Origin of the sequence: Promicromonospora alba (assembly GCF_042654905.1) — a bacterium.
Taxonomy (GTDB): Bacteria; Actinomycetota; Actinomycetes; order Actinomycetales; family Cellulomonadaceae; genus Promicromonospora; species Promicromonospora alba.
This window is the reverse complement of record NZ_JBHSFI010000003.1, coordinates 513566-571091: the sequence shown is the minus strand read 5'-3', so window position 1 is coordinate 571091 and position 57526 is coordinate 513566. Positions and strand designations below refer to the sequence as shown.

The window sequence follows — 57526 nt, the reverse complement described above, 5'->3', positions numbered from 1 at the left end:
GACGCCGCGTTCTACGTCATCGACCTGATCGAGCTCGAGCAGGTCGCACCGGCCGCCTCGAAGCCCGCCCAGTGCACCTCGATCACCGAGTACGGCGCGGTCCCGAACGACGGGCAGGAGGACACGGCCGCCATCCAGGCCGCCGTGACCGCCGACCAGAACGGTGACATCGCCTGCGTATGGATCCCGGCGGGGCAGTGGCGCCAGGAGAAGAAGATCCTCACCGACGACCCGCTCAACCGCGGCACGCACAACCAGGTGGGCATCAGCGACGTCACGATCCGCGGCGCCGGCATGTGGCACTCGCAGCTCTACAGCCTCATCAAGCCGCACCTCGCCCCGGGCGTCATCAACCACCCGCACGAGGGCAACTTCGGGTTCGACATCGACGACAACGTCCAGATCTCCGACATCGCTATCTTCGGCTCCGGCGACATCCGCGGGAACAACGGCCAGGAGGAGGGCGGCGTCGGCCTCAACGGCCGGTTCGGCAAGGACACCAAGATCACCAACGTCTGGATCGAGCACGCGAACGTCGGCGTCTGGGTCGGACGCGACTACACCAACATCCCCGAGCTGTGGGGACCCGGCGACGGCGTCGAGTTCTCCGGCGTCCGCATCCGCAACACCTACGCGGACGGCATCAACTTCAGCAACGGGACGCGCAACTCCCTCGTGTTCAACTCGTCGTTCCGCAACACCGGCGACGACGCGCTCGCCGTCTGGGCCAACCCGTACGTCAAGGACCGCAACGTCGACATCGGGCACGACAACGCGTTCCGCAACAACACCGTCCAGCTGCCCTGGCGCGCCAACGGCATCGCCATCTATGGCGGCTACGACAACTCCATAGAGAACAACCTGATCTCCGACACCATGAACTACCCCGGCATCATGCTGGCGACCGACCACGACCCCCTGCCCTTCTCGGGGACCACGCTCATCGCCAACAACGGCCTCTACCGCACCGGCGGGGCGTTCTGGAACGAGGACCAGGAGTTCGGGGCGATCACGATCTTCCCGCAGACGCACGACATCACCGGCGTCACCATCCGCGACACCGACATCTACGACTCCACCTACGACGGCATCCAGTTCAAGAACGGCGGCGGCAACATGCCCGACGTCCGGATCACGAACGTGCGGATCGACGGGTCCAACAACGGCTCAGGGATCCTCGCGATGGGCGGCGCTCGCGGCAACGCCATCCTGTCGAACGTGACCGTCACCAACTCCCGTGACGGGGACATCGAGAAGGAGCCCGGCTCCCAGTTCGTGTTCACGGGCCAGTAGGCCTGGTCCGCTCCACAGTCGGTGCCGTCATCCTGGGGATGGCGGCACCGGCATCTTTTCTCCCGTTCCTCCCATCCGGTCCGGCTCTGGCTCCGAACCCGTTGCATGACCGTCGCCGCAGCGACGGGTGCCACACAAGAAGGAACGGAGAAGTGCCATGACTCAGTCCATGTCCTCGACGCGCACGCGGGCGCCGCACCAGTGGATCGCCCTCGCGATCGGCGCGGTCTACCTCCTGGTGGGGGCCGCCGGCTTCCTGGTGACCGGGTTCAGCGGGTTCGCGGAGCACGACCACAGCCAGACGTTGCTGGGGTTCGCGATCAACCCCCTGCACAACATCGTGCACATCCTGATCGGGCTCCTCGGGCTCGCCCTGTGGTCCGCGGCGGGCCGGGCGCGGACGTTCGGCTGGCTGCTCGTGGCCGGCTACGGCGCGACGTTCGTCTTCGGCCTGTTCGCGGTGAGCAACCCGGACATCAACTTCCTCAACATCAACGCGGCGGACAACGGGCTGCACCTCGGGAGCGTCCTGGCCGGCCTGGCCATCGCGCTGTGGCCCCACCGCCGGCCGCAGACGACCCCCGCCGCCCAGCACTACTGACGGGCCACCGAGATGGGTGAGAACGGGGTTGTGCTCGCCAGAGCCTCGGATACGGACACAACCCCGTTCTCGTCCGTCGTTGCGGGTTCCACAATGGGGTCATGATCTCTTCCCAGCTTGCCGCGGAGCTGCGTGACGCCGGCCTGGTCTGGAAGCCGGTCGACGGCGACCAGTTCCGTATCGCCGCGCCCGAGCTCGCGGGCGACGTCTTCACCGTGAGCACCATGACCATCGAGGCGCACGAGTTCCCGACCGGAACCATCCTCGGCTTCAACGGCACCACCGAGTGGGCGCTCGACTCGGTGGCGATCGAGGACGCCCTCTGGCTGCCGCGCGAGGACCAGCTGCGTGCGCTCCTGCGTTCGAGCTTCCGCGCGCTGCGCCGGGCCGACGGCGTCTACGAGGTGGACGTCGAGCTCCTCGGCCGGCCGCGCGTGTTCGCAGCCCCGGAGGCTGTCGATGCGTATGGGCGGGCGCTGCTCGCGCTGATCGAGCTCAGCCGCTGACGGAGGCCGGGTAACGGGTATCCCGATTGATCACCCAATTACCCGTCGCTCTGGGGTGCACGCTCGCCGGCAAAAGCGCCATGATGGCCGGTAGCACCCAATGGCGGGAGGCCTCTCATGGAGGCGGCATCAACCGGCAGGCACCGGACCGTTGCTGTCGTGGGCGCGTCGGGCGCCGGGAAGACGACGCTCACCGAGGCTCTGCTGCACCGCGCCGGCGCGATTCCCCGCGCCGGCCGCGTCGAGGACGGCAGCACTGTGACCGACCACGAGCCCGAGGAGATCGCCCGGGGCATCTCGCTCGGCCTCGCGCTCGGAACGCTCACCTGGACGTGTCCCGACGGCGCCGTGCGCACCCTGACGTTGGCCGACGCGCCCGGCCACCCGGACTTCGCGGGCGCCATGGACACGGCCCTGTCGGTCGCGGACCTCGCGCTCGTCGTCGTCAGCGCCGTCGACGGCGTGCCGCCCGGCACCCGGACCGCGTGGTCGACCGCCGAGGCGCTCGGCGTGCCGCGCGTCGTCGTCGTGACGCAGGAGGACCGGGCGCGCGCCGACTTCCGGCGCGTGCTCGCCGAGCTGCGCGAGGCGTTCGGCGAGCACCTGTGGCCCATCGAGCTGCCGCTCGGCGAGGAGCAGTCGTTCCGCGCCATCGCCGACGTGCTCGGCGAGCACGCGCTCGTGTACGACGACCAGGGCCGGCACCACGAGGAGGACCTGCCACCCGGGGCCGTCGACGAGGAGCACCGGATGCACGTCGACGTGACCGAGGAGCTCGTGTCGCACGACGACGAGCAGCTCGACGCGTACCTGTCCGGCAGGGAGCCGGCCGCGGCGGTCCTCGAGCGTGACCTCGCGCGCGAGGTGGCCACGGGCGAGGCGGTGCCCGTCGTGGTCGCGTCCGGCGTGACCGCCACCGGCGTCGACCGGCTGACGGACCTGCTGTGCGAGCTGGCGCCCGCGCCGACGGAGCGCGACAGCCGCATAGTCGTCGGCTCGGCCGCTCGTGACGACGCGCCCGCCGGCACGTACGACACAGGGGACGACGGCGGTGCGGGCCGCACCGTCGCGGTCGCCGCCGACCCGTCGGGCGAGCCGCTCGTGCACATCTTCCGCACCGTGGTCGACCCTTTCGTGGGCCAGGTCTCGATGCTCAAGGTGCTCTCCGGCGTCGTGCGCACGTCCGACCGACTGCGTAACGCGACCACCGGCGCCGACGAGCGCATCCACGGCCTGTTCCGGTTGCAGGGCAAGGAGCACATCCCGGCCGGGGAGCTCGCCGCGGGCGATGTCGGGGCCGCGGCCAAGCTGGGCGGCTCGCCGTCGGGCACGCTGCTCTGGTCGCGGACGTCGGGCCAGGCACGGCCCTTCCTGCCACCCCCGCGCCAGCCCGTCTATGCCGCGTCGCTCGTGCCGGCGTCACAGTCCGACGACGAGCGCATGCCGGCGGCGCTGGCCCGGCTCGTCGCCGAGGACCCGACGCTCGTCCTCGACCGGATGGGCGAGGCGACGGTGCTGCGGGGCCTCGGTGACACGCACCTCGACGTCGCGGTCGAGCGGCTCGCGCGCGTGTTCGGCGTCCACGTCGAGACCGGGCCGGTGCCCGTGGCGTACCGGGAGACGATCGCGCGGTCGACGCAGGCCGAGGGCAAGGTCAAGAAGCAGTCGGGCGGGCACGGCCAGTTCGCCGTCGTGCAGCTGCGGGTGGGGCCACTGCTCGACGGCGGCTTCGAGGCGGGCGGCTTCGAGTTCGTCGACTCGGTGGTGGGCGGCGCGGTGCCCCGGCAGTACATCTCCGCCGTCGAGAAGGGCGCCCGCGACGCGATGGCCGCCGGAGGGCCGCAGGGCTACCCCGTCGTGGACCTGCGCGTCGAGGTGTACGACGGCAAGTCGCACTCGGTGGACTCGTCCGACATGGCGTTCCGCGTCGCGACGGCCGCAGGCGTCAAGGCTGCGCTGGCCGAGGCCGGGACGGTGCTGCTGGAGCCCGTCGCGACGGTGACCGTGACCGTCCCGCCCGACCACCAGGGCGCGGTGCTCACCGACCTGTCCGGGCGGCGCGGGCGCGTCTCGGCGACCGAGCTGGCCGACGACGGCCGGGCGCGCCTGGTCGCCACCGTCCCGGAGGCGGAGCTCGGCCGCTACGTCCTCGACCTGCGGTCGCTGACCGGCGGCCGCGCCGAGCTCACGATCCGGCCCGCCGGCTACGACCGGGCACCCGACAGGAGCCGGCCCCGCACGCCGTCGTGAGGCGCGGGGGCCCGAACAGCGAACGAGCCTTGGCGTCGAATGGAGGAGCAGTCGCGGCGTGAGCGCTTGGAAGGCGACCAGCCCTACGTTCGGCGGGGTGGAGCGATGGGGCCTGCGGTCGGCGGCGAAGTGACCGCACCCGTTATGTTCTTGGTCCGCGGCAGCTGAGCGCGGCGAAGGACAGCAGTGCGGCGAGCTCGACGGCCATCGCCGCGAGCATCGCGACAGGGAGCGTCGACGACAGTGCGCCGCACAGCGCGGCGCCGAGTGCCGCGCCGCCGAGCTTGAGGCTGGCGGCGGTGGTGAACACCTGGCCGCGGACCTCCTCGGGTGTGTCCCGGTGGCGGATCCGCAGCAGTGCGGAGAGCTGCGGCCCGTCGGCCGCGCCGGTGAGGACTGCGGCCGCCAGCAGGCAACAGGCGCCGACGGGCGTCCGGCCTGCCACCAGGGCCAGCGCCGCCGATCCGGCTGCGGCCGCGAGCACGCAGTAGGTAGCGGCCAGGACCCGGTCGGGTGCGATCCGGTCTGGGCGAGCCGCGTACGCCGCGTTGCCGATCAGGGCCGCCAGAGCCATCAGGGCGAGAAGCCATGGGCCGTGCCCGGCCTTGCCGAGGACGCGCTCGGCCAGGAGCGGCGCCGAGGTGAAGATCAGCCCGACGCCGGCGTAGCTGATGACCGACGTGACCGTCGCCCGGCGCAGCCGCCGGATCCTGGCGATCACGAGGAATCCGGCCAGCACCTGCTGCCGGAGCCGCGGCGGCCGGCCGGTCCTGCGCGGCATACCGCCGGTCGCGTGGACGGCGGGGGCGGCGAGCAGGATCGCCAGCACCGCGAGGGCGACCGCGTACGCAGGAGGCAGCACGAGCGCCAGGCCGCCCACGAGGACGGGAGCCGCCAGCGCGGCGACGTCGAACGTCAGGCCGTCGAGCGCTGAGGCGCGGGGCAGCTCGCGGGCCGGTACGACGCCGGGCAGCCGGGAGCTCCAGCCGCCCGACAGGGCCGGGCGGAAGAGCCCGCCGATCAGCGCGACGGCGACGAGCGCCGTCACCCCGACCTGCCCGAGCAGGAGGGCGACGCAGACGATGACCGCGGCGAAGCCCAGGAGCGCGAGCGCCAGCAGCCGACCCGGGCGTCGCGTACGGTCGAGGAGCACGCCGAGAACCGGACCGCCCACCGCTGTCGCGGCGGTCAGCGCGGCCACCACCGCGGGCCCGGTCGAGACCGCGTCGGAGGCGGCCATCGCGAGCAGGAGCAGAGCGGGGCCGCTCATCTCGTCGCCGGTGCGGGAGATCGTCGCCCCGGCCAGATAGGTCAGCAGGCGTCGGTTCGTGGTCGGCAGGTACACGGGACGCACCGTACGGACGTAACGCAAAACTCGTCTATGAGCGTTACATTTCAGCGATGGTCCCACCGAACGCCGACTGGCCCGTACGGCTCTCCCCGCGCGCCGCCGCACGGCGTACCGCGGCGATGATCAACGTGCTGGCCGGAGAGCCGACACCGGCAGCCGTCCGCGAGGTCCTGCTCGCCCACGGTGAGGACGAGTCGCTGACGATCACGGACGACGACGTCGAGCCCCTGCGGCGCGCGGCGCACGAGCTCCGCCCGATCTTCGACGCCGACGACCTCGAGACGGCGACCGGGCTGCTCAACCACCTGCTGGCCCGGCACACGCAGCGGCTGCGGCTCACCGCACACGGCGGGACGGCGTGGCACGTGCACCTCGACCGCGACGACGACGGCCCGATCGGCGAGTGGTTCCTGGCGTCAGCCTGCCTGGCGATCGCCGTGCTGATCTGGGACCGGCAGGAGCTGCCGGGCGGGGTCTGCGCGGCGACCGGCTGCGATCAGGTGTTCCTCGCGGTCGGGAGCGGGCCGGACCAGCGGTACTGCTCGCGCCGCTGCGCCACCAGGGAGCGGGTCGCGGCCCACCGTGCCAGGGTCAGCGCACCACGGCCGCTATCGCGCTGACCTCGATGAGCGCACCCGGAACGCCGAGACCCGCGACGCGGGCTGCGATCACCAGGGGCGGTTCGTCGGACGCGAGCAGGGGAGCGATCGCGCCGTACGCGGCCGCGAGGTCGACCCCGTCGACGAAGAGCACGGTCCACTGCACGACGTCGGCGAAGGTGGCGCCGGCCGCGGCGAGCGCGGTCCTGACGTTCTCCACGGCACGGACCGACTGCGCGGCGACGTCGTCCCCGCCGACGAGCGAGCCGTCCGCGTCGACGGAGTCCTGGCCGCCGACGTAGATCGTGGTCGCTCCCGGCGGCACGACGGCGACGTGGCTGAAGGCTGGGCTGAAGATCAACCCGTCCGGGCGAAGAAGCTGAATGTTGTCCATACCCGATGCTTGCACGAGTCACTGACACGGCCTCCGGGCGCCCGTCAGCCCTGTCGTCGTCGGCCTGGTCGTTGTCAGCCCGGTCGTTGTCAGCCCGGTCGTTGTCAGCCCTGTGTCTCGGCCGCGCCGCCGACCACCCGGGTCAGCGGCGCGGGCGGCAGCTCCCGGTGTCCCTGCAGGTCCACCCGGTGGCTGCCGCACGCGGTGCACCGCACGTAGACCACGTATCCCGCGGAGGTCGCGTGGCGCGACTCTGTCGCCCACGAGTGCTCGTGCCGGGTCTTCGGGGTGCTGGCCTCCGGGGTGCTGGTCTGCTGGGTGCTGGTCCGCGGGGCGGGGCGGGTGTCGATCGTCGTCATGCCTCCCACGATGCTGTAATGGCCTTATGCATCTCAACCCTTACGGCGAGTACGCGGTCCTGCTCGCCGGGTCCCTCGCCGACGACTGGCCCGACGACCGTGCCGGGATCGAGGCGCGGACCCGCGAGTTCGGCATGACCATGGAGTTCCAGGAGGAGCCCGAGGATCACGCGCGTTCGCGCCTCGTCGTCGACGACTGGCTGCGGATCGTGGACACGCCCGATCCGGCGGCCCGCGCCGCGCTGCTGAACGCGCAGATGGCAGCGGTCGCGGCCTACCCGCGGCTCACCGACCACGACGGCGAGGGGTGGCACCTCCACTACCGGGACGACGACCAGGTGCTGTCCTCGGTCCTGCGTGCCGTCATCAGCGTGGGAACCTCGCTCCACCTGGTCACGCGCGGGATGCACCGGCTGGGGCGCTGCGCGTCCGAGCCCTGCACCCACGTGGTGGTCGACGTGACACGCAACGGGCGTCAGCGGTACTGCTCGGTGCGGTGCGCCAACCGGGCGGGCGTCCGGCGGCACCGCGAGCGGGCGGAACGGCCCTAGCGGCCGGTCGTAGGGCTGGCGGGCTGGCGGGCTGGCGGATAGGCGGATAGGCGGACCGGCGGCGCCCGGGGCGTCGCCGGCGAAGTTTCGCCCGGGTGATTTCACCCCTCCCGCGGTCCCTTTTCGGAGATTCGTACCGGCACGGTCCGTACTCTTCATTCCCGTGAGCGCGCCCGCTGCTCCGGGTTGCACACCGGTGCGGGCGCGACAGGGTGCGACGTCAGGGGAGCCATGGTGGACGGGCAAGTGCCGACGGACGGGCGAGAGCCAGGGCCGACGCAGGATCTGGGATTCGCCGCTCCCGTGTCGTCGCCCTACCAGGCGCCGCCTCCGCACGGGTACGGGCCCTACGCGCCGGCCCCCGCACCGAAGGCCCCGGGCAACCCGCAGGCGACGGCAAGCCTGGTGCTCGGGATCGCCTCGCTGGTGCTGAGCCTGCTGTTCGTGCCGGCGATCATCGGCGTCGTGCTGGGGATCGTCGGGCTCGTACGGTCCGGCCGCACGGACCCGCCGACCGGGCGGGGGGCGGCGATCGCCGGCATCTCCCTGTCGGTGATCGGAGCCTGCGCCGGCGTCGTCCTCGCGACGACGGCGTCGGCCACCCTGTCCGACCTCGCGCGGACCATCGCGGAGGAGACTGCCACCACGGCGCCCGGGGACGGCGACCGTGCCCCGGCGTTCGACCCGGAGGCCTACACCCAGGTCGGCGCGAAGCAGTGGGAGTCCATCGTCAAGCATCCCGTCGAGGCCGAGGGCCGCGCGGTGGTGGTGTTCGCCGAGGTCGTGCAGTTCGACAGCCGCACAGGCTCCGACCGGTTCCTCGCGGCTGCCGGCGTCGACCAGCCCGGCGACCTGGGCGAGCTGCGGTCCACCTCGGCCTTCGTCGGGGAGGAAGCGCTGCTCGAGGGCGTGGAGCAGGGCGACGTGCTCAAGATTCACGCGGAGGTGACGGACTCGTTGGAGCTCGAGACCCGGCTCGGTGGTACCTCGACCGTCCCGTTCCTGACCATCGCACGGATCGAGGACGTCGGTCTGGCCGACCTGAGCACTGACTTCGCTCTCGGCGCGGCCGAGCGTGATGCGCTCGACATCCTCTCGGTCCCGGTCACCGTGACCAACAGCGGCGGGCGGACCTTCACGTACAGCGCACTGGTCGTCGCCAGGAGCAAGGACGGCAAGAAGTCCTACGGCGAGGGGACGGTCTTCATCGAGAAGATGAAGGCCGGCCAGCGGAAACAGGTCGCCGTCGACTTCTTCGACGAGGTCCCGGCCGACGCCGTCTTCCGGGTCGAGGAGATAGCGCGGTACATCGAGTGACGCCGCGCCGTCCCCGGACGGCCGCCGACCGCCTCAGACCCTGAGCGCCGCCGCGAGGTCCTCGGCGGTCGTCACCGGCCGGTCGCACACGAAACCCCTGCACACGTAGGCCGCCGCCCGCCCGTCGACGAGCGGTCGGGCGGCGAGCAGGGGCACGCCCGGGGCGTCCGGCTCGCCGACGGCGACCACGAGCCCCGGCGACGTCGCGCCCCTGGCCACTCGTCCGAGCGCGGCGCGTGCCTCGTCGTCGGGCCCGACGACGGCGACCTGCAGCGGGCCGGTGCCGAGCGCCTCCGCGACGGCGAGGGTCCAGCCGGCGAACCGCGGCGCCTGCCTGGCCAGTGAGCCGGCCGCGGCCACCGCGGTCTCGGCCGCCGCACGGTGCCGGGGCGAGCCGGTCAGAGCGGCGTAGGTGCACAGCGCGCCGGCGAGCGCCGACTGGCCTGCCGGCTCGGCCGTGTCGGCGGCGTCCTTCGGCCGGCTCACGAGGCGTTCGGCGTCGTCGGCCACGTCGAAGAAGCCACCCGCGCCGTCGCCGAACCGGCTCTGCGCGAGTTCGAGCAGGCTGGCCGCGGCGTCGAGCCAGCGCGTCTCGCCGGTCGCCTGGTGCAGGGCGAGGAGCCCTTCGGCGAGATCGCCGTGGTCGGCGGCGACGCCGGGTGCGGAGCCGACGGCGCCGCCGCGCGACGCCCGCCGCAGGCGTCCGTCGACGAGGTGGAGGCCGAGGACGAGCTCCGCGCACTCCCGCGCGGCGGCGATGAGGCCGGGTTCGCCGAGCAGTACCCCGGCCTCCGCGAGCGCGGCGATCGCCAGGCCGTTCCACGCGGTGACCACCTTGTCGTCGCGGGCGGGCTGGGGCCGCGCGGACCTGGCCTCCGCGAGCCGTTTCCGGGCCCCGGCCCACCAGCCGGGGTCGGGGTCCTCGGGCAGCTGGAGGGTCGAGGCGCCCTCCTCGAAGGTGCCCTCGGGCGTGACGGACAGGGTCTCCGCGGCGCGGGCGCCGTCGTCGGGCCCGAGGACCTCCGCGAGCTGCGCCGGGGTCCAGACGTAGGTGAGGCCCTCGACGCCGTCGGTGTCGGCGTCGAGCGCCGAGGCGAACCCGCCCTCGGGCGTGCGCAGGTCGGTCAGGAGAAAGCCGGCGGTCTCGCGGGCCACGCGCGCCGCGAGCGGTGAACCGGTCGCGCGGTAGAGGTGCAGGTAGACCCGCAGGAGCTGCGCGTTGTCGTACAGCATCTTCTCGAAGTGCGGCACCACCCAGGCGGCGTCCACCGCGTAGCGCGCGAACCCGCCCGCCAGCTGGTCGTAGATGCCGCCGCGGGCCATCGCCTCGCACGCGCGCTCGACGATCCTCAGCGCCTCGGGGTCGCCCGTGCGGGCGTGGTGGCGCAGCAGGTGCTCCAGCGTCATGGACGGCGGGAACTTGGGCGCGCGGCCGAACCCGCCGTGCACCGGGTCGGCCTCGCGGGCCAGGGCGCGCGCCGCGGCGGCGAGCGCGTCGTCGTCCAGCCGGTCGGGGGTCAGGCGCGTGGACGCCTGGGTCACCGCCTCGGTGATCGCCGCGCCCTGCTGCTCGACGGCGTCCCGGCGCTCCGCCCAGGCCTCCGCGACGCCGTCGAGCAGCGCCAGGAAGTGGTCGCGGGGGTAGTAGGTGCCGCAGTAGAAGGGGTCGCCGTCCGGGGTGAGGAAGCAGGTCATGGGCCAGCCGCCCTGACCCGTGAGCGCGGTGGTCGCGCTCATGTAGACGGCGTCGACGTCGGGCCGCTCCTCGCGGTCCACCTTCACCGCGACGAAGCGGTCGTTGACCGCCGCGGCCACGCCCGCGTCCTCGAACGACTCGTGCGCCATGACGTGGCACCAGTGGCACGCGGCGTACCCGACGGACAGCAGCACCGGGACGTCGCGCCGCCGGGCCTCGGCGAACGCCTCCTCGCCCCATTCCCGCCAGTCGACGGGATTGTCCGCGTGCTGGAGGAGGTACGGGCTGGTCGCGGTCGCCAGACGGTTCGCCATCTCTCCAGCCTGACATGCGATAGCCACGGGTCCCAGCTACGGACCGGCCGGCTACGGACCGGCCGGCTACGGACCGGCCGGCTCCCCGGTCAGTGTGTCCCGGTCAGTGTGTCGAGCGCCGGCCACGGCGGACCCGCGCGCAGCAGGCGCAGGCACTCCTCGCCGAACCACCTCCCGTCCGGGAACTGGTCGCCGACCTCCCAGCGCCAGGTCGCGATCATCGCGATCACGAGCTGCCGGCAGTCGTCCAGCAGCCCCTGGTCGACGCCGGGGTAGTGCTCGCCGACCGCCACGGGAGCGTGGGCGAGGTCGAACTCGACGGGTCCGCGGCAGCAGGTCTCGAGGTCGATGAACAACGGGCCCTCCGCGGTGCTGAGCACGTTGCCCGGATGCGGCTCGCCGTGGAGCAGCTGCTCTGCCGCGCCGCGGCCGACTATCGCCTCCCGCAGGCTCGCCAGCCTGCCGCCGAGCAGCGCACGGTCCGCGTCGGCGAGCTCCGGCGAGCGGGCGGGGTCGGCGACGACGTCCTCCGCCTCGGTGATCCGGTCCGTGAACCTCGGGCTCGGCAGGTCGACCGCGCGCATCCCGGCGTGCAGCCGCTCCAGCGCCTCGGCGTACCCGGCCGGCGAGGTGGGCGGTGTCGCGGGCTCGTAGTAGGTCCACAGCGTCACCGCGAAACCGTCGCGCCGGTACACCCGAGGGTCCGCCCGGGGCTCCAGCCGGCCCACCGGGCTGCCGACCTCGGTGAGCCGCTGAGCCAGCTCTACCTCGAACTGCGCGACCTCCTGTCCCTCAGGGGCGACCCGGGCGAAGACGTCGCACGGCGTCAGCCGCAGCGCCAGCTTGTTCGAGTTGTGCAGGACGACTGCGTCGTCGGCCGGCAGGTCGAGGGATGCGGCGATCGAGGTTGCCGCTGCGATCGCGCGTGCGACGTCGGTCCTGTTCACCGTCGAAGCCTGGCACGGACGAGCAAGCCCATTTCGGCATCACCATCTCGGCGAGGCCGGCCCGGAGGGGGTCAGCCTCGGCAGGGGTCGCCGGCGGCCGTCAGTCGTCACGCCGGGGCTTGGACGAGCGCAGCTGCTTGGTCGTGGACCGCTGCTTCTTGGCGGTCAGCCGCCGTTCCTGCGAACCCCGCGTCGCGCGCGTGGGGCGGCGGGTCCGCGGGGGAGGGGCGAGGGCGTCGGCCACGAGAGCCGCGAGGCGCTTGGCGGCGGCGTCGCGGTTGCGCCGCTGCTCCCGGTTCTCCGAGGCGACGACGGTGAGGACGCCGTCGACCAGCCGCTCCGCGAGCCGGCCCGTGACGCGCTCGCGCTGCACGTCGCTCAGGACTGCGGACTGGGCGACGTCCCAGGACAGCTCGACGCGCGAGTCGGTGGTGTTCACGCCCTGGCCGCCCGGGCCGGAGGCGCGCGAGAACCGCTCCGTGAGCTCTGCCCGGGGGATGGTCAGCGCAGGTGTGACCGCCAGGCCGGGACGGACGGGTGAGGGCATGTGCTCATCCTCTCGCGCTCTGCGCCTGGTACACGAGGAGGGCGACCTGGACGCGGTTCTCGCTGCCCGTCTTCGTCAGGATCCGGGACACGTGGGTCTTCACCGTCGCCTCGCTCATGTACATCTGGGCGGCGATCGTGGCGTTGGACCTGCCTGCGGCCACGGCCTCGGCGACCTCGCGCTCGCGGTCGGTGAGGGTGGCCAGCGCGCGGCGGGCGGCGTCGGCCAGTGGTGCGGCCGCCGGGTCGGCGACCTGCTGCACCAGGCGCTGCGTGATCGATGCGGAGAAGACCGACTCGCCCGCGGCGACCAGCCGTACGGCGCGCGCGATCTCCGTCGGCGGGACGTCCTTGAGGAGGTAGCCGCGGGCGCCCGCCGAGAGGGCGTCGAGGACGTACGTGTCGAGGTGGAACGTCGTCAGGACCAGGACGGCGGGGGCGTCCGGGTACGTGTGCAGCTCGCGGGTGGCGCCCACGCCGTCGAGCACCGGCATCTGCAGGTCCATCAGGACGACGTCGGGCTTCAGCTCGCGGGCGAGCCCAACCGCCTGGCGTCCGTCCCCGGCCTCGCCCACGACGACGAGCCCCGGGTCGCCGCGCAGGACCATCCTCAGGCCGTTGCGGACCATGGGGTCGTCGTCGACCAGCAGCACCGAGATGGTGGTCAGGTCCATGGCAGCTCACCGACCAGCTCGAACCGTCCTGCCGACGGGCCGTAGCGCAGGGTGCCGCCGGCGAGGTCCGCACGCTCCTTCAGGCCGATCAGCCCGGCTCCCGCGCCCGGGACGCCGAGCGACCGCTCGACCACCTCGTTCTCCACGCGCACCCGGAGCGCGCCCTCCTCGAGCGCGAGCGTCACCAGGGCGGTCGCGTCGGGTGCGTGCTTGCGTGCGTTCGCGAGCCCCTCCTGGACTATGCGGTAGGCATCCCTGCCGACGCCGGTCCGTGCACGCTCGAGGAGGGCCGGGTCCATGTCGAGCTCCACCCGCTGCCCCGCCCGGACGGCCTCGCCGACCAGGTCCTGGATGCGGTCGAGGCTGGGCTGCTCGAGCGAGATCGGCTCGTCCGCCCGGAGCGCGCCGAGGGCGGTCCTGAGCTCGTCGAGCGCCTGGCGGGCGGAACCGTAGATCAGCTCGCCCGCGTCCTTGACGGCGGCGCGGGACAGGTCCGGATCGACCATGAGCCCGCCCGCGTGCAGGGCGATGAGGGAGATCCGGTGCGTGACGACGTCGTGCATCTCGCGCGCGATCCGCGTCCGCTCGGCCTGGCGCACCTGGTTCTCGCGCAGCCGCTGCTCCTGCTCGGCACGTTCGGCGCGCTCCCTGTAGGACAGGAGCAGGGAGGCCTGGGTCTGCCGGAGCGCACCGGACGCCACGACGGCGGTGACGATGGCGAGGTTGACGACCACGGTCAGGTAGACCTGGTTGTTGCCGGGATAGACGAGCCAGAACACGTAGCCCGCGAGCACGTCCGCCGCGCCGACCGCGATCGCCACCCGCAGCCGGCCGTGCCGGGCGACGCCGTACAGCGCGACCATGTTGGCCACACCTGCCGTCGCGACGAACGCCGCGGCGGCTGCCAGCGCCAGAGCGACGGCGGTCCGCGCCCGGCGCCTGAACAGCAGGGCACAGCACGCGAGCACGCCGGCGGCGACGTCCACCCACAGCAGCGCACCGGTCGGTCCCTGGACCAGCACCCAGCGCAGCAGCGCGAGGCCGCCGGCGAAGGACGCGAGCGTCGGGAGGATCGTGCGCAGGAGCGTCCCGGCGCTACGGGGACCTGTCGTCCCCGTAGTGGCCGGCTCGCTCGTCGGGCCCTGCTCGTTCTGCTCCGTCACGACGCCGAGCGTAGGTGTGCGGGCCTGCGAGGACGTCACTCTTTAGTATTTCGTCCGGTGCGACTTTCGTCGGCGGAGGCCACCCGAAGGGTGGATGTCCCGCCCTGCCCGGCTCGGCGACGCTGAAGCCATGGACATCACAGAAGCACCCCGTTCGGGGCAGAGCACGTTCCAGATCAGCCGATCCGACCGTCTCGTCACCGGCCTCAGCGGCCTGGTCTCCGGGGCCCTGTCAGTCGTCATGGTGGGCCTGTACTTCGTCTACATGGGCCCGCCCCCGGCGGAGAACGTCATCACGCGCAACCTGATCACCGTCGCCACCTTCGTCGGCTTCCTCGTGTTCGCGGTGGGCCTGGCGCGACTGCTCAGGCAGAGCCGGCAGGGGGACGCGGGGCTGTCCGGTTCGATCGCCATCGCCTCGCTGCTGACCTACGTGGCGGTCACCCTGGTGTCGGCGTCGCTGGAGGTCGGCACGTCCCTCTGGGTTCCTGACGGTTCCATGGACCCGACGGTCGACGGCCCGCTCGCCGCCGGCATGGTGCTCCTGCACGGCCCCATCGCCCGCGCTCTGGTGGCGACGTTCCTCATCGCCCTGGCGATCAGCGCGGCACGGACCGGACTCCTGCCCCGCTGGGTGCTCGTCGGCAGCGTCGTGCTCGCCCTCGTCAACCTGGCCCTGTTGCCGTCGATCTTCTTCGGGATGAACGCCGCGGAATTCTATGCGGCGAACGGCTGGGGCGCGGTCGCCAGCATCGGCGCCATCAACGTCATCTGGCTCGCGATCCTCGGCGGCTCGCTCCTGGTCCCGCGCCGTCGCTGAGGGCGGCCCTGACTCCCGTTCAACAGGCCACAGGAGGCCGTAACCCGCCGGGTTACGGCCTCCTGTGGCCCGTTGAACAGCCTGCTGGACGGAGCGCTCGATCAGGTGGTCGCCGGCCAGGTGCGCTTGGCCTCCATGACCCAGAAAGCGCAGAAACATGCGATCTCCCACGCCTCGAGGACGAGCGCGGTGTACTCCGACCCCAGGGCCAGGAGTACCCCGGCGATCAGGATCCCGGCCAGCATCAGGAAGAAGATCGTCCGATACGTCTTGACGCCCGGGCCCGTGCCGCCGAAAGTGCCCGGCCAGGCGTGGCTGGCCACGGCGCCCGCCAGGCTGAGGAACAGCAGAACTGCCGCGGCGAGATGGATGCCCTGGAAGCTGTCATCCGCAAATCCCCGGAAAAGAACGAGGGCGAGAAATGCCAGACCCAGTGCGTTCGTTACTATGAAAACCCATCTGGTCGCCTGTCGCTCCAGCAGATCAGGGATTGACCACTGGCCGAACCGTCGTTCAAGAACGACAAAGACTATGGTGACCGCGATCACGGCACCGATGGTGATGCGAAGTGCGTTCACCGCCTCCTGGCGCTCCTCGGCACCGAGGGAAGCGAGGCTCTCGGCGAGGCCGGTCGGCACGAAAGCGACGAAGATCGCGTAGAAGCCGGCGACGTTGAGGGTGTAGTCCTCGAACGCCGGGGAGCCTCGGTAGACGATGAGGCACACGGCAGTGCCCACCATCGCGCCCACGAATACATCTCGGATCGGACCCAGGTAGTACGCGCTGATGGACCCCTCCACCTGTCCGGTGAAGGCGAGGATCAGGATCGCGAGAAACATCAGCGCCGGTAGCGTCACGAGCATGAGCCGCAGATGGCGGTATGTCTCGCGGGCCAATATGCCGGCTCCAGGACCTGGAGCGGGCGGGATTTCTTTTGCGACAGCGTCTTTACTGTTGCTCATCTATTGATGCTCAGCCTGCACCGAGCTCTTGTCCAGGGGGTATGGATTTATCACCCCCGGAACCCGTGGTGATCTTTGAGGTGAAGCTGCCCCGGCCGGGCCGGGGCAGCTTCACCGCGAGGCAGTGGCCTATCGGTTCAGCGAGCTATCGGTTCAGCGAGTAGGAGTTCACCCGGAAGTCGCGGCCGCCCGAGGACGAGGTGATCTCCCAGCCGAACTGGATCTGGTCGATCCGCACCCGCGGCATGTGGTTCTGGCTGACGAGCCACTGGGAGTGGGCGGTGATGTCGACCCACATGTTGGTGCTCTGGGACTCCGCGAGGAAGCTGTAGACGTGGTTGCCGCCGTTGTGGCCCTTGTAGTACCGCCACCGGCGTCCGCCGAGGGTGACGGTGGAGACGTAGCTGCCGATCGGGCCGACGTTGGACGTCCACTGCGTCCAGATCATGATCTCGTGGTCGTGCCCGTTGCCCCACACGTCATAGGCGGTGTTGTACGCCAGCCCGGAGCCCGAGGGCACCGTGACGTTGGCGGTGCTGTTGACGTTGCCCATGTTCCAGACGTCCCGGCCGAGGTTGTAGGACACGTTCGGGTAGGACTTGATGCCGCCGGTGTTCGGGTGGTTCGCCCACACTCCCCAGTTGTTGTAGGAGTTGGCCCAGATCGTCTGCGGCCCGTAACCGCCGCCCCAGACGTTGTTGTAGAGCGTGTACCCGCCGTTGTTCCAGCTGCCCCACCGGTCGGAGGACGTCCAGGTGGCGGCCTGGGCCGGGGCCGGGGGAGCGAACGTGGCTCCGGCGACGGCGAGCGGAGCCGCGAGAGCGGCCAGGAGGAGTGATCGACGCTTCATCGGTTCTACCCTTCTGTTGCTGACAGCACTGTCAGCGTTCGGTGAAAGGATGGCTGTGCGCGTTGGAGCGCAACCGCTTCGACGCGCGGGATCAATGAAGGCTATACATTGATATGGCGCGCCTGAGCGTAACCGCTTCGACGCGCCATAGGCAATGACTTCCGACCGGGTGATTTTGCTACCGGGTCAGCGGTTCCTGGCCGTGAGGAACTGGTCCGGCCGCAGGGCGCGCGAGACGATCCTCGTGTCCCCGATCCAGCCGTAGAAGCCCTGCTCGTACTTCAGGTCGAACTGGGTGCCGCCGATGGCGAACGGCCTGCCGAGCGTGGAGATGCCGCGTGACTCCTCGGAAGCGTTGCGCACGATCTTCGAGCCGTCGACGTACATCACCGTGCGCCGGCCGTCGTTGACGAGCGCGACGTGCATCCAGCGGCCGACCGGGACGGCGTGGCTCCAGGACGTGGGATCGGCGTCGCCCGGCACGGGGTAGACGACGAACTGCAGGAACCGCTCGCCCGACAGGTTCAGGCTGCACGTCGGCTCGTCGTCGGACCAGCCGCTGTGCTTGCCGGCGTCGCCCGCGCGGCCCTCCCAGCTCATGATGCCCATCCAGGCGTGATCGCCCTCGAAGGGCTCGGGCAGCTTGAGGAACGTCTCGATCGTGTAGCCGGACTCGAACTTCGCGCTGTTCACCGGAGCATCGGGGCCGGTCCGCAGCACCGCGCCGCGGTCGGGCCCCTTGCCGCCGTCGAACCGCAGGCTCGCGTGGGCCGGCTGGGCGTCGTGGTGCTCGGCCGACCAGGTCAGGGTCTCCGGGCCGCTCGCGTGCAGCAGCGAAGAGGTGAGGTCGTTGCCGTTCCCGGTGAGGTCGCGTGCGACGGTGCCCGGTGCCACCGGGGCGCCGTCGGCCCCCATGGTGGCGAGCCCAGTGGCGAGCCCGGCCTCGTCGAACCGCCAGTACGCGACGGTGCCCCGCGGCATGACCGCCGACGGCGGGAGCGGCACGGGCAGCAGCGGCGGGGCGAACGCGGCGAACCGCTCGTCGAAGTCGATCTCGACGGTGAACCGGTCGACGTCGCCGCTGAGCTCCACGTGCTCCGACTCCAGGGGCGTGGGGTCCTGCTTCGCCCCCAGCCAGGGTGAGAACGTCTCGACGTCGATCACGCCGCGGTCCAGGTCGAACGAGTAGTACCGCACCATGCCGGCGCCGCCGTAGTAGCGGTCCTGGTAGTTCGTGATGTGCAGGTGCACGGGGTGGCCGGCGTCGTTCGTCCTGGTGGTGCGGCCCGACGGCCAGTAGTGCCCGCCCAGCGCGAGGAAGATCTGGTCGTTGCCCCGGATCAGGCGGTCCCAGAGGCGCTGCCCGTTGTCGGAGAGCTGGGCGGCGCCGTCGTCCTCGGCCCAGACGAGGTCGTGGGTGGTCAGGATCGCGGGCAGCGTCGCGTGCTCGTCCAGCACAGCCTGTGCCCAGGCGAGCCCGGCGTCGGAGGCGCGCCAGTCCAGCGCCAGGACCAGCCACTCCCGGCCGCCGCCGCGGACGACGTGGTAGCTGTTGTAGCCGTCGGGGGAGGAGCCGCCGTAGGTCTTCATCCGGGAGAACCGCTGCGGCCCGAAGGCGCGCAGGTACGGGGTGTCACCCCGCTGGTCGTCGCCGGAGACGTCGTGGTTGCCGGCCAGCACGCTGTACGACAGGCGGCCGGCGGCGTCGAACGCGCGGCTCGCCGCCCGCATCTCGGTCACCGTGCCGTGCTCGGTGACGTCGCCGAGGTGCGCCATGAAGACGATGTTGTCCCGCGCCTGCTCGCGCACGAGGTGGCGCAGCGTCGCGGCGACCGGTTCGGCGTCGGAGCCGCCGTCGTCCAGGAGGTACTGGGTGTCGGGCAGGACGGCGATCGTGAACCGCGGGTCCGTCGTGTCGGGGCGGCCCCCGCTCGACGTCGCGGGCGCCGGGGTGGCGGACGCCGTCGTGGTTCCGACGGTCGTGGAGGCTGCGGACAGGATCGGGACGGCCGCGGCTGCCTGGAGCAGGGACCGGCGGGAGAGCTTGTTTTCCACGCCTCGCATCGTGGCGCCGGCTGCTGTCGTCGGGGTGACGCGGAGCCGAACGGTGGCTGACGATCAGGCTGGGGTGCGGCCGGCGCCGGACCGCGAGCCGGGGGCGACCTGCGGTCCGGCGCCGCGCGGGGTCAGCGCACCAGGCTGTTGTTGTGCACGGCTGCCAGCCGCGACTTCACGCTGAGCAGGGTCTCGATGATGAGGTCCTCGCGCCCGTCGCCGAGCCGGCTGATCGGCACCGCGACGCTCATGGCGTCCACGGCGTGGAGGCCGAAGGGGAGTGCGACGCCGAAGCAGCGCACGCCCATGCACGACTCCTCGCTCTCGGTCGCGTAGCCCTGGTAGGCCGCGCGGTCGATGATCTCGAGCACCGCGTCCTTGTCGGTAGTGGTCTTCGGCGTGATCGCGGAGATCGACTCCGGCACGAGATCGCCCCGCGACTCCGCGGGCATCTCGGCGAGCAGGGCCCGCCCCAGCGAGGTGGCGTACGCGGGCAGGCGGCGTCCGACGGCGGAGTGCATGCGCAGCGGGTGCACCGACTCGCGCTTGGCGGTGTAGATGACGTCGGCGCCGTCGAGCCGTCCGAGGTGCACGGTCTCCTGGGTGGCGGCGGCCACCTCGTCGAGGACGGACGTCGCGCGGGCCAGCACCGGGTCGCCGTCGAGGTAGGCAGAGCTCACGACGAGCGAGTGGATGCCGAGCTGGTAGACGCTCCCGGTGGGGTCGGTCTGCAGCCAGCCGCGGTCGACCATGGTCCGCAGCAGCGCGTGGAGGCTGCTCTTGGGGATGCTGAGGCGCGTCGAGAGCTGCAGCTGGGTACCGGGGCCGTTCGCCGCGATGTCGTCCAGCAGGTCCAGGGCGCGGGCCGCGGACTTGACCGGCCCGGCGTCGACGGAGCCGGCGACCTCCTTGCGGAGTTCCTTCTGAAGCTGCATGAACGCTCTCCTCTGTCCTTCTGCGCACCACCGCGCGCACCACCGTGGCGGTCCGCGGGGTGAAACAACACTACCGCGAGTTCGCATATATGGACAGGTTTCCACCCCTTGACCAGTGAGCGCGATCACGTCTATCGTCGGGCAAGTTCACATAGACGAACACAGTTCACAAATTGAGGGGTGACTGCGTGATCCAGGTTCGATATTCGACAGCTCCGTCCAGTGCGGAGACTGCTACTACGGCGGACCTGCGCGAGAACTTCCTGGTCGGAGACCTCTTCGTGAGCGGAGAGGTCCGGGGCACGTACACCCACGACGACCGGATGGTGATCGGCGGGGCCGTTCCCGGGACCGGCCAGGTCGGCCTCCCGGCCTGGTCCGACGTGCTGGGCACCGATGCCCACCTCGAGCGTCGCGAGCTCGGCGTCGTCAACGTGGGCGCCGCGGGCCACGTCGTCGTCGACGACGAGAAGTTCGAGCTCGACCACCTCGACGGCCTCTTCGTCGGACGGGGGAGCGAGGTGTCGTTCGTCGGCGCCGACGCGGCCTTCTACTTCGTGTCCGCCCCGGCCCACGCGACCTACCCGACCCGGGCGCTCGTCCACAGCGAGGTGGAGCCCGTCGCGCTCGGCTCGGCCGAGGCGGCCAACGAGCGCAACCTCTTCCGCTACGTCTGGGGTCAGGAGGTGGAATCCTCGGTGCTCCAGTTCGGCGTCACCGTCGTGTCCGGCGGCTCGGTCTGGAACACCTTCCCACCGCACCTGCACGGCCGCCGCACCGAGATCTACTGCTACGTCGACCTCGACGAGCAGGACCGCGTCTTCCACTTCATGGGCGAGCCCGGCGCCACGCGCCACCTCGTGCTCCGCAACCGCGAGGCCGTCATCTCCCCGCCGTGGTCGATCCACTCCGGCGCCGGCACCGGGTCGTACGCCTTCATCTGGGCGATGGCCGGCGAGAACAACGCCTACACCGACCTGAGCCCCGTGCCGCTGGAGGACCTGTGACCACCGACCCGGCCGCCGGGACGGCCACCCAGGCACGCTCGCCCTTCGACCTGCACGGCAGGCGCGCGGTGGTGACCGGTGCCGGGCGTGGCCTCGGCCGGGCGATCGCGCTCGGGCTCGCCCGGGCGGGCGCCGACGTCGTCCTGCTCGGCCGCAAGGGCAACCAGGACACCACTCGCGGCCTGGCCGCCGACCTCGGCGTCGAGGCCGACGTCGTCGACCTGGACGTGAGCGACCTCGACGCGGTCGAGCGGGTCAGCGCCGAGCTGAACGACAGCCGCCAGGTCGACATAGTGATCAACAACGCCGGGATCATCGATCGCGCCGACTCGGTCGCCGTCGGCCGCGACTCCTGGCAGCGGGTGCTCGACGTCAACCTGAACGGGCTCTTCTTCCTCACCCAGCAGCTCGGCCGGCCCATGGTCGAACGCGGCCACGGCAAGATCGTCAGCATCGCGAGCCTGCTGTCCTTCCAGGGCGGCCTGCGCGTGGTGTCGTACGCCGCCAGCAAGCACGGCGTGGCCGGGGTGACCAAGGCGCTGGCCAACGAGTGGGGACCGCACGGCGTCCAGGTCAACGCCATCGCGCCCGGCTACATGGTCACCGACAACACCACGGCGCTCCGCGAGGACGCGGACCGCTCACGCTCCATCCTCGACCGCATCCCGGCCGGCCGCTGGGGCACCGCCGAGGACATCGCCGGGGCCGCGGTGTTCCTCAGTTCCTCGGCCGCCGACTACGTCAACGGCCACGTCCTGGCCGTCGACGGCGGCTGGATGGCTCGCTGATCCACGCTCTTCCGTCCGTCCCACCACTCAGTCCCACCACTCAGTCCCACCGCCGGTCACCGGCACTGAACGAAACAGAGGAACGACAATGAAGTTCACCTCTCGACACACCGCTGCGCGGCACACCGCAGCCGTCATCGGCGTCGCCCTGGCGGCCGCCACCCTCACGGGCTGCACCGAACAGGCCGGCGGCGGCGCTGCTGCCGGCGGGGGCGACGCCGCCTGCGACCCCGCGGACGTGACCCTGGTCGGCCAGGTCCGCAACGAGTCCAACCCCTACGAGGCCGCCTGGCTGGACGGCGGCGACGCCTTCGCCGAGCAGGTCGGCCTCACCCAGGAGCGCCTCACCTACGACGGCGACTCGACGCGCCAGCAGGAGCAGATCAGCCAGCTGCTCGCGGGCGACACCGAGTGCCTCGTCATGAACATCCTGCCCAACGGCGACTCCGACACCCCGCCCATCGTGGAGGGGGCCGAGGAGGCGGGCGCCTACCTCGTCACCCAGTGGAACAAGCCGGCCGACCTGAACGTCACCGACTACGACCAGTGGCTGTCGCACATCACCTACGACGGCGTGGAGTCGGGCAAGCAGATCGGCGACGCGCTGGCCGAGGCCATCGGCGGCTCGGGCGGCATCGTCGCCCTGCAGGGCATCCTCGACACCGGCGCCGCCAAGGACCGGTTCGCCGGGCTCGAGGAGTCGCTGGCGGCCAACCCGGACGTCGAGCTGCTCGACGACCAGACCGCCAACTTCTCCCGCGCGGAGGCGCTGGAGGTGACCAAGACGCTGCTCACCAAGCACGGCGACGACGTCAAGGGCATCTGGGCCGCCAACGACGACATGGCGCTCGGTGCGCTCGAGGCGCTGCAGCAGGCGGGCCGCGACGACGTCGCGGTGGTCGGCATCGACGCCGTGCCGGACGCGCTCACCGCGATCCAGGACGGCACCATGACGGCGACCGTCTCCAGCGACGGCCCCTGGCAGGGCGGTATCGGCCTCGCCATCGGCTACTGCGTGGCGACGGGTGAGCTCGCCGCCGCGGACATCGCCGCCGAGGACCGCGCCTGGTTCGCCGAGCAGTTCCTCATCGAGCAGGACAACGTCGCCGACTTCGTCTCCCCGGAGGTCAGTGAGGACGACTTCGCCTGCGACAACCTCTTCAGCCGGTCGCAGGGCGCGATCTCGTGACCATGGCACCCCCCACCGACACAGGCACAGGGGCCGGCGCAGGGGCCGGCACAGAAGTCGGCACCGACCCTGCGCAGCGCCCCCGGCCTCGGCGGGGGGTGTCGCTCCGGGACGCCGGCCCGCCGATCGCCCTGGTCGTCATCTTCGGCGTCTTCGCAGTCCTCAGCCCCGACTTCCGGACCGTCTCGAACGTGCAGAACGTCCTGGACGCCGCTGCGGTCCTGGCGGTCGTGACCTGCGGCATCAGCTTCGTGCTGATGATGGGGTCGATCGACCTGTCAGCTCCCGGGATCATGGGGGCGGCCGCGATCACCGTCGCCCTCCTGGCCGCCAACAACCGCAACGACAACGACCTGGGGCTGCTCGCGGTCGCGGTCGCCGTCCTCCTCGCGGCCGCGCTCGGCTGCCTCAGCGGGCTCGCACTGGTGGTGCTGAAGGTGCCGTCGTTCATGACGACCCTCGGCATCTCCGCGGTGGGGCTCGGTCTGGCCACCCTCATGTTCGCGGGGGTGCAGCCCAACGTCTCCGACCCGATGCTGGAGGGCTGGGCGGTCGAGCGGTTCCTGGGCCTGGCCCGCCTGACCTGGATCGCGCTGGCCTGCGTGCTCGTGGGCGCTCTTGTGCAGCGCTACACGCGCCTGGGCCGGTACGCGTTCGCGATCGGCGGCGCCGAGGAGGTGCTCGCCCTCTCGGGCGTGCGGGTCGCGCCCTACAAGGTCGCGGTCTTCACGATGGCCGGCGCGTTCTACGGCCTGGCCGGCGTGCTGGTCACGAGCCAGCTCGGCGCGGGGCTCGTCCAGGCGGGGAGGGGCTACGACTTCTCCGCCATCACCGCCGCCGTCGTCGGTGGCACGCTGCTCACCGGCGGCCGCGGCGGCATCCTGCACTCCACCGTCGGGGTGCTGCTGGTGACGGTCCTGACGAACGGCCTCGTCCAGGTAGGGGTGAGCCCTTACTGGCAGGGCGGGGTCCAGGGCCTCATCGTCGTCGCGGCCGTCGCCGCCGCCGTCATCCCACAGCGTCGTAGGAACCAGGTGACCAAATGACCACCAACCTGCGGGCCCAGCCCGCATCAAAGGTGCCAGCACCCGTACCCGCCCTCGAGGTGCGCGGCCTGGTCAAGCACTACCCGGGCGTCAAGGCGCTCGACGGCGTCGACCTGGTCGTGCGCCAGCACGAGGTGCTGGGACTTGCCGGCGAGAACGGCGCGGGCAAGTCCACGCTGCTCAAGGCCCTGGTCGGCCTGGTGCGGCCGGACGGCGGCGAGATCTGGGTGCGCGGCGAGAAGGTACGGCTGAAGAGCATCATGGACGCCGCCGACCACGGCATCGGCATGGTGTTCCAGGAGCAGTCGCTCGTCCCCAACCTCACCGCCGCAGAGAACATAGTGCTCGGCAGCGAGGGGCCCGGCGTGCGCCGCGGCGTCTACCGCTGGAACACGATGCGCAGGCTCGCGCAGGAGCAGCTCGACAAGATCGGGTCGCACATCGATCCCCTCGCGCGCACCGACACCCTGAGCTTCGCCGACCGGCAGATGGTCGAGATCGCCAAGGTGCTGCGCATCGAGGAGCGCACGTCCCACCCGCCGGTGATCATCCTCGACGAGCCCACCTCGGTGCTGGAGTCCAAGGAGATCGAGACCCTGTTCACCCAGGTGCGCAGGCTGCGCGAGTTCGCGTCGGTCGTCTTCGTCTCGCACCGGCTCGACGAGGTGCTCGACGTCTGCGACCGCGTGGCCGTGCTGCGCGGCGGCCAGTCGGTGGGGGAGCTGCCCGCCGCGGACGCCGCCCCGGCCGAGCTGCACCGGATGATGATCGGCTCCACCGGGTCCGAGGACCACTACCACGGTGCCGCCGCCGAGGGCTCCGACGAGCAGTCCGACGAACCCCGCAGGCCTCGCCTGGTGGTGCGCGGCCTGACCGGCAAGACCTTCCGCGACGTCGACCTCGACGTGCACGCGGGCGAGATCGTCGGCATCGTCGGCGTCCACGGCTCGGGCCGCGAGGACGTGTGCCGCGCGCTGTTCGGCGCCGAGCCCACCACCGCCGGCGAGGTGGTGCTCGACGGCGAGAAGCTCGACCTGTCCGGCACCCGCGCGGCCTGCGCCGCCGGCGTCGGCTACGTGCCGGCCGAGCGCAAGACCGAGGGCATGGTGGGCCCGATGTCGGTCGCCGACAACATGACCCTCACCAAGCAGCACGCACGCTGCACCGGCCCCGTGGTGCGGCCGCGCAAGCAGGCCACCCTGGTGGACAGGTGGATCGAACGGCTCTCGATCCGCACCCCGCACCGGGGCACCGCGATCCAGCGCCTGTCGGGCGGCAACCAGCAGAAGGTCGTGCTGGCCCGCTGGCTGGTGGCCGGCGACGTCCGGCTGCTGCTGCTCGACCACCCGACCCGCGGCCTCGACATCGGGGCCCGCTCGGAGGTGTACCGCCTGATGCGGGAGCTCGCGGCCGGTGGCGTCGCCACGGTGCTGCTCGCCGACAGCCTCGAGGAGGCGATAGGCATGTCCGACCGGATCGTCGTGATGAGCGATGGCCGCGCCACCGCCGAGGTCGCCGCCCCCGCCGGCGGCAAGCCGACCCCGCTCGACCTCGTCAAGGAGATGGTCTGACCATGTCCGCACCCGTCCTCGCGACGCCGGCCCCCGACGCCGTCGTCCTGGCGCGCCCCACGGTCGGTCAGCGCCTGACGTCGTTCATGCCGGTCATCGCGCTCGTCGTGCTGCTCGCGGCGCTGACGATCGCCGACCCCAGCTTCCTGACCCTGAACAGCCTCACGGCCGCGGTCCGGACCTCGGCTCCGCTCGTCGTGCTCGCCGCGGGCGCCACTCTGGTGGTCCTGTGCGGTGGCATCGACCTGTCGATCGCGGCGCTCTGCTCGCTCGCCACCGTCTTCTTCGCGCTGTGGCTGCCCGACCTCGGCGGGCTCACCACTCTCGCGATCATCGCGGTCACCGCCGCGATCGGGGCGCTGCAGGGCGTCGCCCACGTGCTGCTCCGCATCCCGTCCTTCATCGTCACCCTGGGCGGCATGAGCATCTTCGCCGCGGTCGCCCTGGTGATCTCCGACGCCGGGCCGATCCGGGTGGTCGACCGGGACGCCACCAACTGGCTCACGCTCTACGTGGGCGGCGTGGTGCCGATGGCGTTCGTGGTCGCGCTGGTGGTCGTCGCGGTCATCTCGCTGGTGCTCCGGCTCACCCCGCTCGAGACCTGGGTCCGCGCCACCGGGTACTCCGAGTCGGCGGCCCGGCTGGGCGGCGCACCGGTCGACCTGGTCAAGGTCGCCGCCTTCACCGTCTCGGGTGCGTGCGCCGGACTGGCCGCCGTCATGCTGGTCTCCCGGAACTTCAGCGGCAGCCCGTCGATGGCCGACAACCTGCTGCTGCCGGCGGTCGCGGCCATCGTGGTGGGCGGCACCGCCATCACCGGCGGCCACGGCTCGCTGTGGCGCAGCCTCGCCGGTGCGCTCGTGGTGACGCTGCTCCGGGTCGGGCTGCCGATCGTCGGCGTCCCGTCGGCGTGGGAGCAGATCCTCTACGGCGCGATCATCGTCGCCGCCGTCGCGCTCACCCTCGACCGATCGAAGGTCCTGATCATCAAGTAGCCGCGACCCGCCCCAGCCCAGCCCCACCGACGACCTCGAACCCTAGAAACCCACGGAAGGCTCTCATGTCCGAGAATCCTCAGCTCCTGCCCGCCGTCTCCTCGTTCCTCTCCTCGCCCAGGCAGCTGCTGATCGACGGCGAATGGGTGGACGCCAAGGACGGCCAGACCTTTGCGACGGTCAACCCCGCGACCGAGGACGTGCTCGTCCAGGTCGCCCAGGCCTCGGCGGTCGACGCCGACCGCGCGGTCACGGCCGCCCGCAACGCCTTCGAGCACGGCTCCCCGTGGTCGAGGATGACCCCGCGCGACCGCTCGCACCTGCTGTGGCGCATCGGCGACATGATCGACGAGCGCACCGAGGAGTTCGCGCAGCTCGAGTCGCTCGACAACGGGAAGAGCCTCGCGTCCGCCCGGGGCGACGTCGGCGTGGCCGCCGAGCTGTTCCGCTACTTCGCGGGCTGGGCCACCAAGATGGAGGGCACGACGATCCCGATGTCGGTGCCCGGCCGCGACTTCCACGCCTACACGCGCCGCGAGGCGATCGGCGTCGTCGCGGGCATCGTGCCGTGGAACTTCCCGCTCACCATGGCGGCCTTCAAGATCATCCCGTCCATCACGGCCGGCAACACGGTGGTGCTCAAGCCCGCCGAGCAGACGCCGCTCACCGCGCTCCGGCTCGGCGAGCTGCTGCTGGAGGCCGGCGTCCCGGCCGGCGTCGTCAACATCCTGCCCGGGTTCGGGGACGCGGGCGCTGCGCTGGTCGACCACCCCGGCGTCGACAAGGTCGCTTTCACGGGCAGCACCGAGGTGGGCAAGAAGATCGCCGCCGGCGCCTCGAAGAACCTCAAGAAGGTGTCGCTGGAGCTCGGCGGCAAGGCGCCCAACATCATCTTCGCCGACGCCGACCTGGACGCCGCGATCGCCGGCGCCGCGCTGGCCGGCTACTTCAACGAGGGCCAGTGCTGCGTCAACGGCTCGCGCCTGTACGTCCAGCGCGAGGTGTTCGACCAGGTGATCGAGGGCGTCGCCGCGGCGGCCAAGGCCATCAAGGTCGGCGATGCGTTCGACCCGGCCACCACCATGGGGCCGCTCGTCTCGCAGGAGCAGCACGAGAAGGTCATGGGCTACGTCCGCGGGGCGGTCGCCGACGGCGCGACGCTCGCCGCGGGCAGCCCGGAGTCGGCCGCCGACCGCGGCTACTTCTTCTCCCCGACCCTCATCACGGACGTCACCGAGCAGATGGCGGTCCAGACCGACGAGATCTTCGGCCCCGTCATCACCGCCATCCCGTTCGACAGCGAGGACGAGGTGGTCGCGGCCGCCAACAACACCGTCTACGGCCTGGCCGCGGGCGTGTGGTCGAAGGACCTCAGCACGGCCCACCGCGTCGGCGGCAGGCTGCGGGCCGGCACGGTCTGGCTCAACACCTGGCACGCGGACGACGTCACCCTCCCGCGGGGCGGCTTCAAGCAGTCCGGCTGGGGCCGCGAGCTGGGGTCGTTCGGCCTGGACGACTACACGGAGCTCAAGACGGTCATCGCAGAGCTGCGCTGACCGTGCGCCGCGGTCCGGGCGGTCGGCCCTGCACGGGGCCGGCCGCCCGGGTCGCCGTCATACCCCCCACCACCACGTGCGAAAAGGGATTCAACGATGAACCTGCTACGCAGACCTGACCTGCGGCGCCCCGCGCGCCGCCCCCGCCGGGCGCCCGCGCGCCTGGCGGCCATGCTGGCCGCCCTCGCGGTGGCCGTACCCCTCGGGAGCGGCGTCGCGCAGGCCGCCCCCGACACGTCCGCGCAGGCCGCCGCGGGGTCCGTCGACGACGGAGTCCTGCGGGTCCTGCTGTTCTACAAGCCCAACTTCCACGCCTCCCACGTCCAGGCCCGCCAGGCCGTGCGCGACCTCGCCACGCAGCTGGGCACCGAGTACGACCAGCCGGTCGAGATCCAGGAGACCGAGGACGCCGCCGCCTTCACGACGGAGAACCTCGCGACCAAGGACACCGTGGTGTTCGCGCAGACGGGCGGCGTGCTGTTCAACGTGGCCCAGCGCGCGGCGCTGGAGTCGTACATCCGCGGCGGCGGCGGGTACATGGGCATGCACTACGCCGGCTGGTCGGTCGGCCAGAGCGAGCACGACGTGAACCCGTTCTACGCCCGGCTCGTGGGCGCGATGTCCGAGGGCCACCCCGAGAACCCCGCGGTGCGCCCGGGCCGCGTGGTGGTCACGGACGCCGCGCACCCGCTGACCCAGGGGCTGCCCGCCGACTTCACGCGCAGCGACGAGTGGTACGACTGGCTGGTCAACCCGGCCCCGAACGTGCGCACCCTGCTCAACGCCGACGAGTCGTCGTACGGCGGGGGCAACAACGGCACGGACCACCCGATCACCTGGTGCCAGGAGATCGACGAGGGCCGGTCGTGGTACTCCGGCATGGGCCACGAGGGCACCGCGTACTCCGAGGCCCCGATCCGCACGCAGATGAAGAACGGCCTGGCCTACTCCTCAGGCCTGCTGCCCGCCGACTGCTCGCCCCCGGACAAGTCGGAGCAGGGCGCCTGGAGCGGCGTCACGCCCTGGCCGCTGGTCCCGATCAACGCGGCGCTGACGTCCGACGGCAAGGTCCAGTCGTTCGGCAGCGTCTCGTCGGGCTGCACCGACGGCACGCCCTACGACTTCGGCGGCAACTCGTGCGTCACGCAGGGCGGCCAGATGGAGATCGACGTCTGGGACCCCGCTCAGGAGCGCACCACCGCGAACGTGAGCGACAACGTCGTCACGAACTCTACGTACACCGACCTGTTCTGCTCGATGCAGGTGCAGATGCCGCACCGGCGGGCCACGATGACGGTCGGCGGTGACGACAGCCTGGGCGGCAACGCGCCCAACGACGGGTCGCTCGGCGTCACGAGCTACACGACGAACCAGGGCCTGCGTACCGAGGCCCCGATGAACTTCCCGCGCTGGTACCCCACGGGGACCACGCTGCCCGACGGCTCCGTCGTCGTGCAGGGCGGCAGCCTCGAGGGCGGTCCCGGCGGGCCCGGCGTGCTGACCCCGGAGATCTACACGCCCGACGAGGGCAGCTCCTGGAAGCTGCTGGACGGTGCCACCAGCGCCGCGGCGTACGGCGACGGCGGGAACGGCAACGGGCCCGACGAGAACCGCTGGTGGTACCCGCGCGCGTTCGTCGCGCCCGGGAGCGGCAACGTCTTCAACATCACCGGCACGCAGATGTACGAGCTCGACCCCTCGGGCGACGGCGAGATCACGCTCCGGGGTACCCTGCCCGCGGACGTCGCCAACCAGGGCGGCCTCGGCAACCCGGTCGGCGCCACGTCGACGGCGACCATGTACCGCCCCGGCAAGATCCTGCAGGTGGGCGGCGGCTGGTGGGCCAACGGCGGGGGACCGGCCGGTGCTCGCGCCGGCTTCACCGTCGACATCACCGGCGGCACCGACGCCCCGGTGGTCGAGGCGACCGAACCGATGAGGCACCAGCGGCACTGGGCCACCTCGACCGTGCTGCCCGACGGCAACGTGATCGTCACCGGCGGCTCGCGGGACAACAACGGCAACGGCGGCTACGTCACCACCGCCGAGATCTGGAACCCCGACACCGGCAAGTGGACGGTGGTGGACGTGCCCTACGAGCACGCCCGGCTCTACCACTCGACGGCTCTGCTCCTGCCCGACGGTCGCCTGATGGTGGGCGGCGGCGGTACGCCGGGCCCGCGCAACTACACGGACGTGGAGTTCTACTCCCCGGCCTACCTGTTCGACGGCAACCAGCCGGCGGCGCGTCCGGAGGTCACGGGCGTCCCGAAGAAGGTGGGCTACGACGGCACCTTCGACGTGCAGGCCGACGCCGGGGTCTCCCGGGTCACGCTGGTCCGCAACGGGTCGGTGACGCACGGGTTCAACAACGACCAGAACTTCCAGGACCTGGCGTTCGCCCAGGAGGGCGGCAACCTCACGATCGAGACCCCGGTCGACGGCACCTACGCCCCGCCCGGCGCGTACATGCTGTTCGTCTTCGACGAGGACGGCACGCCCTCGGTAGCCGACATCGTGCAGATCGACCCGACGGTCGAGATGGACGCCCGGGCACCGCACCTGGTCGACCAGCTCGAGTACCCCCGCATCCCGGCCGAGTGGCGTTCCGCCAACCCGCCGGCAGTGGTGGACGTCGAGCCCGGCAACGGCCGGATGTCCCCGTGGGAGGTCGACAGCAAGGTCCAGCTGGTCCGCGCGGCGGCCTCCAGCCAGGGCGGTCTCGGCGGCACCGGCTACCACCTCGGCGTGGGCGCCGAGGGCAGCCTGACGCGCACGGTCAAGGGTCTCGACCCGGGACGTGAGTACCGGCTCTCGCTGCGCTATGCCCGCGACAGCCGGTCCGCCGGCACCGCTCCGGGCACCGCCGACCTCACGATCGGCGACCTGTCGACGACCCTGTCGGCAGCGCCGGACCTGTCGTCGCAGAGCAAGTTCGGCAAGTACGTCGGCACCTTCACCGCGGGGGCCCGGTCGCAGGACCTGACCATCGCCGCCGGGGACTCCGGCGCGGGCGTCATGATCGACGACCTGGTGATCGTGGGCTCCGACCCGGGCGCTTCCGACGTCCCGGTCCACTACGAGTTCGAGGAGGGTTCCGGGACGAGGGCGGCCAACACCGGCACGGACGCCGGCGTCGGCGCGGCAACGCTCACGGGCGCGACCGGGTGGAGCGAGAACGGCGTCTTCGGCGACGCGCTCAATCTCCCTGGAGGGTCCAACGCCAATGCGGCGGACCTGCCCGACAACCTGCTCCAGGGCGAGGCGAACTTCACCACCTCGTTCTGGGTGCGCCCCGACACCAAGGCGAACTGGATCGGCCTGTTCCACATCGGGGACGGGCTCGCGGACGCGGGCAGCTTCTTCCAGATCCAGATGCAGACCAATGCCGCCGGTGCGACGGGTCTCGCGGCGACGTTCAAGGCCAAGGGGGCCGCGCTGCAGGAACGGGTCTACGCCACGCCGACCCGTGACGTGGTGGCGAACGAGTGGAACCACGTCGCGTTCACCCGGCAGGGTGCGACCGGCACGCTCTACCTCAACGGCGACCCCATCGCGTCCCGCGACGACCTGACGATCGACATGACCGACGTCGGGCCGACGGCCAACAACTGGCTGGGCCGCAACGGGTTCCCCGACCCGGCCTACGACGGCCTGATGGACGACGTCCGCGTCTACACCTCGACGCTCGGCGACGCCGAGATCGCGGCCCTGTACGACGACGGCACCGCGCTCGCCACGACCACCACGGTCACGGTCGAGCCGGTCTCCCCGTCGCCGTTCGCCGAGCCGGTCACGGTCACCGGGGCCTTCGCGGCCGCGAGCGGCGGAGCCCCCGCGGGCGTCGCCGAGCTGTGGGTCGACGGATCCCGCATCGGGGGTCAGGCCGACGTCGCAGCCGGGGCGGTGTCGTTCACCGACGTCGCGCTCTCCCCGGGTGAGCACGACGTGCAGGTCCGCTTCCTCGCCGACGACGGGTGGCGCGACTCCGCGCAGACCGTCAAGCACACGGTGGAGCGACCGCCGCCCGGCGAGGGCACGCCGATCCACTACACCTTCAACGAGGGCCAGGGCACGACGGCGGCCAACACCGGCCTGGACAGCTCGGTGGGGGCGGCGACGCTCGGCGGGTCTGCCGGCTGGACCCCCGACGGACGGTTCGGCACGGGGGTCAACCTGCCCGGCGGCGCGTCGGGCACGGGCAACCAGGTAGAGCTGCCGGACAACATCGACGCGGGCATGGACGACCAGTTCAGCGTGTCGATCTGGGCTCGTCCGGACGCCCTGCCCACCTGGGTGCCGCTGTTGCAGATCGGCAGCAGCACCGACACGTTCTTCCTGCTCCAGTCCAACACCCAGACCAGCGGGGCCACCGGCTTCGCCGCGACGTTCAAGGCGCCCGGCACGCCGGGCAGCGCCCAGGAACGTCTGGTGCTGGGCCAGGGCAACGACCTGCCGCTCAACGAGTGGACGCACGTGGTGTTCACCCAGAGCGGGTCGGTCGGGAAGATCTACTTCGACGGCGAGCTGCAGGCCACGCGCAACGACTTCACCGTCAGCATCGGTGACATCGGCGTGGGCGGGCAGACGACGACGAACCTCATCGGCGGCACGAGCTGGCCGGACGCCCGCTGGGACGGCCTGGTCGACGACTTCCGGATGTTCGGGTACGAGCTGACCGCCGAGCAGGTGGGCCAGCTCCACGCCGGCCCGGCGGCCAACGTGGCCCCGGTCGGTGCGGCAGACGCCTACGGCACCGTCGAGGACGAGCCGCTCACGGTGGAGGCGCCGGGTCTCCTGGCGAACGACACCGACGTCGACGGCGACGACCTGACCGCCACCGGGCTCACGCAGCCGGCCAACGGTGAGGTCGCGCTAGAGGCGGACGGCTCGTTCACCTACACGCCCGACAGCGGGTACTTCGGGACGGACACCTTCACCTACAAGGCGTCCGACGGCGCGGCGACGTCGGCGGCGACCACGGTGACCATCACCGTCGAGGAGGGTGAGCAGCCGCCGGTCAACACGGCACCGGTGGCCGGCGCCGACGCGTACGCGGCGGTGGGCGGGCAGCCGCTCATCCTCCCGGCGCCGGGCGTGCTGGCCAACGACACGGACGCCGACGGCAACGTGCTGACCGCCACGGGGGTGACCCAGCCCGCCAACGGCAAGGTCACGCTCGCGGCGGACGGGTCCTTCACCTACACCTCCGACGCCGGGTTCTCCGGCAAGGACGTCTTCACCTACCGGGCCGACGACGGGGAAGACCTCTCCGCGGCGGCCACGGTGACCATCACGGTGAAGTCGCCCGCGGTGACGGCGGTGGCCGGGGTGGCCCTGCCGATCACGTACGGCACGGCGGGGACGGTCTCGGTGGCGGTCTCACCGGACACGGCAACGGGTTCGGTAGCGCTGCGCAACGGCGAGACCGAGCTCGCGACGGCCACGATCGCGGACGGACGGGGAACCCTCGTCCTGCCGGCCACCTCGCTCCGGCCGGGGGTCTACGACCTGACGCTGAGCTACGGGGGCGACGCCGATCACCGGGCGTCGTCGTCGAAGGTCAGGGTCGTCGTGGAGAAGGTGATGCCGACCATGGAGATCACGGCGGCGAAGGCCGCCGGGAACAAGGCAGTGGTCACCGTGTCGCTCACCGCGCCGTACGACGTCCGGGTGACCGGGCAGGTGCGGCTGGCCGTCCAGGGTGGGCAGACGCTCCTCGGGACGATCGAGAACGGCCGAGCCCGGTTCGAGGTGCCCCGGCCGAGGAACGGCGACCTGACGGTGACGGCGACCTACCTCGGCAGCGAGCTCGTGCTCGCGGCGGAGACCAAGGTGACGCTCAGGGTCCGCTAGTTGAAAAGCGTGGGCCCGGAGGACGGATCCTCCGGGCCCACGCTGTCTTGCTTCTCTTCTCGTTACCTCGAAGGGGAATCGGACGTCAGTCGTCCGCGAGGGCGGCGACCACCGCGGCGCGGCTCTCGTCCTCGCTGGCGAGCACGCCGCCGTTGGCGACGATGTCGGGGGTGATCTCGCTGAAGACCATGCGGACGTCCTGGCGGCGGGCGCCCAGGATCTCGACGGCGCTCTCGGCGACGGCCTTGGCGAAGTCGCGACGCTGCTCGAGGGTGCGGCCGGCCAGCAGCTCGACGGTGATGTTGGGCATTTCTTCCCTCCGGTGGCGGCCGCTCCGCACACCGCAGTGTGTTCACGGAGGCGACCTTGGTTCGGTGACATGAACCACCGTACGTGTGCCGGAACGCGTCGTCTACGTTTTCGCCCATCGAGTTCACACTCTTGACAGTGGTTCGACCCGCTGGTTTGGTGTGCGAACCATCTCCACCCAGGAGTTCCCATGAATCGCAGGACCGCACTCCGTCGCGCGACCCTGTCCGCGCTCGCCGCCGCGGGCCTCGTGGCCCTCGGTACGACGTCGGCGGCGGCGCACGTGACCATCACGCCGTCCACCACCGCGGCGGGCGCGACGGCCGAGCTCCGGGTCGAGATCCCGCACGGCTGCGTCGGGTCGGCGACGACCGGGATCACTATCCGGATGGCCGAGGGGGTCTCGGACGTGACCGCCTCCGGCACCGACCGCTGGGCCGTCGAGCAGGCAGCGGACGCCCTGACCTGGACGACCGATCAGCCGCTCCCGGACGCCGAGCATGCGGAGGTCGAGTTCTCCGTGCGCCTGCCCGACGACGACGGCGCGACGCTCGTCTTTCCCGTCATCCAGCGGTGCGAGCAGGGCGAGGCGGCCTGGACCGAGGTCGCCGAGCACGGGGAGGGCCACGACGGGCTCGAGCGGCCGGCGCCCGTCCTTGTCGTGACGCCTGGTGAACCGGGGACCGAGACCGCCGATGCCGAGGCGAGCGCGAGCGCAGACACCGAGGCGAGTGCCGACGCCGGTACCGAGGCGCCGGTGGAGACGGCGGATGCCGCCTCGCCCAGCGCACCTGCCGCGACCGAGGTGGCCGGCGCCGCCGCGGACGCCGAGGCGCGGAGCCCCCTGATGGCCTACGGTGCGGCCGGTGTCCTGGCAGTGGGCGTCCTGGCGGCTGCGGTCCTGCTGCGCCGTCGGCGACGCCCATGAGGCTCCTCGTCGCGCGGCGGCGTGCCGGCGGTTGGTTGCTCCTGCTCGCCGTCGTCTGCGCGCTGCTGCTAGGCCCGGCATTCAGCGCCTCCGCCCACGCGACCCTCATCCGCACCGACCCGGCGCACGGCGCGGTGCTGGAGACCGCCCCCGAGCGGATCACGTTCGGCTTCAACGAGTCCGTGCTCGGCGTCCCGACGGGGATCAAGGTGTTCGACGCGACCGGGGAGGAGGTCGCTTCCACGGCCTCGGTGCGCGGGTCGGAGCTGTTCGTAGACCTCGACGAGGAGGTCGGCGACGGCACGCTGGTGGTCGTCTGGCGCCTCGTGTCGGAGGACGGGCATCCGATCGGCGGCTCCCTGAGCTTCTCCGTCGGTGCCCCCAGCGACGTGGTGGACGTGCCGTCGGCCGACGCGGACGCGGGCACCGACGCACCCTTCGTGCTCGGCCTGGTGCGCGGTCTGGGCTACGTGGGCCTTCTCGTGGCCGCCGGGGTGGCGGCCTTCACTGTCCTGTTCCTGCCGCGTGACGGCGGCGCCGACCGCTCGCGTGCCCGGCTCCGTCGGGTCGCCCGCGTCGCGGCCGGCGTCGCGGCGCTCGGCTGGGGGCTCGCGGTGCCGCTGGTCGCGCTGTACCAGCTGGGCGTGCCGGTCTCGGCGATCACCGAGGGCTCGACCTGGTCGGCGCTCGCGCCGGCCGAGTACGTCGTCCCCGCCGTCGTCGTCGCGGGGCTCGGCCTGGCCGCCGGGGCGCTCCCGGCGTCCGCCGCCCCCGGCCGGACCCGGGCCGCCCTGGTGCTGGCCGGCAGCGTCCTCGCGGTCACCGCGCCAGCGTTCACCGGGCACACGCGGGCCGCCACGCCCGAGGCCCTGGTGATCGGCGTGGACGTGCTGCACCTGGCCGCGGGGACCCTGTGGCTCGGCGGTCTCGTCGCGATCGTCCTCGTGCTCGGGGACCTCGCGCGCGGCGACTCCGGCGCCGTCGTGCTCGGCAGGTTCTCGACCTGGGCCGCCGGGCTGCTCGCGGTCCTCGTGGTCGCCGGGACGGTCCTGGCCTGGCGGATCGCCGGGTCCTGGGAGGCGCTCCTCGACTCCGGCTACGGAGCCCTTCTCCTCGTCAAGGTCCTCGCCGCGCTGGTCGCTATCGCCATCGCCGCGTGGAACAGGTTCACCTTGATGTCGCGGGTCCGGACGCGCGCCACGCCGCTGGTCCGGACGGCGCTCGCGGAGGCGGGGGTGCTCGTCGTGGTCCTGCTGGTCACCGGCTTCCTGGTGGACCGGAGTCCAGAGACAACGGCCGCCACCTCCGTCGAGGAGCCGGCGGCGGCCCCCGGGGAGGACGTGGTGCTGGGCCAGATCTCGGCGCGGATCTCCCTGGATCCGCCGGCCGTCGGGCCGGCGACCCTCACCATCACGATGACCGATGCCCTCGGGGAGCCCGCCGAGGGCTACGAGGCGCCTCGGCTCAGCCTGAAGTCCGGCGAGGTGGACCTCGGAGAGGTCGAGGTCGCCTCGCTCGGTCCGGGCGTCTACGCCGGCGAGCTGGTGCTGCCGACCGGGGGCGAGTGGGAGGTGCAGGTGTCCCTGCGCACCACTGAGTTCGACAACCCGGTGCGGACGGTGACGTTCCAGGTGCCCTGACGGTCGCGCGCCTGACGGCCACGCGCCTGACGTTCCCGTGCCCTGACGGTCACGCGGCGTCGAGCGGCTGCCCCACCGTGAGGTGCGGGGCCAGCGCGCGCAGGAAGTCTGGGGCGTCGAAGGCCGCGCCGGCCGAGACGACGCCGGTGGCCCGGGCTCGCCCGGTGAGGATGCGGTCGACGGCTTCCACCGCGAGCGGCGCGCTGATGGCGTAGATGTCCTGGCCGGACGCCGTCAGCCGGCGCTCCGCCCCGCCGGAGCGGACGACGACGTCGACGACGAAGGTCTGTGCGGACCGGCCCCGGTCATCCACGGCCGCCGGGGCGGCCGCGTCCGGCGCGGCGAGGTCCGCGGCGGCAACCGCGGTCATGTAGGTCGTCACCTCGGGGACCGCCAGGTGGCTCGGGACGGTGACGACGTCGGCCATGGTGAACTCGCCGATGACCTGCTGGGGTCCCAGCGGTTCCGGGAACGGCCACTCCAGGCTCGGGCGTGCGTCGTCGTGGTACTGCAGCCGGCCCTCGGTGAAGCGGACCCCGCGGCCGCCGCGACGGCCGTCCGAGACCGTGCCCGCGGCGAGCGTGCCCGCCGTCGGGTGCCAGCTGCTGAGGCCGTAGGCGACGTGCACCTCGTCGGCCGCCGTCCAGTCGCCCGCCGCTGCCGTCACGAGCAGGTCTCCCAGCCCGCCGAAGAAGGCCATCGCCGGGACCACGACGGTGCCCGCCTCGCGGGCGCGCTCCGCGAAGTGCTCGAAGGTGTCGACGTTGGCCTCGATCTCGGCCGCGACGTCCACGTACGGGATGCCCGCCCGGAGCGCCGCCTCGACGACCGGCGCGGTGGTCGAGGCGAACGGCCCCGCGCAGTTGATCACGGCGGCCGCGCCGGCGAGCGCCCAGTCGAGCGCGGCGGGGTCGTCGGCGGAGGCCTGGTGGCTCTCCAGACCCGGCAGGGCCGCAGACGAGGAGGAGGACAGGCTGGCGGCCAGCGCCGACAGCTTGGCGGGGTCACGACCGATCAGGACCGGGGCGTACCCCCGGTCCAGCAGCTCCGCGACCACAAAGCGTCCGGTGTGTCCGTAGGCCCCGAAGACCGCCACGTTCAGGTTCGTCGTCATGTGGACGATCCTGTCGTGGGGGCCGGCCGCTGCCCAGTGTCTGGAACGACATGATGCGTACACTTTCGGACATGACGCCCGCACCGCGCTCCGTCGCGATCGCCGCCACCGACGGGATGCTCCACTTCGAGCTGGCGATCGCCTTCGAGGTCTTCGGCTCCGTGCCGGACGCCGTCCCGGGCCCCTGGTACGACGTCGCCGTGTGCGGGACGCGCGCCGTGCGGGCCGGGCACTTCATGATCGAGCCGGACCACGGGCTCGACCGGCTGGCGCAGGCGGAGACGGTGATCGTGCCCGCGGTGGTCGACGTCGACCAGGCGCCGCCGGACGACCTCGTCGAGGCCGTCCTCGCCGCCCACCGGGCCGGCGCCCGCGTCGCGTCCCTGTGCACGGGCGCGTTCGTCCTGGCCGCCGCCGGGCTGCTGGACGGGCGGCGCGCGACCACCCACTGGGCGCACGCGCAGGACCTCGCCACCCGCTATCCCCGGGTGACGGTCGATCCCAGCGTGCTCTACGTCGACGAGGGCACCGTCCTGACGTCGGCCGGCAAGGCCGCTGCGATGGACCTGTCGCTCCACATGGTCCGCCGCGACCACGGGTCGGCGATCGCCAACGTGGTCGCCCGTCGCCTGGTCGTGCCGCCGCACCGGCCGGGTGGCCAGGCGCAGTACGTCGCCACTCCGGTCCCCGCGCGGGACGGGCACGCCCTGGCGGACCTGCTGCCCTGGATCGTGCAGCGGCTCGACCAGCCGCTCACGGTCGAGGACCTCGCCCGCCAGGCGAACATGAGCTCGCGCCACCTGGCCCGCAACTTCAATGCAGTCACCGGCACAACGCCGCTGCAGTGGCTGCTCACCCAGCGGATCGGGCGCGCCCGGGAGCTCCTGGAGTCCACGGACGACGGGATCGACACGGTCGCGTCCGCCGCAGGCATGGGGACGGCGGCCACGCTGCGCCGCCACTTCCAGCGTGCGGTGGGCGTCGCGCCCGACGCCTACCGGCGCACCTTCCGCGCGGCACGCTCGGCCTAGCAACGCGGCGGGGCCCCCGGCTTGACCTTGTAGTTGCTGCAACCTCGATCCTGGAGTCATGCTCACCATCAGCGACTTCAGCGAGATGTGCTACCTGTCGCCCCAGACCCTGCGCTACTACCACTCCGAGGGCCTGCTGGTCCCGGCCGACGTCGACCCGCAGACCGGCTACCGCTCGTATACGTTCGACCAGGTCGAGCAGGCGATGCTCATCACGGCCCTGCGCGGCACGGGGATGAGCGTCAAGCTCGTGCGGCGTGCGCTCGACGAGCCGGGCGAGGCGCCCGCGCTGCTGCAGGAGCACGCCGCCGAGGTGGCCGTCCAGCGGCAGCTGCAGGACGAAGCGATCAGCGACGCGCGCATGCTCGTCGGCTCGCGGCCGGAGGCGCGCCTGCGGCACGTCCCGGAGGCCACGGTGGTGTCGCGGCTGGTGACGGTCGAGTCCGCGCCCGACCGGTACGACTGGACGGCGGCCGAGGCCACGCTCTCCGCCGCCGTCGACGACCTGGTCGCGACCGTCCAGGCGTGCGGCGCCGTCGTCTCCGGAACGCCCTGGCGTGGCTGGACGCGCGGGACCGAGGAGCAGCGGCAGGGCGTCGACGGGCCGCCCTGGCTGGTGACCGTGCCCGTCGAGGCGGACACGAAGGCGCTCGCAGCCCTGCCCGACGACGTAGCGGTGCACACCTTCGAGGCGCGCGAGGAGCTCTCGATCTTCCTGCCGGGCAAGAGCTCGATGGCCAAGTTCGCCACCGCGATGTCCCGCCTGACGACGCACCCCCTCGACGCCGCCTACGTCGACTTCTCCCGGATGCGCCAGCTGCCGCACGACGACGGCGTGGAGACGGCGATGGCGGTCCGGGCGCTGGACGCGAGTTGACCACAGCACCTGCTGCCAGGACGGGCCCGCTTCTGGCAGCAACTGCTGTGGTCAACTCGCGGGGCGTCGTTGAACCGGCCCCGGGGCTGTGTCAGGGTGAAATTGATGCCCACGCGAAAGGAACAGCACATGGACCGGCTCGGTGACGACTCCTGGGAGCTGCCCCAAGTATTCGAGTACGAGGGCCAGCCCGTCCGCTGGCACGCGATCGGCACCGGCGAACCGCTGGTGCTGCTGCACGGCACCCCGTTCTCCTCCGTCGTCTGGCGGCGTATCGCTCCGCTCCTCGCGCGACGCCGCCGGGTGTACTACTACGACCTCCTCGGTTACGGGCGCTCGCACAAGGAGGACGGCCAGGACGTCTCGCTCGGTGTGCAGAACCGGCTCTTCGACGGGCTGCTCACGCACTGGGAGCTGGAGCGCCCCGACGTCGTCGCGCACGACTTCGGCGGGGCGACCGCCCTGCGCACCCATCTGCTGGACGGCCGCGACTACCGGACGCTCACTCTGATCGATCCCGTGGCGCTCAGCCCCCACGGGTCGCCGTTCGTGCAGACCGCCCGTCGGCACGAGCAGGCGTTCGTCGAGCTGCCGGCCTACATCCACGACGCGCTCCTGCGCGCGTACATCGCCGGATCGGTGCACCGTTCGCTGTCCGAGGCGGAGATGCTCCGCTACACCGAACCGTGGACGGGCGACGTCGGTCAGGCGGCGTTCTACCGCCAGATCGCCCAGATGGACGACCGGCACACCGACGAGATCCAGGACCGCTACGACGAGATCCGCTGCCCGGTCACGATCCTGTGGGGCGAGCAGGACGCGTGGGTGCCCCTGGACCGCGGGCGGGAGCTGGCCCGGCGCATCGCGGGCGCCGATCTCCACACCGTGGCGTACGCCGGACACCTCGTCCCGGAGGACGCGCCCGAAGCGGTCGTCGCGACGGTGCTCGAGGCGATCGGCGAGCGCTCCGCGACAACCGTGGGGTAGACGGCGCGGGCGAGCCGGGGCGCGTCAGAGCGCGGTGCCGGTCTCCTGCGCGAGCACCTTCAGGAGCCGGTCCTGGAAGGCCGTGTCGTGAACCGCCGCGTGCGGCTCCTGACGCTCCAGGTGGTACCAGTAGCCGCCGGTGGTGAGCGCCTCGGGGTCGTCGCTGGTGGCCAGCCACTCCTGGGTGCGGTGGCCCAGCTCGAGATCGTCCGGCGCGCCCGGTCCGCCCATCCGTGTGGGTACCCAGCCCGGGTCGACGGCGTTGCTCGGCACGCCGGGGCGCAGGCGCGCCACGGCGGCGGCCAGGGCGGTGACGAAGAGCTTGCTGTCGCCGTACGAGCCCGGCGTCCTGCCCGACCAGTCGACGCCGTCCAGCACGGGGCGGCCGCTGAAGTGCGAGCCGCTGCTCAGGTACACCAGGCGGCGAGGCCCGGGCAGCAGGGCCGTGAGGAGGTACGGCGCGACGACGTTCACCGGCATGACGGCGCGCCCGCTCCACACCCCGGCGTTGTGGACGACGGCGTCGAGCGGGGCGGCGTCGGCCAGCTCGGACGCGACGGTGCGCACGGCGTCCCGGTCGGCGAAGTCGCCCACCACGACGTGCGCACCCCGGTCGACGAGGTCGCTCAGGTCCGCGGCGCGGGCCGGGTTCCGGGCGTGCACCACTACCTCGTGTCCCTGGGAGATGAGGGTGTCGGCCGCCGCGCGGCCCAGTCCGTCGGCGGAGCCGGTGACCAGGATCCGGCTCATGGCCGCACCTCTGGCTGTACCTCGTACGCGCACAGGTTCATGGTCCCCACGCTACGACGTCGGCGGAGGGTGCTTGCCTTCGAGCGCGCTCGAAGGCCTAGCGTCCCCGGCATGACGAACAGCGAGAAGACCAGCGAGAAGACGTGGCTCATCACCGGCGCCAGCTCGGGCCTCGGCCTCGCGCTCGCCGAGTCCGCGCTGCGCGCCGGCGAGCGGGTGGTCGGGACGGCCCGGCGGGCCGGCCGGTTCGACGCGCTCCAGGCCCGGTACGGCGACCGGCTGCTCGCCGTGGAGCACGACGTGCGCGACACGGACGCAGCGGCCGCCGTCGTGCAGCGGGCGCTCGACGAGTTCGGGCTGGTCGACGTGCTCGTCAACAACGCCGGCGCCGGCCAGGTCGGAGCAGCCGAGGAGATCAGCGACGACCGGCTGCGGGACATGCTCGACCAGCACCTGTTCGGCCCGGCGGCCTACGTGCGCGCCGTCCTGCCGCACCTGCGGGAGCGCGGTTCGGGCGCGATCGTGCAGATGAGCAGCCAGGGCGGGCGGATGTCGTTCCCGGCGGTCGGCAGCTACTCGGCCGGCAAGTTCGCGCTCGAGGGCTGGTCCGAGGCGCTCGCGGGCGAGGTCGCCCCGTTCGGGATCAGGGTGCTCATCGTCGAGCCCAGCCGGTTCCGCACGGCCTTCAACGCGCCGCAGGTGCTCGCCACGGCCGCCCAGGACCCGTCCTACGCGGCGGTGACCGGGGCGGTGCGCGCCAACATGGCCGACGCCGACGGCATCCAGGAGGGCGACCCGGAGCGCGGCGCCGCCGTCATCCGCGACGTGCTCGGCGCTTTCGACGCGCCGCTGCGGCTGCCGCTCGGCGCCGAGGCGGTCCGCAATCTCAGGCGCGTCTACACGGAGGCGCTCGACGACGTCGAGAAATGGGCCGGCGCCAGCGAGTCGGCGGACTTCCCGGGCGTGCCCGCGGCCGTGCGCGCGTTCTGACCGGGCCGACCTAAGGTGACTGGCATGGCCATGGACGAGCTGATGTCGCGGGCGCTGGCGGCGCTGGGGGAGGACGGCGCGCCGTCGGTCGAGGTGATCCACGCTCTGGCCGACCTGGACGCGCCGACCGAGCCGATGACCATCGCCGAGGCGGCCGCCCACCTCGACGTCTCGCCGCACACGCTGCGCTACTACGAGCGGGCAGGGCTGGTCGAGGTGGGCCGCGACTCCGCGGGCCATCGTGTGTACGACGCCGCCGCGGTGCGGCGCCTGGTGTTCCTCACGCGAATGCGGCTCTCGGGTATGCCCATGCGGGACCTGCAGCACTACATCGCGCTGGTCGACGCCGGGAAGCACACCGAGCCCGAGCGCCTCGACATCCTGCTGGAGCACCGGGACACCATCCGGCGGCGGATCCGGGAGCTGACGCTCTCGCTGGCCGCCACGGAGTACAAGATCGCCACTTACGGCGGTTCGACGGCCCCGGAGGTCTAGCGGCCGATCGAGAACGGGGTTGTGTTCGATCTGGGCTCCGTCAGGAACACAACCCCGTTCTCGATCTTCCCTCGGTGAGCCTTGACTTGCGCGATATCATTGGATCGATATCGTTTGGAGGTGGTCATCCTGGAACAGATCCTCATTCGCAATCTTCCCGCCGGAACCAAGGCGGTCCTGGCTGAGCGCGCCGCCCGGCACCACCGGTCGATGGAGGCTGAGGCTCGCGCGATCGTGGAGGAGGCGCTCGTCGCTGAACCGACGAGCATTGTCGACTACCTCGCCATGCCGGAGAGCGACGACATCGACTTCCAGCCCGGGCGTCTGGGTCTGACCGCCCGCACCCCCGAGCTCTGATGTACGTCCTGGACACCAATGTCGTCTCCGCCCTGCGTCGGCCCGACCGCGAACCTTTGGTCGCAGACTGGGCACGCACTGTCCCGCTGGTCGACCAGTACGTCACGGCGCTGACCGTCGCGGAGATCGAGCGCGGCGTCGTCCGCAAGGAGGATACGGACCCCGCCCAGGGGACGGTCCTGCGGCGATGGCTCGCGGAGCACGTCCTGCCGGGCTTCGCCGGCCGTGTCCTCCCGTTCGACCTGCCCGCCGCGCGGATCCTCGCCCGCTACCCCGTCCCGGAGCACGCCCCCTACGACGACGCCCAGATCGCGGCCGTCGCCGAGGCCCACGGGATGACCGTGGTCACCCGTAACCTCCGCCACTTCACGCCCCTCGGCGTTCGCGTGTTCTCCCCGTGGGAGCAGTCACCCGGAACGTAGACGCGCCACACCTTCGGTGGCCGACCCGTCGGCGCCGGTGCGCGATACGTTGGCGCCATGGCAGTCGTCCTTCATCGTGCTCCGCGCACGGACCTGCTCGCGGGGGCGCTGGGGGACCTGCTCGCCACGCCCCTGGACGACCCGTTCGCGACCGAGGTCGTCGTGGTGCCCGCCCGCGGCGTCGAGCGCTGGCTCGCGCAGCGGTTCAGCCACCACCTCGGCGCCGCCGGGCGGGACGACGGCGTGTGCGCGGGCGTGGACCTGCGCTCGCCGCACTCGCTGTTCGCCGAGGTCACGGGAACCCGCGACGACGACCCGTGGGCGCCGGACGCGCTGACCTGGCCGCTGCTGGCGGCGATCGACGCGAGCCTCGACGAGCCGTGGGCCGCACTGCTCGCCCAGCATCTCGGGCACGGGATACCGGGGGAGGAGGGGGACCTGCGGCGCGGTCGCCGGCTCTCCGTCGCCCGCCGGCTGGCGCGGCTGATGGCGGGCTACGCCGCCCAGCGTCCGGCGCTGGTCGCCGACTGGGCCGCGGGCCGGGACACCGACGGGTGCGGCCGGTCGGTCTCCGCAGACCTCGCGTGGCAGCCGCCGCTGTGGCGTGCCCTGGCCGAGCGGGTGGACGCCGAACCGCCGCACGTGCGGCACTCCGCCGTCGTCGAGCGGCTGCGGGCCGAACCCGGCGCGTTCGACCTGCCCGCGCGTCTGTCCCTGTTCGGGCACACGCGCCTGGCCGCGAGCGAGGTCGAGCTGGTCGGCGCGCTCGGGGCGCACCGCGAGGTGCACCTGTGGCTGCCGCACCCCTCGGCGCCGCTGTGGTCGGCGCTCAAGGACCTCGGCGGGCCCGTCGACCGGGCAGCGGACCGTTCCCACGAGCGCGTCGGGCACCGGCTCCTGGCCACGCTCGGCCGCGACACGCGCGAGCTGCAGCGCACCCTGTCGGCGATCGAGCTGCGGGACGAGCCGGTCCCCGACAAGCCAACAGCCGACGACCCGGGCGCCGACAGCACGCCGCCGTCGACCCTGCTGGGGATGCTGCAGCACGACCTGCGCGCGGACGCCTTCGGCGATGCCGGTGCGCGCCTGCTGGACCCGGCGGACCGCTCCATCCAGGTGCACGCCTGCCACGGCCCGGCCCGGCAGGTCGAGGTGCTGCGCGACGTGCTGCTCGGCCTGCTCGCCGACGACCCGACGCTCGAGCCGCGCGACGTGCTCGTCATGTGCCCCGACATCGAGACCTACGCGCCCCTGGTCACCGCCGCCTTCGGCCTGGCCGACGTCGTCGGGCCGCAGGGTCACCCCGCGCACGGCCTGCGGGTGCGGCTCGCCGACCGCGCGCTCGACCGGACCAACCCGCTGCTCGCCGTGGTGATGCGTCTGCTGGACCTCGCCGGCGGCCGGGCGGGGGTGGGCGACGTCGTGGACCTCGCCCACGCCGAACCCGTGCGCCGCCGCTTCGGGTTCCGCGACGACGACCTGGAGCAGCTGGCGGGGTGGGCGCGCGAGACCGGCGTGCGCTGGGGCTTCGACGCCGTGCACCGCGCAGACTTCGGCCTGGCCGACTACGCGTCCGGTACCTGGCAGGAGGGTGTGGACCGGCTGCTGGCGGGGGTCGCGATGTCGGACGATACGGGCACCTGGCTCGAGCGCACCCTGCCGCTGGACGACGTCGGCAGCGGGCAGGTCGAACTCGTCGGCCGCCTGACCGAGCTCGTGGAGCGGCTGCGGAACATCACCGACGCGCTCGTGGGCGGGCATCCGCTCGAGCACTGGCTCACCGCGCTCGAGGACGGCGTCGCGGCCCTCACCACCGTCTCGACCACTGACGCGTGGCAGCTCGCGCAGGTGCGGCGCGAGCTCGCCCGCGTACGCGACGACGCCGCGGACCTCACGGTGTCCCTGCGGCTGCCGGACCTGCGCGCGCTGCTCGCCGACCGCGTGGCCGGCCGCCCGACCCGGTCGAACTTCCGCACCGGCACGCTCACCGTCGCCACGCTCGTGCCGATGCGGTCGGTGCCGCACCGCGTCATCGCCCTGCTGGGTCTCGACGACGGCGTCTTCCCGCGCGTCGGCATCACCGACGGCGACGACGTGCTGGCCCGCGAGCCGAGGACTGGCGAACGCGACCCGCGCAGCGAGGACCGGCAGCTGTTCCTCGACGCGATCCTCGCCGCCACCGAGACCCTGGTCGTCACCTACAGCGGCGCCGACGAGTACTCGGGCCAGGAGCGGCCGCCCGCGGTGCCGCTGGGCGAGCTGCTCGACGCGCTCGACGAGACGGCGCGGACCTCCGACGGCCGCCCGGTGTCCCGGGCCGTGACCGTCCGGCACCCGCTGCAGCCCTTCGACCGGCGCAACGTCGAGCCCGGGGCCCTCGTACCCGGCTCCGCCTTCACATTCGACCGTGCGGCCCTGGCAGGGGCTCGCGCCGCCGTCGGCCAACGGATCCCGGTGGGGCCGTTCCTGGCCGCGCCGCTGCCTCCGCTTGTCCCGTCCGCGCAGGCAGGGGCGGACGACGGCGTCGTCCCCCTCGACAAGCTGCTCGAGTTCTACCGCTCGTCCGCACGCGGGTTCCTCGTCCAGCGTCTCGACGTCGGCCGGTCCTGGGACGAGGAACCGCTCGACGACGGGCTGCCCGTCGAGCTCGACGGGCTCGGCCGCTGGGCAGTGGGGGAGCGCGTGCTGCGGGACGTGCTGTCCGGCGTCGCGCTCCCCGACGCCGTCCAGAAGGAGTGGCGCCGTGGGCAGCTCCCGCCCGGACGGCTCGGCTGGCGCCCCCTGGTCGGCATCGCCGCGGAGGTGGGGCCGCTCGCCGAGGCTGCCGCAGGCGTGCGGGCGAGCCCGGCGCGAGTCGTGGACATCGACGTCGACCTGGGCGGCGGACGCAGCCTGCGCGGCTCGGTGCCCGGCGTGCACGGCGACCGCCTCGTGGCGGTGTCGTACGCCCGGCTCGGCGGCCGGCAGCGACTGGGGACGTGGATCAGGCTGCTGGCGCTCGCGGCGTCCGACGACGACCGGCCCTGGGTCGGTTTCACGTTCGGCCGGCCGACCAACCCGCGGTCGCGCAAGACCTGGCAGGGGTCCAAGCAGGGCCCGCTGGACCACACCGCCGTCGACCTCCTGCGCGACCTCGTCGCCCTGCGCGACCGCGGGCTCACCGAGCCGCTGCCGCTGCCGGTCAAGGCGTCGGCGGTCTACGCCGAGGAGCGCCGGAGCCGCGCCGATCCCGCCGACGCGCAGTTCCGGGCCGGGCAGACCTGGACCGGGCAGCTGGGGCCCGGCGGGCGCCTCGACGGGGAGTGCGCGGACCCCGAGCACGTGCGGGTCCACGGCCTCCGCGCACCGCTGCCCGGGACGGGCGCGGAGCCGCGGCCCGGCGAGGAGCATCCGGGGGAGGCGACCCGCTTCGGCGCGCTGGCGATGCGCGTCTGGAGCCCGCTGCTGGAGAACGAGAGGTTCAGCGACTGATGGACGTCTTCGACCTGACCGGACCGCTGCCGCGCGGCACGGCGCTGCTGGAGGCGAGTGCGGGCACCGGCAAGACCTTCGCGATCGGCGCGCTCGTGACCCGGTACGTCGCCGAGGGCGTCGTGCCGCTCGACCAGATGCTGGTGGTGACCTTCGGCCGCGCCGCGACCCAGGAGCTGCGCGACCGGGTGCGCGGCGCCCTGCTACGGGCCGAGCGTGCGTTCGCGGCGGCCCTCGCGGGCAGCGACACCGGACCGGTCGACGAGGTCCTGGCAGCGCTGCTCGACGTCGACGACGCCGAGCGGGCCGCCCGGCACCGGCGGCTGGCCGACGCGCTGACCGCGTTCGACCACGCCACCATCGCGACCATCCACCAGTTCTGCCAGCTCGTGCTGCGCTCGCTCGGCGTCGCCGGGGACACCGAACCCGGCGCCGAGCTGGTCGAGTCCCTGACCGAGCTCACCGTCGAGGTCGTCGACGACCTCTACCTCCGGCGCTACGGCAACGCCCCGGAGCCGCCGCCGTTCGACCGGGCCTGCGCCCTCAAGGTCGCCACCGCAGCCGTCGAGGACCCGCGCGCCGCGCTCGCAGACGCCGACCCGGCCGACGCCGTCGGCTCGGCGCGGGTCTCCTTCGCCCGTGAGGTGCGCGCCGAGATGGAGCGGCGCAAGCGCCGCCGCGGCATCCTGTCGTACGACGACCTGCTCGGGCGGCTCGCCGACGCCCTGGACCCGGCCACTGCAGACGGCGGCGCCGCGGTCGGCGCACGCATGCGCGAACGCTGGAAGGTCGTGCTGGTCGACGAGTTCCAGGACACCGACCCGGTGCAGTGGCAGGTGCTGGAGCGGGCCTTCGGCGGTGTGCACCAGGAGGCGCAGACGCAGGCGACGGTGCTGGTCGGCGACCCCAAGCAGGCCATATACGCCTTCCGCGGCGGCGACGTCGTCGCGTACCTCGACGCCGCCCGGGGCGCCGCCACCCGCGCGACGCTGGGCAGCAACTGGCGTTCGGACGCGCCCCTGGTCGAGACCCTCGGGGTGCTGCTGAGCAACGCGGCGCTCGGCCACGCGGAGATCGTGGTGCACGAGGTGAAGGCCAAGGGCGGGGACAGCCGGCTGGCCGGTGCGCCGCGCCCGGCGCCGTTCCGGCTGCGGCAGGTGCTGCGCGAGGGGCTGCCCACGGTCCGGAGCGGTGCGATCCAGGTCGGCGCCGCGCGGCAGCACGTCGCGGCGGACCTCGCCGCCGACGTCGCCGGGCTGCTCGCCTCGGGCGCGACGTGGGACGGGCGCCCGCTCGTGCCGGGCGACGTCGCCGTCCTCGTCTCCGCGCGGGTGCACGGCAGGCTGGTGCAGGACGCGCTCGCGCAGCGCGGCGTCGCCGCGGTGATGCCCGGCGGCGACGTGTTCGAGACGCCCGCCGCCGACGAGTGGCTGACGCTGCTGGAGGCGCTGGAGTCCCCGCACCGTTCGGGCCTGGTGCGCGCCGCCGCGCTCACGTCGTTCCTGGGCCGCAGCGCCGCCGACCTGGACGAAGGTGGCGAGGCCCTCACCGCCCGCGACGCCGACACCCTGCGCGGCTGGGCGATCCTGCTCCGCCGCCGAGGTGTGGCTGCCCTGCTGGAGGCCGCCGAGGAGCGCGGGCTCAGCGGCCGGGTGCTGGCGCAGGCGGACGGCGAGCGGCTGCTGACCGACGTCCGCCACCTGGGCCAGCTCCTGCACGAGGTGAGCGTCACCGAGTCGCTCGGCCTGACGGCCCTGCTGGCCTGGTTCCGCGACGAGCGGCGCCGGACCGGCACGGCCGAGCGCCCGCGCCGCCTGGACTCCGACGCCGCGGCCGTGCAGATCGTCACGGTGCACGGCAGCAAGGGGCTGCAGTACCCGGTGGTGTATCTGCCGTTCGGCTACGACAACTACTCGCGCCCGGTCGAGATCGCGCTGTACCACGACGACCGCGGCGCGCGGACGATCGACGTCTCCGGTTCCGGCGCGCACTGGGACGCCCACTGCGCCGCGCACCGCGCCGAGGAGGACGGCGAGGAGCTCCGCAAGCTCTACGTGGCACTGACCCGTGCGCAGTCGCAGGTCGTGGCGTGGTGGGCGCCGACGTCGAGCACCCCGACCAGCGGGCTGCACCGCCTCCTGTTCGGCCGCACCCCCGGCACGCGCGAGGTCCCGGGCACACAGCCGATCAAGGACGACGACTACGCCACGCGCGTGCTGGGGCTGCTCGAGGAGCTGGGCGGCCCGGCGGCCGAGGTCGCGGAACCCGCGGAGGCGTCCGCGCCAGCACCGTCGGACGGGCACACGCCGTTCGAGGCCCGCGCATTCGACCGCGCCGTCGACACCGAGTGGCGGCGCACCTCCTACAGCGGCCTCATCGCGGCCGGCGACGACGCACCCCACGTGGGCAGCGAGCCCGAGGCCGCGGGCAAGGACGACGAGCCGGCCGCGCTGGAGCCCGACGTCCCCGACGTCGAGGAGCCGGCGGCGCCCGACGGCGGGACGTCGCCCATGGCCGACCTGCCCATGGGCGCGGCCTTCGGGTCGCTGGTCCACGCCGTGCTGGAGGACGCCGACCCGTTCGCGCCCGACCTGCGCGCCGAGCTGCTGGAACACGTCACCGAGCAGCTGCGCTGGTGGCCCGTGCAGGCCGACCCCGCGGCGATCGCCGACGGGCTCCTGCCGCTGCACCGCACGCCGCTCGGCCCGCTGGCCGGCGGCCTGACGCTGGGCGAGATCGGCCTGCCGGACCGGCTGCGGGAGCTGACGTTCGAGCTGCCGCTGAACGGGGGAGACCTCGGCGGTCCCGGCCCGGGCGGCGGTCCCGGCCGCGCCGAGGCCAGGCTCGGCGACCTCGCCCCGCTGCTGCGCGCCCACCTGCCCGCCGACGACCCGCTCGCCGCCTACGCCGACCGGCTCGACCACCCCGCCCTCGGGGACCAGACGCTGCGCGGCTACCTCACCGGCTCGATCGACGTCGTGCTGCGGCTGCCGTCCGGGCGGTTCGTCGTCGTCGACTACAAGACGAACTTCCTCGGCCCCGCCGTCGCCGACTACTCGCGCGACCGGATGGCCGAGGCCATGCTGCACTCGCACTACCCGCTGCAGGCCCTGCTGTACGGCGCGGTGCTGCACCGCTACCTGCGCTGGCGGCTGCCCGGCTACGACCCCGACACCCACCTGGGCGGGGCGCTCTACCTCTTCGTGCGCGGAATGGCCGGGCCGGACACCCCCGACTCGGGCGGCGGCTCCGCTCCGAACGGCAGCCCAGCAGGCGTGTTCTCGTGGCAGCCGCCGACGGCGCTCCTGGTCGCGCTCTCCGACCTGCTCGCCGGAGCCGCAGAGGAGAAGGCCGCATGACGACGGCGATCGAGCGCTGGACCAGCGACGACCCCCACGACGCCCGCCGGGCTCTGGGCGCGACCGGGCTGCTGCGGACCTTCAACGACGCCGGCGTGCTGACCGCCGCCGACGTGCATGTCGCGCGCCGCACTGCCGACGTCGTCGGCGAGGACGACGAGACCGTGCGCCTCGCAGTCGCGCTGGCGGTGCGGGCGGTGCGGCAGGGCTCGGTATGCGTGGACCTGGGTGGTTTCGCCGATGGCGGGTCGGACGGCGCCTCGGGCGCGGCCGGAGCCGAGGCCGCGCCCCTGCCCTGGCCCTCCGCCGACGGCTGGCTCGACCGGGTAGCGGCGAGCCCGCTCGCCGAGCGGTCGGTCGTTCGGGCCGACCTCGGCCTGCTCTACCTCGACCGGTACTGGCGCGAGGAGCGGCAGGTGCGCGACGACGTCGTCGCCCGGCTGGCTGCGCCCGCCCCGCCCGTCGACGACGCCCTGCTCGAGGACAGCGCCGCGCGGCTGTTCCCCGGGGACGCGTACGCCGAGCAGCGCGTGGCGGCGCTGTCGACCGCGCGCCGTCTGACCACCGTGCTCACCGGCGGCCCCGGCCGCGGCAAGACGACGACGGTGGCCGGCCTCCTCGCCCTGCTCGCGGAGCAGGCCGAGCACGCGGGCGGACGCCGCCTGCGCATCGCGCTCGCCGCCCCCACCGGCAAGGCGGCCGCGCGCATGCAGGAGGCGGTGGCCGACTCGCTCGGTGCGCTCCCGGAGGCCGGGCGGCCGGAGTTCACCGACGACGACCGGCGTCGGCTCGCCGGGCTCCAGGCGGGCACGCTGCACCGGCTGCTGGGCTCGCGGCCCGGGTCGAGCACCCGGTTCCGGCACGACCGCTCCAACCGCCTGCCGCACGACGTCGTCGTGGTCGACGAGACCTCCATGGTCTCGCTCACGCTCATGGCCCGGCTGCTGGAGGCGGTGCGCCCCGATGCGCGGCTCGTGCTCGTGGGCGACCCCGACCAGCTCGCGTCCGTCGAGGCCGGCGCGGTGCTCGCCGACCTCGTCGCCGGGTTGGGCGAGCGCGGCGACGGCGTCGTATCGGCCCTGGTCACCGACCACAGGTCAGAGAGCACGGCGATCACGCGGCTGGCCGCCGCGATCCAGGACGGCGACCCGGACGCGGTGCTCGCGGAGCTGACGGCGGGCGACGGCGCCGTGGAGCTCGTCCACCCCGACGACGCGGCCGCGCTCGCCGCCCTCCAGGACGAGCTGACGCGGCACGCCCTCGACGTCCGCGGCCTGGCGCTGGCGGGCGACGCCGCCGGGGCGCTGGCAGCGGCCGAGCGGCACCGGCTGCTGTGTGCCCACCGCGAGGGCCCGTGGGGTGTGGCGCACTGGAACCGGCTGGTCGAGCGCCGGCTCGGCGAGGCCTCCGGCGTCTACCTCGGCGCCGCCGTCGGCACGGAGTGGTACGCGGGGCGGCCCGTGCTGATCACCGCGAACGACTACAGCCTCGGCCTGTTCAACGGCGACACCGGCGTGGTGGTCGCCGACGGCGAGCACCTGCGCGCGCACATCAGCGGTTGCGCGTCGTTCGCGGTCTCCCGCCTGGGCGACGTCGAGACACTGCACGCGATGACCGTGCACAAGAGCCAGGGGAGCCAGGCCGAGGAGGTGACCGTGCTGCTGCCGGACGAGACGTCGCCGCTGCTCACGCGCGAGCTGTTCTACACGGCGGTGACGCGGGCGCGGCGGCGGGTCCGGGTGGTCGGGACGCCGGAGGCGGTGCGGGCGGCCGTCCTGCGGCGGGCGCGCCGCGCGAGCGGGCTGGCGGAGCGGCTGCGGGGCGACGTGCCGGTGGGGTAGGCCCACGGGGGGAGGGACTGTGGAATATCAGTCTCCGGGGGGAGGACGCGCGTACCGGGACCTGCCTACGTTGGGGTCATGGCAAACACCGGACCGGATGACCAGAGCGGCAACAAGACCGCCCCGCCCGCCGGCCGGAACTGGGGAGCCGGCATCGCGCTCGGCCTGAGCATCGGGCTGGCGCTGGGCCTGGCACTGGACAACCTCGCGGTCGGCCTCGCCCTCGGTGTGGCGTTCTTCCCGGTGTTCGCGATGGTGCGGGCCACCCCGGCGGCCGAGGACGACGCCACCGCTGACGGCGAGCGTCCGCCCGGCAGAGATGCGTGAGCGGCCGGGCTACTGGAACCTGTCGAACATCGACCAGAAGCTCTTGTCGTCGGCGCCCGAGGTGACCGTCGGGGTGTTGTCGCCGGCGTCGAAGAAGTAGAACTCGGGGCACGGGTCCCCGATCTCGGTGGTGTACCGCTCCATGGCCTTGCCGGTGCGCAGCGAGTACGCGGTGATGCGGAACTTCCAGGCGTGGAACCGTGCGGTCAGGAGGGCGTCTTCGGCGGTGTACTGGCAGGTTGCCTGGTAGCTGCCGCGGCCGGCGTCGTGCAGGCAGACGACCAGCTCGGCCTCGTCGATGTCGCGGGCCTCCCAGCCGGACGGGAGCGTGCGGGACTCCGGGATCCCGAACCACCAGGCCTTGTGCGGGTCGGAACCGGCGTAGGCGGGTGCGCCGCGGTAGGGCACGGGGTCCTCGCAGTACGAGTTGCCGGTGAGCGCCGCGAGGGCTTCGGCGCGCTGGATCGCGGTGCCGACGTCGTACTGCTCGTTCCGTGCGGTACGTACCTTCTTGTGGTCGCCGAACCGGTCCAGGAACTGCTCGTACGTCGCGCTCGCCTCGGTGAGCTGGTCGGCCTTCGCCTGCTCGCGGGCGCAGGCGAGGACCCGTTCGGGCACCTCGTCGGCGACCGCCGCGATCGGTTCGGCCAGCTCGGGCGGATCGTCCTTCCGGTCGTGCACCCACTCGTCGGTCTCCAGGACCTCGCAGGGCGACTTTCCGTCGCCGAGGTCCGCGAGGAAGGTTTCCACGACCTTCCGGACCGCGCCCGACTGGTCCGGCGCGGACGACAGCGTGGTGTGCAGCTGCTCGAAGCCGGCACTCAGGCTCCCCGCGGCGAGCAGTCGCTCGGCCCGTTCCGGGCCTGCCCCCTCCCACGCCGCGGAGGGATGGTCGAGGTAGGTCTGGAGCCGTACGGCGGCCGTGGCGGGCTCGCCCTGGGCGAGCGCGTCCAGCAGGACACCGCAGGCCTCGAGCTCGGCCCGGCCGTCCAGCACGGTCGTCCTGGCAACGACGCTGTGCCAGGGGTGCAACCGGTAGAGCGTCGCCGACGCCGTCGTGCAGTTACCGGCGGCATGGGAGCGGCCGGCGTCGTCCACCAGCCGCTGCGCCTCGGTGCGCAGCACGAGGCCGGTCGTCGCCAGGAGCACGACGACCGACGTGGCGACGATGCGCTGCCACAGCACCGGCCTGGCCGGAGAACCCGTGACCGGGCGGGTCAGGAACGAGGCGTGCACGACCATCGCCATCCACCACAGCCCGAGGACGACGACGATCCACCACGGCTGGCCCGGCGTCAGCGCGAGGCCGACGCCGGCGATGCAGGTGCCCACGACGGCCCACCCGGCGAGCGCCGATCGACCCAGGAACAGGTAACCGATCCCGAGCAAGGTGGCGTTCCCCAGCACGACGGCGAGGCGGTCGCCGCCCGACGGCGGGTGGGTCGGGTCAGGCGGAGAGGTCTCGGGACGGTCGCTCATGCGATGAGTGGACACCACATGGTCCGGGACCCCTCCCGATACCGGCCGCTCGATGTTGCGCCACACTTCGGGGGCGGCGCGAACGTGCCGCCCCCGAAGGTGTGCGCAGGTCAGGCGGTGCCGGCGACGGCGCTGCCGTTACGGGTGACCGTGTACTCCAGGGTCTGGCCGCTCCGGAAGTGGAACGTCAGGGACACGGGCTCGCCGTCCTTGAGGCTGTCCAGGTAGCGCTTGGTCAGCTTGATGGTCCCGGCCTCGTAGTCGGGCCGGAAGTCGTCCCAGTACTCCGGGAACGTGGTCCAGTTGTGGTGCCCGGCCCCGGTGCCGTCGTCGTACACCGACTCCATCGTGGCGAGCTGGTTGCCGTTGAACGTCGTGGGGATCACCAGCGACTCGTTGGTGCCGGTGGCGTCCTCGACGGCCGGGTCCTCGGAGGTGATCACGTGGAGCTTCCACGGCATGCCGCCGGAGAAGATGACCTGCAGCTCCGCGCTCGACCCGATCTCCCGGTCGCCGAGGACGGTCTTCAGCAGCTTCGCCTTGAGCGTGAGCTTGTTGCCGTACCGGGTGTAGTCGCTACCGGACCGCAGAGTGGTGTTCCCGAACTTGAGCTTCTTGAACTTGAGGCCGTTGAGGTTCAGGGTGACCGACCGGTCCTTGATCTTGCTGGACGAGTCGACGAACACGAGGTCGGACGAGGCAGTGCCGGAGCGACCGGTCCAGCCGCGGGTGATGTAGCCGAACTGCTCCTCGTCGCGCCACTCGCGCATGAAGCGGTCGAAATGCGTGCCGTTGTCCCACCACATGGTCGTGATGCCCGAGGTGCGGGCCAGGTGGCCGAAGTGCTCGAAGAACTTCAGGTACTCGCCGCGCTCGACCTTGTTGTCGTAGTTGTCGAGCAGGCCGTACTCGCCGATGATGACGGGGATGCCCTGGGAGACGAAGGTGTCGACCTGGCTCTGGAAGCTCTCCTCCAGCAGACCTTGCACCTCCTCGTTGTAGGTGGTGTACCCGGCGACGTTGACGCTGAACGGCCAGAACCCGTAGTTGTGGGTGGTGGCGGCAAGCATCGGGTCGTCGAGCGCCTCGATCTCGGTGACGAGAGCGTCCATGTGGACCTGGTCGGCTCCGGTGTTGATCGTCGGCAGGACCAGCAGGCGGTCGTCGTTCTCGCCTCCCGAGGAGCGCACGATCTCGTGGAACGAGCTGTTCAGCTCGGCGATGTGGCGGTGGCTCTCCTCGTTGCCCGAGGTGCCGGTGAAGCTCACCTCGTTGACCGACTCGAACATCAGCTCGCGCGGGTAGTCCTTGAAGGTGTCCGCGATCTGGGTCCAGGTGGAGTCGTACTGGGCCATCACCTCGTCATGCTTGGTGGGCATGTGCGTCAGCCACTGCCATGAGTCGTGGTGCGTGTTGATCATGACGTAGAGGCCCTCCGCCAGGGCGAGGTCCACGATCTCCTGCACGCGCGCCATGGTCTTGGGCTCGACCGTGTAGTCGGGCGCGGGACCGGTGTGGTTGCCCCAGCTGACGGGGATGCGGACCGAGTTGAAGCCTTCGGCCTTGATGTCCCTGAAGAAGGTGTCGTCGACGCGCGGGTTGCCCCACGCGGTCTCGTCAGCGCCGTCGCTGCAGCACTGGGCGTCGAGGGAGTTGCCGAGGTTCCAGCCCGGCTGCATGGCGGCGACGATCTCCGCGGCCGACGCCGGCGCGTCGGACTGGCTCCGCACGGACGTCTGCGCGCCGGCAGGGGCGGCCATGCCGGCCGACAGTGCCAGCCCGGCCGCCAGAGCGACGAGCTTCTTCCACGGGGGTCTCTTCACGGGTATGCCCTTCTTCGCGCATGGGTGGCTCGATGAGGGCGGTTGGCTCCCCGTCGAGCGGTCTGAGTGATCAGCGGTGATCGCTGTGCTTCAGCGGCGATCGCTCGCCACGTAGTGCTGGCCCACATCTGCTTCGTCGGGACCGTTCCCTCGAAGCGCTTCAACAAGGTATGACGTCGGTCCAAGTGTGCGCAAGCCCCAGTTACAAGGGAGGTCCGCAGAGTGCGGGTGACAGCGATGGCAGAAACCGATGTCAGAACGTCGAAGCGCTTCGAGGGCGGCGACGTGGGCGAGTGGTCTGCACCATGGCAGTGGCGGCGGGATCTCGACCGACGACATTGCGCCGGGTGCGGTCGAGGTCACCGCCGCCGTCTTGGTCAGCCACGCCTTGGAGTCCTGAGCGTCCAAGCAGAAGGGGGTAGAGATCGTCCCTGGGCGATCAGAGACTCGCCGCGGCGACGCCCCCGATCACCAGCCAGACCACGTACGCGGCGGCAGCCACGGCGATCATGACTCCGATCTTCGCGCCCGTCGACAGGCTGCTTCCGGCGACCCTGAAGTTGACGATGATGGCCAGTGCGGCGACCAGTCCACCGAGAAGCCCTCCGAACGTGACGAGAATGATCGGCAGCATGCCGATGATGCGCACGACAAGGGGAGGCGGTTCGACCGCCAGATGCGTCTCGCCGTTCACCTCGACGGGCGGCACCGACGCGAACAGGGCGGTGCGTCCGAGCGTCGCCACCACGGGGCGGCCGTCCGTGCCCTGCAGAGTGAAGGCCCGCTTGCCGGCGCTCGGCGCCTTGCTGCCGTCGACGGTCAGGTAGCTGCGCCCCCACCAGATGTCGGGAACGAGCTCGACCCGGCCGGTGGTGCCGGGGATGTTGAGGGTGTGGGAAGCCATGGGCGGAAACTACAGGAGGTTCTGGAGACTTCCGCCACGGCCCTGCCAGCGTTGATCCATGACCTCTCGATCTTCAGCCGGCCTTCGATGTGTGCGGGCTCTTGTTGTACCGCTCCAGCGTCGCGTCGTCCGTCGCGGCGTCCATCAGGTCGAGCGCCCAGGGCCCGGAGTCGACATGGAGCTCCTTGTCGAAGCCCACCCACTTGCCGGCCATGGTGCGGCCTGTTGGAT

Annotated in this window: 48 protein-coding genes (2 of these 48 cut by a window edge); 29 read left to right on the top strand and 19 right to left on the bottom strand. The window is 72.4% G+C overall.

Translation table 11 applies throughout. The annotated features are described in order from the left end of the window. The 4 genes from ACFO6V_RS07760 to ACFO6V_RS07745 form a co-directional block, all read left to right on the top strand. On the top strand, positions 1–1293 hold the final stretch of the coding sequence (locus ACFO6V_RS07760) for a CARDB domain-containing protein (RefSeq protein WP_377133912.1). 2208 nt of this gene lie to the left of the window's left edge; the window shows 1293 of its 3501 coding nt (coding positions 2209–3501); its start codon lies beyond the left edge, outside the window; its stop codon occupies positions 1291–1293. Between the two features lie 157 nt (positions 1294–1450). Beyond that, on the top strand, positions 1451–1894 hold the full coding sequence (locus ACFO6V_RS07755; protein WP_377133910.1) for a DUF4383 domain-containing protein: 444 nt from the start codon (positions 1451–1453) through the stop codon (positions 1892–1894). 101 nt (positions 1895–1995) lie between these two features. Further along, positions 1996–2400, top strand: a complete 405-nt coding sequence (locus ACFO6V_RS07750; RefSeq protein WP_377133908.1) for a pilus assembly protein CpaE — start codon at positions 1996–1998, stop codon at positions 2398–2400. 117 nt (positions 2401–2517) lie between these two features. Continuing rightward, positions 2518–4650: an elongation factor G gene (locus ACFO6V_RS07745; RefSeq protein ID WP_377133905.1), complete on the top strand. Its 2133-nt coding sequence runs from the start codon at positions 2518–2520 to the stop codon at positions 4648–4650. A gap of 142 nt (positions 4651–4792) precedes the next feature. Here ACFO6V_RS07745 and ACFO6V_RS07740 read toward each other — a convergent pair whose 3' ends face one another. Then, positions 4793–5995: an MFS transporter gene (locus ACFO6V_RS07740; RefSeq protein ID WP_377133903.1), complete on the bottom strand. Its 1203-nt coding sequence runs from the start codon at positions 5993–5995 to the stop codon at positions 4793–4795. Between the two features lie 56 nt (positions 5996–6051). Here ACFO6V_RS07740 and ACFO6V_RS07735 point away from each other — a divergent pair, with 56 nt between their 5' ends. Beyond that, complete coding sequence (locus ACFO6V_RS07735) at positions 6052–6621, top strand: CGNR zinc finger domain-containing protein (protein WP_377133901.1); 570 nt, start codon at positions 6052–6054, stop codon at positions 6619–6621. Here the strand turns inward: ACFO6V_RS07735 and ACFO6V_RS07730 are convergent. Both ACFO6V_RS07730 and ACFO6V_RS07725 read right to left on the bottom strand, forming a co-directional pair. Then, entirely contained in the window at positions 6593–6994 is a 402-nt protein-coding gene (locus ACFO6V_RS07730; RefSeq protein ID WP_377133899.1) for a RidA family protein, read from the bottom strand. The two genes, ACFO6V_RS07735 and ACFO6V_RS07730, sit on opposite strands and share 29 nt — an antisense overlap. A gap of 104 nt (positions 6995–7098) precedes the next feature. Beyond that, the gene (locus ACFO6V_RS07725; protein WP_377133897.1) at positions 7099–7353 is read right to left on the bottom strand and encodes a hypothetical protein; all 255 of its coding nucleotides are present in this window, start codon (positions 7351–7353) and stop codon (positions 7099–7101) included. Between the two features lie 26 nt (positions 7354–7379). Between ACFO6V_RS07725 and ACFO6V_RS07720 the strand changes: the two genes are divergently transcribed. Both ACFO6V_RS07720 and ACFO6V_RS07715 read left to right on the top strand, forming a co-directional pair. Further along, complete coding sequence (locus ACFO6V_RS07720; protein ID WP_377133895.1) at positions 7380–7904, top strand: CGNR zinc finger domain-containing protein; 525 nt, start codon at positions 7380–7382, stop codon at positions 7902–7904. A 303-nt stretch (positions 7905–8207) separates the two neighbouring features. After that, a complete protein-coding gene (locus tag ACFO6V_RS07715; protein WP_377133893.1) occupies positions 8208–9221 on the top strand; it encodes a DUF4190 domain-containing protein in 1014 nt (337 codons plus the stop codon). A 33-nt stretch (positions 9222–9254) separates the two neighbouring features. Here the strand turns inward: ACFO6V_RS07715 and ACFO6V_RS07710 are convergent, their stop codons facing one another. The 5 genes from ACFO6V_RS07710 to ACFO6V_RS07690 form a co-directional block, all read right to left on the bottom strand. Next, positions 9255–11231, bottom strand: a complete 1977-nt coding sequence (locus tag ACFO6V_RS07710) for a thioredoxin domain-containing protein (protein ID WP_377133890.1) — start codon at positions 11229–11231, stop codon at positions 9255–9257. 89 nt (positions 11232–11320) lie between these two features. Beyond that, complete coding sequence (locus ACFO6V_RS07705; protein WP_377133888.1) at positions 11321–12178, bottom strand: phosphotransferase; 858 nt, start codon at positions 12176–12178, stop codon at positions 11321–11323. 100 nt (positions 12179–12278) lie between these two features. Next, positions 12279–12725, bottom strand: coding sequence for an alternative ribosome rescue aminoacyl-tRNA hydrolase ArfB (arfB, locus tag ACFO6V_RS07700; RefSeq protein ID WP_377133886.1), 447 nt, complete (start codon positions 12723–12725; stop codon positions 12279–12281). Positions 12726–12729: 4 nt separating this feature from the next. Then, positions 12730–13398, bottom strand: a complete 669-nt coding sequence (locus tag ACFO6V_RS07695; protein WP_377133884.1) for a response regulator — start codon at positions 13396–13398, stop codon at positions 12730–12732. Next, positions 13389–14561 (bottom strand): sensor histidine kinase, encoded by a 1173-nt coding sequence (locus ACFO6V_RS07690; RefSeq protein WP_377133882.1) that lies wholly within the window; start codon positions 14559–14561, stop codon positions 13389–13391. The genes ACFO6V_RS07695 and ACFO6V_RS07690 overlap by 10 nt, the downstream gene beginning before the upstream one ends. Positions 14562–14691: 130 nt before the next feature. On the opposite strand from ACFO6V_RS07690, the gene ACFO6V_RS07685 reads away from it, so the two are divergent. Beyond that, positions 14692–15381 carry a hypothetical protein gene (locus ACFO6V_RS07685; RefSeq protein ID WP_377133880.1) on the top strand — a complete coding sequence of 230 codons (690 nt, stop codon included), beginning with the start codon at positions 14692–14694 and terminating at the stop codon, positions 15379–15381. Between the two features lie 101 nt (positions 15382–15482). Here ACFO6V_RS07685 and ACFO6V_RS07680 read toward each other — a convergent pair whose 3' ends face one another. The 4 genes from ACFO6V_RS07680 to ACFO6V_RS07665 form a co-directional block, all read right to left on the bottom strand. Then, entirely contained in the window at positions 15483–16343 is an 861-nt protein-coding gene (locus tag ACFO6V_RS07680) for a hypothetical protein (protein ID WP_377133878.1), read from the bottom strand. 145 nt (positions 16344–16488) lie between these two features. After that, positions 16489–17193 (bottom strand): GH12 family glycosyl hydrolase domain-containing protein, encoded by a 705-nt coding sequence (locus ACFO6V_RS07675; protein ID WP_377133876.1) that lies wholly within the window; start codon positions 17191–17193, stop codon positions 16489–16491. Positions 17194–17379: 186 nt separating this feature from the next. Continuing rightward, a complete protein-coding gene (locus tag ACFO6V_RS07670; protein ID WP_377133874.1) occupies positions 17380–19257 on the bottom strand; it encodes a LamG-like jellyroll fold domain-containing protein in 1878 nt (625 codons plus the stop codon). A 122-nt stretch (positions 19258–19379) separates the two neighbouring features. Further along, on the bottom strand, positions 19380–20183 hold the full coding sequence (locus tag ACFO6V_RS07665) for an IclR family transcriptional regulator (protein WP_377133872.1): 804 nt from the start codon (positions 20181–20183) through the stop codon (positions 19380–19382). Positions 20184–20371: 188 nt separating this feature from the next. On the opposite strand from ACFO6V_RS07665, the gene kduI reads away from it, so the two are divergent. The 8 genes from kduI (at position 20372) to ACFO6V_RS07625 (ending at position 34191) form a co-directional block, all read left to right on the top strand. Beyond that, positions 20372–21190 (top strand): 5-dehydro-4-deoxy-D-glucuronate isomerase, encoded by an 819-nt coding sequence (kduI, locus tag ACFO6V_RS07660; RefSeq protein ID WP_377133870.1) that lies wholly within the window; start codon positions 20372–20374, stop codon positions 21188–21190. Continuing rightward, a complete protein-coding gene (locus ACFO6V_RS07655) occupies positions 21187–21978 on the top strand; it encodes an SDR family oxidoreductase (protein ID WP_377133868.1) in 792 nt (263 codons plus the stop codon). The genes kduI and ACFO6V_RS07655 overlap by 4 nt, the downstream gene beginning before the upstream one ends. An 88-nt stretch (positions 21979–22066) precedes the next feature. Continuing rightward, entirely contained in the window at positions 22067–23167 is a 1101-nt protein-coding gene (locus tag ACFO6V_RS07650) for a sugar ABC transporter substrate-binding protein (protein ID WP_377133866.1), read from the top strand. A gap of 98 nt (positions 23168–23265) precedes the next feature. Further along, on the top strand, positions 23266–24213 hold the full coding sequence (locus tag ACFO6V_RS07645; protein WP_377133864.1) for an ABC transporter permease: 948 nt from the start codon (positions 23266–23268) through the stop codon (positions 24211–24213). Beyond that, the gene (locus ACFO6V_RS07640; RefSeq protein WP_377133862.1) at positions 24210–25784 is read left to right on the top strand and encodes a sugar ABC transporter ATP-binding protein; all 1575 of its coding nucleotides are present in this window, start codon (positions 24210–24212) and stop codon (positions 25782–25784) included. The genes ACFO6V_RS07645 and ACFO6V_RS07640 overlap by 4 nt, the downstream gene beginning before the upstream one ends. Positions 25785–25786: 2 nt before the next feature. Continuing rightward, positions 25787–26779, top strand: a complete 993-nt coding sequence (locus tag ACFO6V_RS07635; protein WP_377133860.1) for an ABC transporter permease — start codon at positions 25787–25789, stop codon at positions 26777–26779. A 65-nt stretch (positions 26780–26844) separates the two neighbouring features. Continuing rightward, complete coding sequence (locus tag ACFO6V_RS07630) at positions 26845–28335, top strand: aldehyde dehydrogenase family protein (protein WP_377133857.1); 1491 nt, start codon at positions 26845–26847, stop codon at positions 28333–28335. 96 nt (positions 28336–28431) lie between these two features. Beyond that, on the top strand, positions 28432–34191 hold the full coding sequence (locus tag ACFO6V_RS07625) for a ThuA domain-containing protein (protein WP_377133855.1): 5760 nt from the start codon (positions 28432–28434) through the stop codon (positions 34189–34191). 85 nt (positions 34192–34276) lie between these two features. Here the strand turns inward: ACFO6V_RS07625 and ACFO6V_RS07620 are convergent, their stop codons facing one another. Then, complete coding sequence (locus ACFO6V_RS07620; RefSeq protein WP_377133853.1) at positions 34277–34501, bottom strand: tautomerase family protein; 225 nt, start codon at positions 34499–34501, stop codon at positions 34277–34279. 189 nt (positions 34502–34690) lie between these two features. Here ACFO6V_RS07620 and ACFO6V_RS07615 point away from each other — a divergent pair, with 189 nt between their 5' ends. Then, entirely contained in the window at positions 34691–35428 is a 738-nt protein-coding gene (locus ACFO6V_RS07615) for a DUF1775 domain-containing protein (RefSeq protein WP_377133851.1), read from the top strand. Beyond that, positions 35425–37068, top strand: coding sequence for a copper resistance protein CopC (locus ACFO6V_RS07610; RefSeq protein WP_377133849.1), 1644 nt, complete (start codon positions 35425–35427; stop codon positions 37066–37068). The genes ACFO6V_RS07615 and ACFO6V_RS07610 overlap by 4 nt, the downstream gene beginning before the upstream one ends. 49 nt (positions 37069–37117) lie before the next feature. Here the strand turns inward: ACFO6V_RS07610 and ACFO6V_RS07605 are convergent, their stop codons facing one another. Beyond that, positions 37118–38182, bottom strand: a complete 1065-nt coding sequence (locus ACFO6V_RS07605; protein ID WP_377133847.1) for a saccharopine dehydrogenase NADP-binding domain-containing protein — start codon at positions 38180–38182, stop codon at positions 37118–37120. Between the two features lie 71 nt (positions 38183–38253). Here ACFO6V_RS07605 and ACFO6V_RS07600 point away from each other — a divergent pair, with 71 nt between their 5' ends. From ACFO6V_RS07600 to ACFO6V_RS07590, 3 genes are all read left to right on the top strand, one after another. Continuing rightward, positions 38254–39213, top strand: a complete 960-nt coding sequence (locus ACFO6V_RS07600; protein ID WP_377133845.1) for a helix-turn-helix domain-containing protein — start codon at positions 38254–38256, stop codon at positions 39211–39213. 58 nt (positions 39214–39271) lie between these two features. Further along, entirely contained in the window at positions 39272–40090 is an 819-nt protein-coding gene (locus tag ACFO6V_RS07595) for a MerR family transcriptional regulator (RefSeq protein ID WP_377133843.1), read from the top strand. A gap of 105 nt (positions 40091–40195) precedes the next feature. Next, on the top strand, positions 40196–41077 hold the full coding sequence (locus tag ACFO6V_RS07590; protein ID WP_377133841.1) for an alpha/beta fold hydrolase: 882 nt from the start codon (positions 40196–40198) through the stop codon (positions 41075–41077). A 24-nt stretch (positions 41078–41101) separates the two neighbouring features. Here the strand turns inward: ACFO6V_RS07590 and ACFO6V_RS07585 are convergent, their stop codons facing one another. Then, a complete protein-coding gene (locus ACFO6V_RS07585) occupies positions 41102–41827 on the bottom strand; it encodes an SDR family NAD(P)-dependent oxidoreductase (RefSeq protein ID WP_377133839.1) in 726 nt (241 codons plus the stop codon). 111 nt (positions 41828–41938) lie between these two features. Between ACFO6V_RS07585 and ACFO6V_RS07580 the strand changes: the two genes are divergently transcribed. The 8 genes from ACFO6V_RS07580 (at position 41939) to ACFO6V_RS07545 (ending at position 53089) form a co-directional block, all read left to right on the top strand. Then, positions 41939–42817: an SDR family NAD(P)-dependent oxidoreductase gene (locus ACFO6V_RS07580; protein ID WP_377133837.1), complete on the top strand. Its 879-nt coding sequence runs from the start codon at positions 41939–41941 to the stop codon at positions 42815–42817. 24 nt (positions 42818–42841) lie between these two features. Continuing rightward, a complete protein-coding gene (locus tag ACFO6V_RS07575) occupies positions 42842–43312 on the top strand; it encodes a MerR family transcriptional regulator (protein ID WP_377133835.1) in 471 nt (156 codons plus the stop codon). 120 nt (positions 43313–43432) lie between these two features. Beyond that, complete coding sequence (locus ACFO6V_RS07570) at positions 43433–43669, top strand: FitA-like ribbon-helix-helix domain-containing protein (protein ID WP_377133833.1); 237 nt, start codon at positions 43433–43435, stop codon at positions 43667–43669. Continuing rightward, a complete protein-coding gene (locus ACFO6V_RS07565; RefSeq protein WP_377133831.1) occupies positions 43669–44091 on the top strand; it encodes a type II toxin-antitoxin system VapC family toxin in 423 nt (140 codons plus the stop codon). Before ACFO6V_RS07570 ends, ACFO6V_RS07565 begins: the two co-directional genes overlap by 1 nt. A gap of 57 nt (positions 44092–44148) precedes the next feature. After that, the gene (recC, locus tag ACFO6V_RS07560; RefSeq protein WP_377133829.1) at positions 44149–47562 is read left to right on the top strand and encodes an exodeoxyribonuclease V subunit gamma; all 3414 of its coding nucleotides are present in this window, start codon (positions 44149–44151) and stop codon (positions 47560–47562) included. Next, positions 47562–50921: a UvrD-helicase domain-containing protein gene (locus ACFO6V_RS07555; RefSeq protein ID WP_377133827.1), complete on the top strand. Its 3360-nt coding sequence runs from the start codon at positions 47562–47564 to the stop codon at positions 50919–50921. Before recC ends, ACFO6V_RS07555 begins: the two co-directional genes overlap by 1 nt. Then, positions 50918–52762, top strand: a complete 1845-nt coding sequence (gene recD, locus ACFO6V_RS07550) for an exodeoxyribonuclease V subunit alpha (RefSeq protein WP_377133825.1) — start codon at positions 50918–50920, stop codon at positions 52760–52762. Before ACFO6V_RS07555 ends, recD begins: the two co-directional genes overlap by 4 nt. 78 nt (positions 52763–52840) lie before the next feature. Next, positions 52841–53089: a glycine zipper domain-containing protein gene (locus ACFO6V_RS07545; RefSeq protein ID WP_377133823.1), complete on the top strand. Its 249-nt coding sequence runs from the start codon at positions 52841–52843 to the stop codon at positions 53087–53089. Between the two features lie 9 nt (positions 53090–53098). Here ACFO6V_RS07545 and ACFO6V_RS07540 read toward each other — a convergent pair whose 3' ends face one another. The 4 genes from ACFO6V_RS07540 to ACFO6V_RS07525 all read right to left on the bottom strand — a co-directional run. Next, positions 53099–54568: a hypothetical protein gene (locus ACFO6V_RS07540; RefSeq protein WP_377133821.1), complete on the bottom strand. Its 1470-nt coding sequence runs from the start codon at positions 54566–54568 to the stop codon at positions 53099–53101. 110 nt (positions 54569–54678) lie between these two features. Then, complete coding sequence (locus tag ACFO6V_RS07535; RefSeq protein WP_377133819.1) at positions 54679–56391, bottom strand: cellulase family glycosylhydrolase; 1713 nt, start codon at positions 56389–56391, stop codon at positions 54679–54681. A 439-nt stretch (positions 56392–56830) separates the two neighbouring features. Next, positions 56831–57295, bottom strand: coding sequence for a hypothetical protein (locus ACFO6V_RS07530; protein WP_377133817.1), 465 nt, complete (start codon positions 57293–57295; stop codon positions 56831–56833). 73 nt (positions 57296–57368) lie between these two features. Continuing rightward, positions 57369–57526 carry the end of a hypothetical protein gene (locus tag ACFO6V_RS07525; protein WP_377133815.1) on the bottom strand. 304 nt of this gene lie beyond the right edge of the window, so only the last 158 of its 462 coding nucleotides appear in the window; the start codon falls outside the window, past its right edge — the gene reads right to left on this strand; its stop codon occupies positions 57369–57371.

Bases quoted from the DNA above. Each gene is read 5' to 3' on its own strand.
- ACFO6V_RS07695 (WP_377133884.1), bottom strand. From the start codon at position 13,398: ATGGACCTGACCACCATCTCGGTGCTGCTGGTCGACGACGACCCCATG.
- ACFO6V_RS07710 (WP_377133890.1), bottom strand. From the start codon at position 11,231: ATGGCGAACCGTCTGGCGACCGCGACCAGCCCGTACCTCCTCCAGCAC.
- ACFO6V_RS07640 (WP_377133862.1), top strand. From the start codon at position 24,210: ATGACCACCAACCTGCGGGCCCAGCCCGCATCAAAGGTGCCAGCACCC.
- ACFO6V_RS07575 (WP_377133835.1), top strand. From the start codon at position 42,842: ATGGCCATGGACGAGCTGATGTCGCGGGCGCTGGCGGCGCTGGGGGAG.
- ACFO6V_RS07730 (WP_377133899.1), bottom strand. From the start codon at position 6,994: ATGGACAACATTCAGCTTCTTCGCCCGGACGGGTTGATCTTCAGCCCA.
- ACFO6V_RS07620 (WP_377133853.1), bottom strand. From the start codon at position 34,501: ATGCCCAACATCACCGTCGAGCTGCTGGCCGGCCGCACCCTCGAGCAG.
- ACFO6V_RS07630 (WP_377133857.1), top strand. From the start codon at position 26,845: ATGTCCGAGAATCCTCAGCTCCTGCCCGCCGTCTCCTCGTTCCTCTCC.
- ACFO6V_RS07540 (WP_377133821.1), bottom strand. From the start codon at position 54,568: ATGAGCGACCGTCCCGAGACCTCTCCGCCTGACCCGACCCACCCGCCG.
- ACFO6V_RS07595 (WP_377133843.1), top strand. From the start codon at position 39,272: ATGCTCACCATCAGCGACTTCAGCGAGATGTGCTACCTGTCGCCCCAG.
- ACFO6V_RS07755 (WP_377133910.1), top strand. From the start codon at position 1,451: ATGACTCAGTCCATGTCCTCGACGCGCACGCGGGCGCCGCACCAGTGG.
- recD (WP_377133825.1), top strand. From the start codon at position 50,918: ATGACGACGGCGATCGAGCGCTGGACCAGCGACGACCCCCACGACGCC.
- ACFO6V_RS07750 (WP_377133908.1), top strand. From the start codon at position 1,996: ATGATCTCTTCCCAGCTTGCCGCGGAGCTGCGTGACGCCGGCCTGGTC.
- ACFO6V_RS07590 (WP_377133841.1), top strand. From the start codon at position 40,196: ATGCCCACGCGAAAGGAACAGCACATGGACCGGCTCGGTGACGACTCC.
- ACFO6V_RS07720 (WP_377133895.1), top strand. From the start codon at position 7,380: ATGCATCTCAACCCTTACGGCGAGTACGCGGTCCTGCTCGCCGGGTCC.
- ACFO6V_RS07670 (WP_377133874.1), bottom strand. From the start codon at position 19,257: ATGCGAGGCGTGGAAAACAAGCTCTCCCGCCGGTCCCTGCTCCAGGCA.
- ACFO6V_RS07745 (WP_377133905.1), top strand. From the start codon at position 2,518: ATGGAGGCGGCATCAACCGGCAGGCACCGGACCGTTGCTGTCGTGGGC.
- ACFO6V_RS07615 (WP_377133851.1), top strand. From the start codon at position 34,691: ATGAATCGCAGGACCGCACTCCGTCGCGCGACCCTGTCCGCGCTCGCC.
- ACFO6V_RS07545 (WP_377133823.1), top strand. From the start codon at position 52,841: ATGGCAAACACCGGACCGGATGACCAGAGCGGCAACAAGACCGCCCCG.
- ACFO6V_RS07565 (WP_377133831.1), top strand. From the start codon at position 43,669: ATGTACGTCCTGGACACCAATGTCGTCTCCGCCCTGCGTCGGCCCGAC.
- ACFO6V_RS07600 (WP_377133845.1), top strand. From the start codon at position 38,254: ATGACGCCCGCACCGCGCTCCGTCGCGATCGCCGCCACCGACGGGATG.
- ACFO6V_RS07725 (WP_377133897.1), bottom strand. From the start codon at position 7,353: ATGACGACGATCGACACCCGCCCCGCCCCGCGGACCAGCACCCAGCAG.
- ACFO6V_RS07625 (WP_377133855.1), top strand. From the start codon at position 28,432: ATGAACCTGCTACGCAGACCTGACCTGCGGCGCCCCGCGCGCCGCCCC.
- ACFO6V_RS07585 (WP_377133839.1), bottom strand. From the start codon at position 41,827: ATGAGCCGGATCCTGGTCACCGGCTCCGCCGACGGACTGGGCCGCGCG.
- ACFO6V_RS07580 (WP_377133837.1), top strand. From the start codon at position 41,939: ATGACGAACAGCGAGAAGACCAGCGAGAAGACGTGGCTCATCACCGGC.
- ACFO6V_RS07555 (WP_377133827.1), top strand. From the start codon at position 47,562: ATGGACGTCTTCGACCTGACCGGACCGCTGCCGCGCGGCACGGCGCTG.
- ACFO6V_RS07675 (WP_377133876.1), bottom strand. From the start codon at position 17,193: ATGAAGCGTCGATCACTCCTCCTGGCCGCTCTCGCGGCTCCGCTCGCC.
- ACFO6V_RS07680 (WP_377133878.1), bottom strand. From the start codon at position 16,343: ATGAGCAACAGTAAAGACGCTGTCGCAAAAGAAATCCCGCCCGCTCCA.
- ACFO6V_RS07610 (WP_377133849.1), top strand. From the start codon at position 35,425: ATGAGGCTCCTCGTCGCGCGGCGGCGTGCCGGCGGTTGGTTGCTCCTG.
- ACFO6V_RS07605 (WP_377133847.1), bottom strand. From the start codon at position 38,182: ATGACGACGAACCTGAACGTGGCGGTCTTCGGGGCCTACGGACACACC.
- ACFO6V_RS07635 (WP_377133860.1), top strand. From the start codon at position 25,787: ATGTCCGCACCCGTCCTCGCGACGCCGGCCCCCGACGCCGTCGTCCTG.
- ACFO6V_RS07735 (WP_377133901.1), top strand. From the start codon at position 6,052: ATGGTCCCACCGAACGCCGACTGGCCCGTACGGCTCTCCCCGCGCGCC.
- ACFO6V_RS07530 (WP_377133817.1), bottom strand. From the start codon at position 57,295: ATGGCTTCCCACACCCTCAACATCCCCGGCACCACCGGCCGGGTCGAG.
- ACFO6V_RS07685 (WP_377133880.1), top strand. From the start codon at position 14,692: ATGGACATCACAGAAGCACCCCGTTCGGGGCAGAGCACGTTCCAGATC.
- ACFO6V_RS07650 (WP_377133866.1), top strand. From the start codon at position 22,067: ATGAAGTTCACCTCTCGACACACCGCTGCGCGGCACACCGCAGCCGTC.
- ACFO6V_RS07665 (WP_377133872.1), bottom strand. From the start codon at position 20,183: ATGCAGCTTCAGAAGGAACTCCGCAAGGAGGTCGCCGGCTCCGTCGAC.
- recC (WP_377133829.1), top strand. From the start codon at position 44,149: ATGGCAGTCGTCCTTCATCGTGCTCCGCGCACGGACCTGCTCGCGGGG.
- arfB (WP_377133886.1), bottom strand. From the start codon at position 12,725: ATGCCCTCACCCGTCCGTCCCGGCCTGGCGGTCACACCTGCGCTGACC.